Here is a 57,671-nt window from a genome sequence, read left to right as displayed (position 1 = left end):
GCCGGATGCCCACTGATGCTACAGATGCACCAGCGCGTGAATACTAGGCGGCCGGAAGAACGCCTGTCAAGCGTCCGTCACGCCGTCCGAAGTTCGGGTAGGATTCAATGGGGAAATTCTGTATACTACACAGATTATTTCGACATCAAACCCATTTACAGCACGACGAATGCCTTTCTGAATGCCTTTCTCTTTCTGGATACCTTTCTATGGTCACCCAAGTACTCAATCTGATCTTTGGCAGCAAGAACGAGCGCGAAATCAAGACCCTCCGTCCGATCGTGGAGCAAATCAACGGCTTGGAGGTCGGACTCACGCCACTCTCGGATCAAGCACTTGCCGACAAGACGCAGGATTTCAAGAAGCGCCTTGAAGCAGGTCAGACGCTGGACGACATCTTGCCCGAAGCGTTTGCTGTATGCCGAGAAATGTCTCGCCGCAAGCTCAACATGCGGCATTTCGACGTGCAACTGATCGGCGGGATGATTCTCAACCGTGGCCGCATCGCCGAAATGAAAACCGGCGAAGGCAAGACCTTGGTGGCAACACTTCCGATCTATTTGAATGCCTTAGAAGGTAGGGGCGCCCATCTCGTCACCGTCAACGATTATCTCGCCAAACGTGACGCCCAGTGGATGGGGCAGCTCTACCATGCCCTAGGCCTATCCACTGGAATTATTCAGCATGATGCTTCCTTCTTGTTCGATCCGACCTACGAAGCCGCGGACAAACGGCTACAACACCTTCGTCCCTGTACAAGACCCGAGGCGTATCGCGCCGACATTACCTACGGTACCAACAACGAATATGGGTTCGACTACCTCCGTGACAACCTCGTGGTCACCGATTTGAATCAATGCGTGCAGCGGGAGTTGAACTTCGCCATCGTCGACGAAGTCGACAGCATTTTGATCGATGAAGCGCGGACGCCGTTGATCATCTCGGGCCCGACCGACCAGACCACCGACCTTTATTACCGAATCAACGCGATCATTCCGCAACTCAAAGCCGAGACGGACTACACCATCGAAGAAAAGACCAAGACCGCTGCGCTCACCGAAGACGGCAATGCGCGCGTCGAAAAACTGCTCGGTGTCGATAATCTGTACGATCCGGCCCACATGGACATGGTCCATCACGTGGTGAAAGCCTTGCAAGCCTACACGCTCTATAAACGAGACGTGGACTACGTCGTGAAGGACGGCGAAGTCATCATCGTGGATGAATTTACCGGCCGCTTAATGCCGGGTCGGCGGTGGAGTGACGGGCTGCATCAAGCCGTCGAGGCCAAAGAGGGCGTGAAGATCGCCAACGAGAATCAGACGCTCGCGTCGGTGACCTTTCAAAATTACTTCCGCATGTACAAGAAACTGAGCGGCATGACCGGTACCGCGGACACAGAAGCCGCCGAATTCGCCAAGATCTATAACCTCGACGTCAACGTCGTGCCGACCAACCGCCAAATGATTCGGCAAGATTATGCCGACGTCGTCTATCGAACCGAGAAGGAAAAGTTCGCAGCGATCGTCGAGGAGATCAAAGAATGCCATGAGCGCGGACAGCCGGTATTGGTCGGGACCATTTCGATCGAAAAGTCGGAAAAGCTCGCCGGGCTGTTGAATCGAAACGGCGTGAAGCATAACGTCCTCAACGCCAAGCAACACGAACGCGAAGCAGAAATCGTCGCGCAAGCCGGGCGCAAAGGCGCGGTCACGATTGCCACGAACATGGCGGGACGAGGTACCGACATCTTGTTGGGCGGCAACCCCGATTTCATGTACAAACAGGTTTTGTATCGGGAAGAGAACCTCCCGGAGAGCCGCAAGCTTGAAATCTATGAAGGCATTCGATCCGATTGCGACAAGGACAAACAGGAAGTCCTCGCATCCGGCGGGCTTCATATCCTCGGCACGGAGCGGCACGAGAGCCGCCGCATCGACAACCAGCTTCGAGGACGGGCCGGCCGCCAAGGCGATCCAGGGACGTCGAGATTTTACCTGTCGCTGGAAGACGACCTCATGCGGATCTTCGCTTCGGAACGGGTGTCACAGCTGATGCTCAAGCTCGGCATGGAGGAGGGCGTCCCCATCGAGCACGGGATGGTGACTCGCGCGATCGCGAACGCGCAGAAGAAGGTCGAAGCGCATAACTTCGAAATCCGCAAACAACTGCTCGAATACGACGACGTCATGAACAAACAGCGCGAAGTGATCTATCGGCATCGCCGGGCCGTGCTGAACGGAGACAACCTTACCAACGACCTTCATGACATGATGGCCGGTTCCGTGGAATCTTCCCTCAATGTGTATTGTCCCCCCGATCAATATCCGGAAGAATGGGACGTCAAAGGCTTGACCGAGGTCATGCAGAGTCAGTTCGGGTTGGATATCACCCAGGGGAAGCATGATGGGGGAGACTCGCTGCGCGACGTCGGACGCAACGCATTACAGGAAGATCTTCGAGCCCACGTTACAGACGCCTACACGAGAAAAGAGCAAGAGCTGAGCTCGGACCTGATGCGTTTTCTCGAGAAGACATTCATGCTCCAGGTCATCGACCATCACTGGAAAGATCATCTGCTTGGGATGGACCATCTGCGAGACGGCATCGGCCTTCGCGGCTACGGACAGAAGGATCCGCTGATCGAGTATAAACGTGAAGGCTTCGACCTCTTCGCCGGCATGATGGAACGAATCAAATCCGATACGCTCGATCGACTGTTTCATGTGCAGGCGGTCCGCCACGAAGGAGAACAACCGGCGCACCCATTGCAGCCGATCATCTCGCGTCCGCAGCCCAAACTCACCTTGAACCGTGGCGACGAGCCGGCTGTTGCGCTGGCTCCCGTCCACCGGTCCGAAAACAAGGTCGGGCGCAATGATCCTTGCCCTTGCGGCAGCGGAAAAAAATACAAAAAGTGCCACGGGGCGTGAAGGGAACGTTGAAGATAGCCACTACTCTGCTATTCTTCAGCAGAAATAGAATTGCTGCATCCGCTGCAACTCCAGGATGAGATCCTCGAACCGTGCCGGCTCCTGTGGAACCTCTCTCAGTCGCCGCAGGTTACAGACGATCGTAGTAAAAGCTTGCTAACCCTCATCAGTGATTCATTTCACAGCAACGGATGATTCGCGGTTGCCAGGGACTGATTTGCGATTCGACGGATACTGATCTGCGGGTTAGCCCATGACCGGAACCCCATGTACCCGTTCCCCTACGGCAGGCCTGGCTGAATGGGACTGATCGTGAAGTTGCGTGACAGCGCCTTTCTGCTTACCGCAACAGCATCCCTTATTGTTACCTCATGCCTCTACCTCAGCGTACTTCATTCTCATACCAAGCTGGTAGAAGACCGTGGTGTTCATGATGATATTTGCTATCTGCGACAAGCCTACCTCTTCCGCACAAAAGGCGTCATAGGAGGTCTCAATACAGACAATCCATCGGTGCGGTACGCTATGTCTCTCATTCACAAAGCGGGTCTCACGGGACAGCTTGCTTCATCTGTCCCTTGTCACAACTTTCTTCAGGCCACCAATAAATTTTCCATTCAATATCCGCCAGGGACAGGCTTTCTTCTCAGTGCATTTCCAGAAGGCTCACAAGCAAGCGGCCTTTATATAGCTTCGTCCACCACCATTTTCCTGATGCTCATGTGGTTGATCGCGACTGCGCGCTCACAGCTAGCGGCATGTGCGTTAGGAGTGATTGGCTCCCTTACCCTCTATCTCATGGTCAACCCAGCCAAGGCGAGTTATTCAATCGCACCCACAATGCCGCTGTGCATTGCAGCAGCATACTTGACCATCAGGATGTTTTCTGGGGCATCATCCACCACAAAAATCCTTGCGGCGGCATTGGCAGGCTTATTACTCGGTTTCGCGACAGACATCCGACTTTCATCGGCACTACTCGCATTTGGATATGCAGCCGTCTTCGCACTTGAGTTCGTCCGAAATCGAACTTGGGTTACGTTCTTACAGCCGATCGCATTCGGTATTTCTATGATTGCAGGTGCCATTCCCACTTTAGCGGCTAATTTCATTAATGCGGGAAGCCCATTCTCTACGGCTTATGGCGGGATTGATACTGCCCCTCCTCTAACATCATTAGATCCTCTCACGACCCAGATAAAATGGTACCTGTTTTCAGGGACACATGGCGTGCTCACATGGCTGGCTTTAGTGCTTCTGATAACTCTCGCTACGGTCACTATACGGAGAAGCCATACATCCTTGCGGCTGCCTTTACTGGTCGCAATCATTACTCTTGCTTCCAATGATGCGTACTTCATCACGCATCCTGTACGCTCTCAGTACTACTCCGTGCCCCCGGCGATGTTGGGATTATGGGTCGGCATATTTGTTTTAGTCTTCTGGACCAACCGCAAAGAAACATCCCGATCCATATCCTCCATTGCAATATCCAGAATATCCGCCGCAGTCGTCACTCTAACCCTGACGGCTGCTCTCACCCTATTGGCTTATTGGGGCATGTTTTCTCGCCCTCAATTTACTCCAGGCCTAACAATCGAACCCAATGCCGTAATCTGGATCGGTGGGAGCAGTTGGATGGATGGATGGAAGAGTGACGGGCTTGCACTAGCATTTCAATATCGTTTCCAGCGTCATGCTATATCCGGTCTCAGCACCCTATCCATCCTGGATCAGGATAAAATCATTGCAACGGTTGCTACTGATTCGCGACCCCAGTTTATCGTGGCGGATGATCAAGAGATGCAGGAGATTGTGGCCCGCTTGACTAAGACAGGCAAGATCTCCTCTCTCGGGCGAGTCTTTGGGGCCAACATGTACCGAGTTGGCGATGACCTTATCCATTGATATCATGCTTGCGCCCTAACAAGCCAAGGATGGTCGCGATCAAATAAGGTGGGAGTCATAGAGACACAAATCGGCGCGTACAGATGGCGATCATAGCGGTTTATGGAGACAAAGTTTCCAGGAAATAATGAAGAGCCACAGAGGTCTGACATCATTCCATCCAATGATGTCAGACCTACTGTTGCGATCTTGCTTCCCTGTTTCAACGAAGAAGCAACCATAGGCGAAGTCATACTGGGATTTCACCGCTCTTTGCCAGGAGCAATCATCTACGTCTACGATAACAATTCATCTGACCGAACAGCAGCCATCGCACATGAATCGGGCGCAGTAGTGCGGCAAGAACGTTATCAGGGGAAAGGCAATGTGCTGCGACGGATGTTTGCCGATATCGAGGCAGACATCTATCTTCTTTCGGATGGCGATCTGACATACGACATGAGAGCGGCGGGTACCCTTGTCCAAACGCTGATCAGCAATAACGTGGATATGGTTGTGGGCATCCGCGTGGAGTCTGGTGAAGGCGCCTATCGTCCCGGCCACCGTTTTGGAAATCGCCTCTTCAATAAAACCGTAGCATTGCTGTTCGGCGAGGGGTTCACCGATATCTTGTCTGGCTATCGGGCGATGTCCCGACGGTTTGTGAAGTCGTTTCCCGCCTCCTCTTCAGGCTTTGAGACAGAAACAGAGTTGTCGATTCACGCTCTGGATCTCAAACTTGCCACGATCGAGGTACCGCTATCATACGGCGAACGCCCAAAAGGCTCAGCAAGCAAACTTAGGACATATCGTGACGGCATGCGAATCTTCATGACGATATCGATGATGTATCGTGCACTTCACCCGTTACAATTCTATGGTGGTATCGCGATCATTTTATTTGCTGTCGCGCTTGTCCTTGGGGTACCGCTACTCATAACTTTCCTGGAAACAGGCCTAGTCCCAAGGTTCCCGACCGCGATATTGGCCGCAGGGATTGTTCAGATCGGTTTTTTAAGCCTGGTATGCGGCCTCATCATTGAAGCAATTAGTTCTGCCCAACGAGAACTCAAGCGGATGCGTTACCTTGAATTGCCTGCCCCGGACAATCGCTGATTTAAGGAATCTCGGATTTATTCCTCCTGATCTCACCTTGACTTAACGTACTTCAGAAGGCTACTCTAGCCCCCCTTCAGCACCCAGTGATGGGCAGGCGCTGCCCATAAGCTAGGGGTGTTGCTTTTTCCGACTTGGAAGGTGAATTGGAGCTTTCCGTGAGCATAGGGCATCCGGAACTCGTTGCTGCCATTGTCTCTGAGATCGCCGCTTCCGGTCCGATGCCGTTTGCCCGGTTCATGGAGTCGGCTCTCTATCACCCGCAATTCGGTTATTACATGCGTAGCCCTGAGTCACCGCAAGAACGGATCGGGCGGCGGGGTGATTTTTACACGAGTTCAGATGTCCATCCTATCCTTGGACAGGCTCTGGCCAAACAAGCCGAACAGATGTACCGATTACTTGGCCAACCCCATCCCTTTACCATCGTTGAAATGGGGCCCGGAAAAGGCTTGCTGGCGAAACACATCCTCGCAACATGCGCGCATCACTACCCTTCGTTTTTTCAGCACCTTCGGTATGTCCTGATAGACCGAAGCCCAGCCATGCGTGAGTTGCAACGCAGGAGCCTGGCTCCTTGGCTGGATCGACCGGACTTGCTGACATGGGTGGACGACCTAGCGACTATGGCCCCTCAAGGCCTGACTGGTCTGTTCTTCAGCAATGAACTCGTGGACTCGTTCCCGGTCCACCGCGTTCAGGCCACGGCAAAGGGAATCCAGGAACTCTGGGTGGACTATCGAGACGAGAGATTCATCGAATGCCTGATGCCGCTGTCGTCGAACAGACTGGCTCATCGCCTTCGCTCGGTGAGCGCCGATTGGCCGGAAGGCTATCGAGCCGAGATCAACCTCCACGCATCGGATTGGATGCAGCAGGTCGCTCAACATCTGGATCGTGGCTTCGCGCTCACCATCGATTACGGCCACACGGCAGAGGATCTCTATCGGTCCGACCGAAAACAAGGCACGTTCCTTTGCTATTTCCAACAATCCATCAACGAAGATCCGTTTCTACGCGTGGGCGAGCAGGACATGACAGCCCACGTGGATTTTTCAAGCCTGGCGGCGACCGGTGACGAGCAAGAACTCCACACGACCGGATTCACGAACCAGATGAGTTTCCTCATGGGACTCGGCGTCGAACAGATGATAGCGGAATTGGAACAGGACAGCCCTGCGTTCAAAGCGGCGATTCATCTCCTGAGACCAAACGGGATGGGCACGACGTTCAAGGTTCTCATCCAACACAAAGGCATCCGACAGCCTGAACTCGACGGCTTGCAGTACAAACCGTTCTTTGGCTCGGCGCTCACAACGCAATCAGCCGCCTGAGGAATTTGCGATGGCGGCGGCGCCGATGTTCGGCAACCTGTTTTGAGGTTTGCATGGGTGATTCACCCGTACCGCAAAACTATATCCCGATCCTCATTTTTATCGGTGTGGGCATCGTACTCGGGACGCTGATTCTCTTGCTCGGGAAGTTTGTTCGTCCGAACCAACCATACCGCGCAAAGTTAGCCCCGTATGAAAGCGGAAGCCCGCTCTTTCAGGACGCCCGTGTGCAGTTTCCGATGCGGTACTACATCATCGCGATGTTGTTCGTCATCTTCGACGTCGAGGTGGTCTTTCTCTACCCGTGGGCAGTTGCATTCAACAGTCTTGGGCTGGTTGGATTAGTGGAGATGGTTCTGTTCATCGCCATCCTCGTGGTCGGCTTCTGGTACGCATGGAAGAAAGGAGCGCTCGAATGGGACTGAGCGGGTCCTGTCGTCGGCCGACCCATTCGTCCTCGCTCCACCCATCCCCCGGTGGGTCCCTTTCGCTGCGGGCGAATGGGGCCTGGTGCCGACGCCACCCGCTCACCATTCTCGCTGTGAGAAAGGCAAGAAGAGAATGAGTTTGTTGGAGCGACAGTTTGACGCGAATATCGTGACGACGAATCTGGACGCGGTCGTCAACTGGGCGAGGAAGTCGGCCTTATGGCCCATGACTTTCGGGCTGGCCTGCTGTGCCATCGAGATGATCGCCAGCGTCTCCTCACGATATGACCTGGACCGCTTCGGCGCCGGTGTCTTTCGCGCATCCCCCAGACAGTCTGATCTCATGATTGTCGCGGGAACGGTTTCGCGCAAGATGGCGCCGGTCATTCGACGAATTTACGACCAAATGCCTGAGCCTCGATATGTCATGTGCATGGGCTCGTGCGCAACCTCGGGGAATCATTACAACAGCTATGCGGTCGTCCAGGGTGTGGACCAGATTGTGCCGGTCGATGTCTATGTGCCTGGATGCCCGCCGAGACCGGAGGCCTTGCTGGATGGACTGTTGAAGTTACAGGAAAAGATCCAGCGCGAGCGAGTGTTTGTGAAATGACGAGCAAGACACGCGAGAGTGGCGTGACTTGCGCGATGACAATTCGCGCCTTTCCCGCAAGTCGCGCGCTTCTCGCAGTGTGAACACTATGCAATCCCTCACTGAAACGTTGCTCAGAAAGTTCCCGGCGGCTGTGCTTTCTATTGATATCGACACGGCGCGATCGGAAGTGACCATTCATGTCGCTGCCCCGAGGATCTTGGAGGTCGCTCGTTTTTTGCACGACGACCCGGAGGCTTGTTTCGACCATATCACCGATATCTGCTCCGCCGACTATCCGGCCGATCCGCAACGGTTTGAGGTCATCTATCTCTTGTTGTCGCTCCCGCACGGCAGACGGATTCGCCTGAAGACGCGGGTCGCTGAAGACAACCCGTCGCTGGATTCAGTCACAAGCATCTGGCGCGGCGCGACATTCTTAGAACGCGAAGTCTACGACATGATGGGAATCCGGTTTTCAGGGCATCCGGACCTGCGCCGCATCCTCCTTCCGGAAGACTATGCGGAAGGATACCCGCTCAGGAAGGATTTCCCGGCGGAGGGCCGAGGGTGGCGGAGTCAGTTCGACTTTATCCCGCGCCTCGATGAACCGCCGGTCGACCACTTCGAAGGCGAGGTTCCCGAGGCTGAGAAGAAGTTGTTCCTTTCCGAGCCGACCGGGTCCTCCTCGAACCGACGGGAAGAACTGTTGCTGAATATGGGCCCACAACATCCGAGCACGCACGGCGTGGTCCGGGTTGTTCTCGAGCTGGATGGAGAGAGGATCGTCAAGGCGACGCCCGATCTGGGATACCTCCATCGAGGCGTCGAGAAACTGGCTGAGGGTCTCGCCTACATGCAGATCATTCCCCATACCGACCGGCTCGACTATGTCTGCGCGATGGCCAACAATTATGCCTATGTGCGGGCCGTCGAGAAACTTCTCGGTATTACCGTGCCTGAACGAGCCGAGTATATTCGCACCATCGTCGCTGAGATGCAGCGCATTCTGGGACATCTGTTCTGGTTGGGCGCTCAGGCGCTGGATATCGGGGCCATGACGATCTTCTTCTGGACCTTTCGCGAGCGGGAAACCTTGCTCGATATGTTCGAACGGCTCTGTGGGGCCAGGCTGACCTTGAATTATTATCGGATCGGCGGCGTGGACAGCGACTTCACTCCCGAATTGATCGCCCACCTCAAGACATTCTTGGAAACGTTTCCGGAGAAGGTCAACGAGTATGATTCGCTGCTCGCAGGCAACCGGATTTGGTTGGGTCGGACGAAACATGTCGCCGTCATCTCGGGGGAAGATGCGATCAATTTCGGCATGACCGGCCCCGCGTTGCGAGGATCCGGGGTGGCCTATGACGTCCGCAAGCTCGAACCCTATGGAGTTTACAATAGGGTGGACTGGGAAGTGCCGGTCGGGAAAAACGGCGACACCTACGATCGCTATTGGATTCGAGTTGAAGAGATGCGTCAGAGCGCCCGGATCATTTCACAATGTCTTGATCAGATGCCGCCCGGGCCGATCATCGCCGATTTGCCGCAATACATTCCGCCGCCCAAGCAGCAAGTCATGCGCGACATGGAGAGCTTGATCCATCATTTCATCATCTTCACCCAAGGGTTCAAGCCGCCGAAGGGGGAAACCTATTGCGCGACCGAAGCGCCCAAGGGGGAATTGGGGTTTTTTATCATTAGTGATGGATCTCCACGCCCTTATCGATTGAAAATTCGCTCACCCTCATTCATCCACATGGGCGCATTCGACCATATGGCGCGTGGGTACCTGATTTCCGACATCATCACGATTTTTGGCACATACGACGTCGTCATGGGGGAGTGTGATAGATGAGGCGTACGGCCACGATGTTCCAGTGCTCGCTGCCCGCGCACGCTCGGGTAACGCGGAGTCTCGGCGACGCCATGCGGGCGTGTGTAATCCGCGTGCTCGGTCAATGCGCGCAGTTTGGAACATCCTGGCCGCCGCCTCGGTGAAGGGATGCGCGGAGGAACCGTGTTAAAGGACAAATACGGGAAAGAAATCGAAGAGATTTTGAGTCGCTATCCGGTCAAGCGTTCTGCCTTGATTCCACTGCTCTATGTCGCCCAGCGCGATCAAGGCTATGTATCCGAGTCGGTGATGCAGGAAATTGCGCATCTTCTCAGGCTGACGCCTCCGCAAGTTTATGAGACGATCACGTTTTACACGATGTTTAACCTGAAGCCGATGGGCAAATTCCATATTCAGGTGTGCAAGTCCCTCATGTGCGCTCTCGTCGGCTCAGATACCGTCATCGAATGGATCAAAGCGAAGCTGGGGATTACTCCGGGTGAGTCGACCGTAGACGGACTGTTCAGCCTCAGCTTAGTGGAGTGTTTGGCCGCATGCGGGACCGGCCCCATGATGCAGATCAACGATGACTACTATGAGCAGCTGACCGAAGACAAGCTGGACCGAATTTTGGCCGATCTACGATCGACAGGAACCAGTCGGCTGAAAAGCGGACCTTTTATGTGGCCGGAACCAATTGCTGTCAAAGATGAGAGTTGAAACGCTGAAATTATGCCCAAGCACGAACTCGTTCTCCTGAAGAATATGATGCAACCCGGATATACCGGGTCGCTGACGGATTATGAGAAGACCGGTGGCTATCAAGCCTTGCGCAACACGCTCGGGAAAATCGGCCCGCCGGATGTGACGGCGAAGGTCCGCCAGTCCGGATTACGCGGCCGAGGCGGCGCAGGGTTTCCGACCGGTGTGAAATGGGGATTTCTGCCGAAGGATTATCAAGGACCCCGTTATCTGTGCTGCAATGCCGATGAGAGCGAGCCCGGCACGTTCAAAGATCGACAGTTGATGGAGCGAGACCCTCATCAAGTGTTGGAAGGCATCGTGTTGGCCTGCTACGCCATCGGTGCGGAAACCGCCTACATCTACATCCGCGGGGAAATGGTGCTGGGTGCGAGGATTTTGGAACAGGCCATCGGCGAAGCAAGAGCCGCCGGGTATATCGGGAGGAACATTCTCGACACCGGCATCAACGCAGACGTGTGGGTGCATCGGGGAGCGGGGGCCTATATCTGCGGCGAGGAAACAGCCCTCTTGGAATCGCTCGAAGGCAAACGGGGGCTCCCTCGCATCAAGCCTCCGTTTCCAGCCACGCATGGCCTCTACAACAAGCCGACCGTGGTCAATAACGTCGAGACGCTGGCGAACCTCCCCCATATCATCAACCGAGGCCCCGAATGGTTTGCCGCAATCGGCTCGCCGCCGAAGAGCACCGGCACCAGAGTCTTCTGCGTCAGCGGGCATGTGAAACGACCAGGTAATTATGAAGTTCCGATGGGGGTGACGGTCCGCGAGTTGGTCTACGAACATGCCGGCGGCATGCGTTCGGATAAGCCGATCAAAGCATTCATTCCCGGTGGAGCGTCTGCGCCGTTTCTGACTCCGGCCCATCTGGACGTCAAGTTGGATTTTGAACACGTTGCGGCGGCGGGATCGATGCTGGGGTCCGGCGGCGTGACGGTCATGGAGGAAGGCACCAGCATGGTCTGGGCCGCCCTTCGGCTGATGGAATTTTTCTACCATGAGTCCTGTGGGAAATGTACCCCCTGTCGAGAGGGCAGTTCTTGGCTCGTACAGACTCTGCGCAGAATCTTAGCGAAGCGTGGCCGGATGGAGGATCTTGAAACCTTGTCGGATCTATGCAAAAACATCGCAGGCCGAACGGTCTGTGCCTTCGGTGACGCGGAAGTCGCTCCGATTCAAAGTACGCTGAATCATTGGCGGCAGGAGTATGTCGACCTCATCAACGAAGCGGAGACGGCGAATTTGATCCGACCCGAGCCGGTGGGACTAAGACGTTAATCGTGAATCGTTATTCGTCAGATCATTGCGTTTGACGCTTAACGAATAACGGAGAGCATGACCGAGACTACACCCCAGATGGTTCACGTCACGATCGACGGAATGACGGTCCACGTCCCGAAGGGGACGTTGGTGATCGAAGCAGCCCGTCGCGTCGGCGTCATGATTCCACATTTCTGCTACCATCCGAAGCTCAAACCGGACGCCAATTGCCGTATGTGCCTGGTTGAAATCGAAAAGATGCCCAAGCTTCAAACGGCCTGCAGCACACCGGCCGACGAAGGGATGAACATACGCACCGCTACCACCGTGGTCGACGACGCCCATAAATCGGTGCTCGAGTTTATCCTTGCCAATCATCCGCTGGACTGTCCGGTCTGCGATCAAGGGGGCAAGTGCGACCTTCAAGACTTTTCGCACCAGTACACGGCGTCCAGCCGGTTCGTTGAAACCAAGCGCATCTTCCAAAAGGAATATTTCAGTCCGCTGATCGAAACGCAGATGAATCGTTGCGTGCAGTGTCTGCGCTGTGTCCGATACTGCGACGAAGTGATGGACGTCAAGGCGCTGGCGCCGGTCGGTCGCGGCACGATGACGGAAATCAAGTACTTCGGCGCCCATCCTCTGAATTGCGAGTTCTGCGGCGGCTGTGTGCAAATCTGTCCGGTTGGAGCGATTACCAGCCGACTGTCCATGTATGAGTATCGGCCATGGATGCTGAAACGAGCCGACACTATCTGTGGTTACTGCGGAGATGGGTGCCAGATCACCGTGCAGACGAAGGGGCAGGAACTCATTGAAGTGAACTCCGCGCATGGAGCGGGCCGCAACAACGGCGACCTGTGCGCTCGGGGATTTTTTGGGTTCCATGCAGCCGGCCATCCGGATCGTCTGACGCATCCGCTCATTCGTCGCGATGGCGTGCTTGTGCGGGCGACGTGGGAAGAAGCGCTGGAGTACGTCGCCGCCCGCGTCGGCGAGATTAAAGCCGCTCACGGAGGACAGAGTTTCGGAGGATTGATCTCGGGCCGCTGCACCAACGAGGAACTGTACCTCTTTCAGAAATTTATGCGCCTGGCCGTCGGCACCAACAACATCGACAGCAGCGCGCGCTACGGTCATATCAACGGCCTGCATGCCATGCAACTCGTGCAGGGGACGCATCGGTGGACCGTGACCTTCGACGACATCCTGGATGCGGATGTCCTGATCCTCGTCGGCACGAATATCACCGAGACGAATCCCATCACGGGCCTCAAGGTCAAGGAGGCGGTGAAGAAGCGGCGGGCGACACTGGTGACGATCGAATCGCTGGAGCCGATCGTCGACACGATCAGCAACATCGCTAACCTCTCTCAGCATCACTTCTGTCTCCCACCCAGCGAGATGCAGAACGCCATCCTGGGTCTGGTGAAGGGCGTTGTAGAACAGAATTTGATACAGCCGGAGCTCGCGCAACGGCATCCGGCATATGTCTACGCCATTACGAGCGCGCTGCAACAGACCTCTTGGCAGGACCTACAGGCGGCGACCGGAATCGAGCCGGATTCTTTTATGAGGGCGGCCAAGGTGGCGGCAGGAGCAGGCCGGGTCGTCATCTTGGCCGGACAGCTCTTGCTGCGGAGCGAACATGGTTACGGCGGATGTGTGACCCTCCTCGATCTGCTGCTGCTGACAGGAAAGTTGGATCAGCCCGGCTGTGGTTTTGCGCCGCTTGCCGAAGAAAACAACGACCAGGGCGCCGTCGAAATGGGAACCGTCACTGAATTTCTTCCCGGTGCCGGCCTCCTCGCCGACAGCACGGATCGCGAGAGGTTCGCGAAGCAATGGAAAGCCGAACTTCCGACCGACAGAGGAGCGTCCCTCATCGAGATGTTGAAGCGAGCCAACGAGGGGTCCCTCAAGGCGATGTTCATCGTCGGAGAGAATCCTGTCGGGAGTCTCCCCGCGACGATACATGCCGAGCAATCATTGCGCAACCTCGATCTCTTGGTGTGCCAGGAGCTGTTTTTAACGGAGACGGCCGCCTTGGCCCACGTCGTGTTGCCGGCCGCCTCTTCGATGGAAAAACAGGGGACGTTTACCAATACCGAAGGACATGTTCAAGCCGTTCGTCCGTCGATCGAACCTGTCGGAGAAAGCCGCCCAGACTGGGAAGTCTTTTCCGCGCTTTCCATCCTCTTGAACTCACCCATGGAGTATGCCGAAAGCAAAGAGATCCTCAAGGAAATCCGAGGCCTTATTCCCGGCTACGGCTCACTGGGGCCCACACCGTCGCCTCAAAAGGTCGATCGTACCGCCATAGACCGTTATCTGGCCGAGGGGTATCAGCGTGATCTTGTGACGCGATACCGGCTCGTGATGCCAAAATCCAGGCCGGATGGAACCCTGCGGTTGGACCTAGGTCAAAGCCTGTTCCATTCCGGAAAGTTATCCACTCGCTCCAAAGGGCTGTTACAGGTGGAAGGGAGTGGCCGGCTCCGTATCAGTCCTGCTGACGCCGCACGCTTTGCATTGTCGGATGGAGATCGGGTCCGCCTCTCCAGCACGTCCGGGGAAATGACGACCGAGGTCAAGATTATGGAGCGGATCCCCCAAGGAACGGCATGGTTCCCCTATCACTTCGGCCAAGCTGCCGTCCAACTATTTGAATGCGCCATCAATCCGACCACCCAAGTGCCGTCGTTCCGGACAGCGACGGTGTCTATCATGAAGGTGGCGTGATGAAGCTCATCGAGGAGTCCAATTGTGACTGAATTCGGATTGCGTCTCGCCATCTCCCTTACCCAGATCGCCGCGGTCATGGGCATCGTGGTCATCACGGTCCTCATCCTCACTCTTGCGGAACGCAAAGTCTTGGGCTGGATGCAGGACCGCATGGGCCCGATGGAGGTGGGACCCTACGGTATCCTCCAGCCGTTTGCGGACGCCATCAAACTGTTTTTCAAGGAAGACATCATCCCCGCCGGTGCCAACAAGTTCCTCTTCACCATGGCACCGATTCTGTGTCTCATTCCGACATTCATCGGATTTGCGGTTATTCCCTGGGGCCCGAACTGGACGTTCGAGATCGGCGGGGTCTCCGTGAAGCCGTTCATCATCAGCGATATCAACATCGGCATTCTGTACATCTTGGCCTTCGCCTCGCTCGCCGCCTATGGCATCATCCTGGGAGGGTGGGCTTCCAACAGCAAGTACTCGTTGCTCGGCGGGTTACGATCGGCGGCGCAGATCATCAGCTACGAGCTCAATGTCGGATTGTCCATTGTCGGCGTGTTGCTTTTGGCCGGCTCGCTCAGCCTCGTGAAAATCACCGATGCCCAGGCCGGAGGCTTTTGGAATTGGTTTCTCTTCGCGTTACCGGCCCCGCAGATTTTTGCGTTCGTCGTCTACGTGATCTCAACCGTAGCGGAAACCAACCGAGTCCCGTTCGATCTACCGGAAGCGGAGAGCGAACTCGTCGCCGGCTTCTTCACTGAATACAGCGGCCTCAGATTCGCGTTCTTTTTCCTGGCTGAGTACGCCAACATGATGTTAGTGTCCTGTGTCGCCGCCGCCCTGTTTCTCGGCGGATGGAACGCACCGTACCCTGGAACGATTTTGGGGCTCATCGGTTTGCCGTCCTTTGCTTGGGTGGAGAACACGATGTGGTTTGCGGTCAAGACCTACTCCTTCTTGTTCCTCTTCTTCTGGCTCCGGGCCACGTTGCCAAGACTACGATACGATCAGCTCATGAGGTTCGGCTGGAAGGTGATGCTGCCCATCGCATTGGGTAACATTGTCGTGACATCTATTGCGGTATTCGTCTACCAACAGATGAAGTAGCGGCAGGACCACCATGGCATCAACAACAACCACCAGGCGCCTGAGGCTGTCCGAATGGTTCAAGACCATCACGTTCTACGAGATCCTGGTCGGCATGAAGGCGACCATGTCGCATCTGCTCAATTATCGTCCGGTGACCTTGCAATACCCTCACGAGAAACGTACCCTGCCCGACAACTATCGCGGCATGCTCGCGCTGCTGCGATACGACGATGGGACCGAGAAGTGCGTCGGATGCGATCTCTGTGAAGCAGCCTGCCCGTCGCGCGTCATTCGGGTCGTCAGTGCCGAGGTGCCGGGTGAACCGACGAAGCGTTACTCCAAAGAATATTACATGGACATGACCCGTTGCTTGTTCTGTGGAATGTGTGTGGAGGCCTGCCCTGTCGATGCGCTGGGCATGACAAGAGAATTTGAGTGGGCGGTATACGACAAGCGCCAACTCCACCTGAACAAACAGCAATTGCTCGCCATCGGCGACCGTTCGTTCCCGATTCGCGAGAAGCGCCTGGAGCTGCAGCATCCCAACGTCGCGTTCTTCAACGTGGCGTTCAAGCACGTGCCGTCAAAACCGGACTGACTCTCAAAGAGTACTCATCGTACGAGCGATGGCTGCAACATCGTAGCGTTAGTCGGGCCCAGGTCGAACCTCTAAGCCAGGAACCGTCTCATGTCGCTGGTGTTTTTTGGTTACTTTGCCGGGATGATCGCCATAACGTCCATGCTGGTGGTCGCGCTGAAAAACCCCGTCTACAGCGCGCTTTCGCTCTTGGTGATGTTCTTCCATGTCGCGGGACTCTTCGTCATACTCCATGCCGAATTTCTCGCGGCCGTGCAGGTCATCGTCTATGCCGGGGCCATTCTCGTGCTGTATCTCTTCGTCGTCATGTTGCTCAATGTCAAAGAAGACGACCGGTATCACAGCCAATGGTTGGTCGCCGCCGTGGTCTGTGTGCCGTTGCTGATCGAGTCGATCGTGATGCTCTCCGGCGGAGCGGGATCGAGCGATCAGGCCAGTCCATCGCTCCGGTCCGGACCGCATGATGCAATCGCCGCCGACAACACGTTGGCCATCGGCCAGACGCTTTTTTCAACCTACTTATTCCCCTTCGAGGTCGCCTCTTTGGTGCTCTTAGTGGCGATGATCGGCGCCATCGTCCTCGCGAAACGAGACTTTTCTGAAGGCCGTGAACTATGAGCGATGAAATGTCCGCCGATCGTTCACGGAGTCATCTGCCGGCTGCCGCCTGTGCCTCTCAACCGTGCACTGTTCACCTGTTACGTTTCACGAGGCAAGGATGATTCCCATTTCCTACTACCTCATGCTGAGTGGCATCGTCTTTCTGACCGGCCTTGTGGGTGTGCTCATACGACGCAACATCATCGCCATCCTGCTGTCCGTGGAGCTGATGCTGAATGCAACCAACATTAACTTCGTCGCGTTTTCCGACCACTTTCAGGATCTTGGCGGTCAGGTGTTCGTGTTCTTTGCTTTGACGGTGGCGGCTGCGGAGGTCGCAGTCGGACTTGCGATCATCATCGCCTTGCACCGATCTAAAGCCACGATCAACGTCGAAGAGTTCAATCTGTTGAAATGGTAACCGATTCCCGGATGGCTCATCGTGGATGGCGAACGGTACGGACAGAGGTCCGACGCTCGTGCTATCAACCGTCGGCTATCAGCTCCTGAAGTTATGCTGTACGCTCTCATCCCACTTCTTCCTCTGGCCGCCTTTCTGGTCTTAGGCTTGGCCGGCTGGCACATTAAAGACCGGGCCCACCTGGTCGCGGTTCCGGCGGTCATGTTGTCGCTCGTCTTGTCGCTGGCGGCCTTTCTAGAAGTGGCGTCCGGCTCCGTCATTTCAGTTCCGCTGTATACCTGGCTCACATCCGGAAATCTCGACATTCACATCGGTCTCCATATCGACAGGCTGACCGCCGTCATGCTCCTGCTGGTCACCGGTGTCAGCTCGCTCGTACACGTCTATACGATCGGTTACATGCAGGGTGAGCCTGGCTACGCTCGGTTCTTCAGCTACATCGCCCTGTTCACCTTCTCCATGTTGATGTTGGTGTTGGCCGACAACTTATTGCAGCTCTTCGTGTTCTGGGAAGCCGTGGGGCTCTGTTCCTACCTGCTGATCGGCCATTGGTACGAGCGCGCGTCCGCCTGCGCGGCGGCGACCAAAGCCTTTGTCGTCAATCGCGTGGGCGATTTTGGGTTCATGTTGGGTCTGCTGCTCGTCTGGTACCAGTTCGGCTCGCTGAATTACCTCGACATCTTTCCCGCCATCCACGAAGCGACTGATTTGACGATGAACCTCCTCGGCCCTTTCGGAGGAACCTTGGAGGTTTCGATATTCACGCTGATCGGGTTGCTCCTATTTGCCGGCGCAGTGGGTAAATCGGCACAAGTTCCGCTTCATGTCTGGCTGCCTGACGCGATGGAAGGACCGACACCGATTTCGGCACTCATTCACGCCGCCACGATGGTCACGGCCGGGGTCTTCATGGTGGCACGTCTCGCCCCGATCTATAACCTTTCTCCAACCGCGATGAGCGTGGTTGCTGTGACAGGGGCGGCGACGATGGTTCTCGGCGCCACTATTGCGTTGACTCAAACCGACATCAAACGTGTCGTCGCGTATTCGACGGTGAGTCAGCTCGGTTACATGATGATGGCTTGCGGGCTCGGAGCCTACGCCTCCGGCATGTATCACTTATTGACACATGGCGCGTTTAAAGCCTTGCTTTTTCTGGGCTGTGGCTCCGTCATTATCGCTCTGCATCATGAACAGGACATGCGACACATGGGCGGCCTCAAAGACAAGTTACCGATTACCTACTGGACCTTTGTAATCGGTTCGCTGGCGCTCGCCGGCTTCCCCCTGACGGCGGGATTCTTCAGCAAGGATGACATTCTCGTGTCCGCCTGGTCGTCTGGTGCTCTGGGCCAGGTACTGGCGCTCTTCGGTCTACTGACGGCCCTCCTGACAGCCTTCTACAGCTTCCGGCTGGTCTTCGTGACTTTTTGGGGACCTTCGCGTGTCGATCCGCACCATGCGGAGCACCTCCACGAACCTTCGCAAACGATCACCACACCGCTCATCATTCTGGCATTCCTCAGTATTCTGACCGGTTATCTCGGCATCCCATCGTTCCTGGAGCCTGTCTTTTCAACCGGGAGTGACGCGGCTGCTCACCACGGCTCTGCAGGGATCGCCATTATGATCGCGGCAACTGCGATGGGCTTACTCGGTATTGCAGCAGCCTACTATGTTTATGTGGCCAACCCCGGCCTCCCGGAACGCCTGGCTCAATTGTGGGGCAGCCTGTATCGAGGCTCTCTGAACAAGTGGTATGTAGACGAAGCCTACGATCATCTGTTTGTCAGACCAACATATACAGCCGCCTCGGAGCTATGGAAGCGCGTTGACGTCAATCTCATCGACGGAGCAGTCAACGGCATCGCGCGCGGGGTTGCCTGGGGTGGATGGTTATTGAGACTGATCCAGAGCGGGCAGACCCAGCATTACGCACTGGCGATGGCGGTTGGGATCGTTGTGATTGTGACGGCCTTTCTGATTTCGTAGGAGGAAAGTCAATGGTCACTGGTCATGAGTCGATGGAGGACAGAAGCCTGGGAAACATGCATTTCACTCCACGGATCACTGACCACGGATCACTGACCACGGATCACTGACCACGGATCAATGACACAGTCCTTTCCTTGGCTTACGGCACTCATCTGTATCCCGCTGATCGGCGCGGCTGCGGTCTTTTTCGTGAAGGATTCCTCGGCTCGGCTCATCGCCCTCGCCGCCACCGTCGTTGACTTACTGATTTCACTCCCGCTCTGGTGGTTGTTCGATGCCTCCTCCAGCCACATGCAGTTTATGGAATCGGCCCTGTGGATCTCGTCGCCGCCGATTCATTATCGGCTAGGTCTCGACGGCATCAGTCTGCCGTTGGTCCTCATGACGACGGTCCTGATGCCGCTCTGCGTCCTGATTTCCTGGCACTCCATCGAATCGCGAGTCCGGAGCTTCATGGCCATGCTGCTGATCATGGAAGGGGCCATGATCGGAGTGTTCGCGGCGCTCGATTTCGTACTGTTCTACGTGTTTTGGGAGGCGATGCTGATCCCGATGTATCTCTTGATCGGAGTCTGGGGTGGATCGAATCGGCTCTATGCAGCGATTAAATTCTTTCTGTATACCCTGGCCGGCAGCGTCCTGCTGTTGGTCGCGATTTTGGTGCTGTATTTCCAGGGCGGCCATACATTCGACATCCTTCAGTTAAGCCAAAGCACCTATTCCAAGTCGCTGCAATTCTGGCTCTTCCTCGCGTTCTTCGCCGCCTTCGCCGTCAAGGTCCCCATGTTCCCTCTCCATACCTGGTTGCCGGACGCGCACGTAGAAGCACCGACGGCAGGCAGCGTGATTCTCGCCAGCGTCCTGCTCAAGATGGGCGCCTATGGATTCGTGCGCTTCAGTTTGCCGATGTTGCCGGACGCATCCCAATCGTTTACCCCCTTGATGGTCGCCCTCTCGATTATCGCCATCATCTATGGCGCCTACATGGCATTGGCCCAAGCCGACCTGAAAAAGCTCATCGCCTATTCGAGCGTGAGCCACATGGGGTTCGTCACGCTCGGCCTATTCATGTTCAATATTCAAGGAATTGAAGGCGCCGTGATGCAGATGGTCAATCACGGCATCACGACCGGAGGGCTGTTTCTCTGCGTGGGGGTGATTTACGAACGCACCCATAGTCGCCAGATCGCGGACAATATCGGGCTGACAAAGCCGATGCCGCGGTATGCGACGTTCCTGGTCATTTTTGCCTTGTCGTCGTTGGGATTGCCCGGCACGAACAGTTTTGTCGGGGAGTTTATGGTTCTGATAGGCACCTTCCTCTGGAGCAAGATCGCCACAGCCCTCGCCTCATTGGGAATTATCCTCGCCGCCGTCTACTTGCTCTGGATGGTTCAACGTGTCGCCTTCGGCGTGCCGTCTCCACACATGCTCCCGAAACTACGCGATGTGAACCTACGTGAGATGGTCACCCTGGTGCCGCTCATTGTATTGATCTTTGGGATCGGACTGTTCCCTAACCCCATCCTGACCCGCATGCACCCAAGCGTCGAGAAAATCATCGCTCGCGTGTTGCCGAAGGCTCCTGAGCAGGCCTCAACAGTAAGTCAGATCGACCCCTCCCCTCCATCTGTCGAGGACGTAGCCCTTACAGCGGACGCCACGAGTGCCACGGTGGAGGAAAGACAGCCATGACCTTCCCGGTTGGAGACCTGTTCCTCATTCTTCCGGAGCTGTTGGTCATCACCGCTGCCTGCCTTGTGCTGGTGCTGGATCCGGTGCTGCGTCCATCAGACAAAGACGGCCTGGTGTGGCTGAGTCTGGGAACCCTCGCTATTTGCATGGGCTTGACGGCCTCACAGATGAGAGCTCCCGTCGAAGCGTTTAGCGGGCTGGTGATCATCGACACGTACGGGGCCTTTTGGAAGCTGCTGCTTTACTTTGTCACCGGCCTCACGATTCTCCTTTCGCATTCGTACCTCAAGGAAGAGCGGCTGTACTTCGGCGAATACTACGGCTTTGTCCTGCTTGCTCTCGCAGGGATGATGGTGATGGTATCGGCAGCCGACCTCCTGACGATCTATCTCGGTAGTGAACTGATGTCCCTTGCGCTCTACGTGATGGCGGGGCTGAAGCGATCGGAACCTCGTTCGCTCGAAGCCTCCGCCAAATACTTCGTACTAGGCGCCTTTTCATCCGGTATCCTCTTGTACGGCATCTCACTCCTCTATGGAGCTACCGGAAGCACCAGGCTTCCGGCCATTGCCACTGCGATCGCTGGGCAGAGCCTGGACGATCCCTTACTGTTATTCGCAACGATCCTGCTCGCGGTTGGATTCGGCTTCAAACTCGCCGTCGTGCCGTTTCATATGTGGACGCCGGACGTCTATGAAGGCGCCCCAACTTCGGTCACCGCCTTCATGGCCGTGGCATCCAAAGCCGCCAGCTTCGGCGCCTTCCTCCGGGTATTTATTGAGGGGCTCGGCGGCTTGAAAGCCAACTGGTCCGCCATGTTCCTCCTGATCTGCCTTGCCACCCTAGTGTTGGGGAATGTCGTGGCGTTGGTGCAGACGAATATCAAGCGGATGCTCGCGTACTCGAGTATTGCCCATGCCGGCTATGCCTTGATCGGCGTGGTCGCTGCCGGGCGGTTAGAAAACTCCTCGGGTCTCGCAAGCGTGTTGCTCTATCTCGCGCTCTACACATTCATGACTTTCGGCGCGTTCGCCGTCGCCGCCATGCTTCGCAAGAACGGGGTGGAGGGAGATGAGATCGAGGACTTCACCGGTCTGTCCAAACGTCATCCGGTGGCGGCGTTGCTCATGTTGATCTTCATGGTCTCCCTGGCGGGCATTCCTCCCACCGCGGGGTTCATCGGAAAATTTTACGTCTTTATGTCTGCCGTCGAAGCTGGCATGACGTGGCTGGCGGTCATCGCGCTGATTTTTGCCGCTGTGTCGGCCTATTACTATCTCCGGGTTGTGATGGTCATGTACATGCGCGAGCCGAGCGACGTCACGGAGAGCGCTCCTCACTTGGTTATGTCGCCGACCTTCTCCATCGTGCTGGCCTGCGCGGTGGCCGGCGTGGTGATCTTCGGGATCTACCCCAATCCGGTCGTGCAGCTAGCCATGCAGGCGGTATCGACATTAAGATGAAGCCGCTACAATAGCCTTCCAGCTTCGTTCTCGCTTCGCTCATATTGCGCGAATGACTCGCATGTGAGACCTCATGAATGTCCTCCGTTTCCTCCTTGACGTACTGAAGTCCTTTTTACAGCAGGGCTGCGCCAGCCTTGCCGCATCGTTGGCTTTCTTTTCGCTGCTCTCACTCTTTCCACTCGCCTTTCTCGTCCTGTATGGGGTGAGTTTCTTCGTCAGTCAGGATGTCATCGGTGAACAGTTCATGCTGAGCTTCCTCAAGGAATTTTTGCCGTCGTTGGGCGAACGCCTGGCCGAAGAACTTCATCGGATCAGTGCATTGGAACGCGTGCGGTGGCTCGTGTTTCTCTCCTTCTTCTGGTTTGGAGGCCTCGTCTTTTACGAGCTCGACTATGCGCTCAACGTGGTGTTTGAGAGCACCCAAAAGCGTCACCCATTGATTTCGACCGCAATTTCCATCGCGCTCTTGTGGTCCACCGGACTGCTGCTGCTTATGGCGTACGTAGGCACGCAAACCATCGCCTTTTTCACCACCTACGCTCCCAGGCTCTGGGGACTCGATCTCGTGGCCCTGGCCGCGCATGATTTTCATCTAACCTACACTCTGCCCTTTGCTCTGGCATTCCTGACCGTCAGCCTATTGTACCGCCTGGTTCCTCGCCACCGTCCTCGCTGGCGAGCCGCAATGGTTGGAGCACTGATCTTTAGCCTGCTGTGGGTCGCAGCCAAGTTGTTGTTCGTCAGCTATAGCGACTATGCTACGGTCTACGCCAGGCTTTATGGATCGTTGCTCGAAGTCGTACTCTTGCTGTTGTGGGTCTATTATTCCGCCGGCCTCTTCCTCTTCGGCGGCATCATCGCCCAGAAGTTGCAACAGTTCGCCCCCTCGTCGCCTAAGGTACCGGCAGCCGATGTCTAATGGAGATGTTGGAGCGAGTGACGGACGGCAAGTGCCGCTACTCAGCGGCTGGAGGAGCCCCGTAGCTGAAGAAAATGCACGATGGCCGAATGGGTGACGAGTCCGACAATTTCCCCGTCCTGCATGACGACTAATCGATCCCATCTCTCATGAGCCATACGTTCCATCGCTTGAATCACCGGAACATCCGGTGCGATTACTAGCGACTCCGAAACAGGACGCATCACCTGCTCAACCCGCCGCCACAACCAGAGCGTGGGCGAGATGGACTGAACTTCCGACACTGTCAACATACCCACCAGCCGTCCGTCGTCAATCACCGGAAAGCCGCCGTAGCCATAGGCTTGGAAGTACTGGTTCACCGCCTCATCCAGAGTACAATGCGACGGGATTGAAACAACCGTCGTCACCATTAGATCTCGGATAGGAACCGTGGCCAGCGACTGACGGATGGAGGCTTGGCGACGGCTCGCCAAAGCCGCGGCGAAGAGAAACATGCCGATGATGAGAATCCACCCGCCGTTCGATGCCATCGAAGCGGGCAATCCGCCGCTCACGGCTCCGTACATCACAACAAGGCCGACCAGTCCAAGCACCAATCCAAACGCAAGACCGACCACTGCGGCTTGTTTGGTGGCCCGATAAAAATCCTTTCCCCAGGCCCACAATCCTGCACGTAAGACCCGCCCGCCATCCAGCGGAAAACCCGGAATCATATTGAAGAGGCCGAGTTGCATATTCACGAAACCCAACAGGGCTCCGAGCATGATCCAACCCTGGAGGCCATGTTGCCGTTGAATTGCCTGGGCCAGCTCCACAAAGACAAAACAGAGACCGCCGATCACGAAGCTGACCGCCGGACCGGCCAATGCAATGAGGAATTCGGCAAGCGGTGTCGGAGCTTCTTTCCTCATGTGAGCCACACCGCCGAATATGAACAGCGTGATCTTTTCAATCGGGATGCGATAGTACAAGGCGACGTAGGAGTGGCCGAGCTCATGCAAGAGCACGGAGAGGAATAACAGCACCGCTGCAAGGCCGCCCATCGCCCAGTAACGCTCGGGAGCGAGCCCAGGCAAACTTTCCGGCAGATAGCTGGTCGAGAGGGACCATGTGACCAGGAGAAAGACCAAAAACCATGAGGCATGGATACGGATCGGAATTCCCAACGCTCGGCCGATTTCCCAGGAAGGCATACGCATAGCTCACACCGTACCAGCCGAATACGGAACGGGTCAATTCTTCTCCCCCGGTTCAGGTATACTGACCGTTATGCGGCGACAGGGTCTGCTATGCCTTTTGCTTGGCCTCCTGTTAGGGACGACTCCCGAGCCATTCGTTCCAACAGACGGTCTGGCACAAGTTATCAAGTCCGGCTCACCGACATGTCCGGGCGTGGCCTTGACGTTCGATCTCTGTCCCGTGCGGAAGGGGTCCGGTTATGATCAGCCGTTGATGGACTATCTGATCAAGCACCGTATCCCGGCCACGTTCTTCATGTCCGGCAAGTGGATGGTAAAACATGAGCCAGAAGTGAACCATCTATTAAGCCTGGGATTTTTTGAAGTGGGAACGCACGGTGATGTGCATGCCCACCTTCCCATGCACGATGCCGACGAACAGCGGAGGGAGATTCTCGGCCCCATCAAACTGTTGCAGGAACACTATGCCCATGAGGCGATGTTGTTTCGGCCGCCGTACGGGGAATACAACGATGTGACCGTCGCCGTGGTGAACATGCTCGGCCTGCAATTCATCCGATGGAATATCGAATCGGGCGATCCGGACCCCACACTCTCCGCCGAGCAGATTCTCGCCGGAGTCGCCGCTCGTGCCAAGCCGGGGAGCATCATCGTCTTCCATGCGAACGGCAAAGGTAAGCAAACCAGGCAGGTGGTTGAACAACTGGCAACGAATGTCCTTCCTCGGCGAGGCCTCCAACCCATGACGGTCAGCGAGTTGTTGACCTGCAAGCCACGAACCCATGACTGATCCGGTTATCAGGAACATGGATCCGGACGATCGTGAGTCCGTCGTCCAACTGCTCGGTGAGTCTGACCCCTGGAAAAGACTTGGTTACACGCAGGATGATTGGAACCGCATCTTTTGCCCAATCCCGCAAGCGCGAGACTGCTACATCGCCCTCCTCAATGGGCAAGTAGCCGGTGTCGCTATCCTAAAGCAGAAGTTTCTTCTGGGCGACTATCTGGAGCTCTTGGGGGTGGCGGTATGGGCTCGCCAAAAGGGAATCGGCGGTCAACTGTTGCGGCACATCGAGGAGTTGGTCTTCAAGAGGACCAAGAATCTTTTCGTTTGTGTATCGGACTTCAACGAATCGGCACGAGCCTTTTACAAGATGCATGGCTATCAGGAAATCGGCCCCATGCCCAATTTCCTGATCCCCGGCAGCGCGGAGCTGTTGTTGCGCAAGTCGGCTGGGCCAACGAGAAGAACTGATGGCGGATAGCCTATGGCAAATAGTGCGATGAGAAAAGATTTCGCGTTTCGATCCAGCCCTTGCTATCAAGCATACACCATCTGCTATAAGGCCACAGTATGAATGTTATCAAGCTTCTCCATACCCGTATGCGGGTCAGCGATCTGGATGAGACCATCCGTTTTTACACGACTGTATTGGGCCTTGAGGTGATCGAGCGAAAGACTTCTCCTCGTGGATCCCAGCTGGCCTTTCTGAAAGTGCCCAACAGTGACGAACTGATCGAATTGACCAGTTTCCCTCCAAGTGGGCCGGTGAAAGTTCAGGAGGATCTCGTCCATCTGGCCTTCCAAGTCGAAAGCCTTGACGAAACGATCGCCTCGCTCACTGCACTGGGGGTCAAGATCACCGATGGTCCCGCCACAACCTCCTCCGGCAGCCGGTTCATTTTCATCGACGCACCCGACGGCTATGAAATCGAGCTGATCGAACGGCCGGTCGGCGTGAAAATCGTCTAAGAGGTTGCGGAAAACCCTCTCTTCATCCTTCGATGGCCTAAGGACGAACGGAGTGATGATCGAAAATACTGAGGTTATCCGTCCGTGCTGAGGCCCTCGACCAACTCAGAACAGGCCTGTCGAACTACAGACATCGACTTTGTGCGCAACCTGCTAAGTTCGTCGATGATCTCCGGTTCCGGCATTGTGCAACCTGTACTCACGGATAGGAGTCCGGCAAAGATGATGCCAGGATTTCGAGGCGGCTGTCCGTCAACTGCTCGTCCAAGATCGCAATTCAGAAATAAATGATTGGCGGGTGAATCGACTTTTGGTACATTGCGGGGCCCATTGTCGATGCTCGTTCCATTAATCGCACGAGGTAATCTTAAGAATGAGGACAAAACCTGAGTGGAGGCCGGTCTGCTTCAGGCTCAGTAAATATACGGTTGTTTTTGCCGTTTCGTTGATCCTACTCTCCGGTTGCGCCGTTCAAAAAGGCTCGACCAGCCCGCTCACCCCTACCATTGAGCAGAACGCCCCACCGGTTCTGATTGCTGACGTCTCTCACAAGCCCATCCCCTCAGCGACAGTAACTCCCGAGGTTGCTGCTGAAGAACCGTTCGATCCGTTTGCCAAGCCGGGCGAAGAGGCGATCGAGGAGTATGACCCGTGGGAACCGTTCAACTCGAAGATGTTCCACTTTAACCAAGAGTTTGATCGTTTGGCGCTAAAGCCGGTAGCCAAAGGCTATAACTCCATTGTCCCCAATTTCGCTCAGATAGGGATCAGCAATTTCTTCTACAACACTCGTGTGACACCGCGCTTAATGAACAATATTTTCCAGGGAAAGTTCAAAGGAGCCGGTATAGAAGTCGGGCGATTCCTCATCAACACAACGGTCGGGATCGGCGGATTTATCGATGTGGCCAATCGGTTCAATCTTACGACTCCGGAAGAAGATACCGGCCAGACGCTCGGCTTCTACGGGGTGAGGCCGGGACCCTATATCGTACTCCCCTTTCTGCCGCCGTTTACGGCTCGTGACCTTGTCGGGTATGCTGGAGATATTGCTCTCAATCCTATCTACTGGCTGGTCTTTCCGATTATCGGGATTGATGCTATTCCCTCCCTCCTCGAGTCGAATAGCCTCGAGAGTTCTTTGATACTCGTTGCCGCCCGTGGAACGGAAATTGTGAACAGCCGCTCGTTGAATCTAGAGAAGTATGAGGGTGTCGAAGAATCCACCCTGGATCTCTACGCTGCAGTCCGTAATGCCTACCTACAAACGCGAGCCAAGATGATTCAAGAATAGTGCATCGGACTCGCCGCCACTTCTAGATTTGATGTCGGACAACAACTCGACCCCTGTCACCCTTGGGAAGCTACGATACTGATAATCCGGTCCGGCCAACATATTTCATATTAAGGAGGTAGAACGGATCTAGGAAACGACCCAGAAATACGAGGGGAGATTACGAGTGTTGCACGGTGGGTCTCGGTACGGCTTCATGATGTTGCATCAGGGATCTCCGACCATCCCTCTGCTGGTATGCAGGTGGTCCGTCTACGACGACACGCTCACAAGACCTTCGGCGATTGCGTATTTGATTAATTCGGCGGTCGAGTGGAGATCGAGTTCGCTCATGATGCGAAACTTGTGAAATTCCACCGTCTTCACGGAAATATTCAAGAGTGAGGCTATGGCCTTGGTACTTTTCCCCTCGGCAACAAGCTGCAACACCTCCCGTTGCCTCTGCGTGAGGGAGGACACCAACGCCTTGCTGGGTTGGTTCTCTGTGGATTGGAGCGTCGCCGCCAAGACTTCTTTCGTGATAAGCGGGGTCATATAGTGTTGTCCCTGCATCACCGCCTGAATGGCTTGCTTGAGCTCCGCTGCCGCAGACCGTTTTATCAAATACCCGGAGGCCCCGGCCTTGAAGGCTTCGGTCGCATAGGTGGGACTCGCATGCATGGTGAGGAAGATCAGCTTGCTCTCCGGCACCAGCTTACTTATCTGGCGTGCAGCATCCAATCCATTGAGCAGCGGCATCGAGATGTCAAGCAACACAATATCGGGGCGTAACTGCTGGGCAGCCTCGACCAGTGACTGTCCGTCTTCCACCATGCCGACCACTTCGCCCTCGGCCTCCACCAGGTTCCGCAGCCCAGCCAAGACAATGGCGTGATCATCTGCCATCAGAATGCGCGGTCGGTTCATGCAACCTCCGCCTCGTACGGCAGCCAAGCACAGACCTTTGTGCCTTGGGATGGTCGAGATTGGATCCGAAGGAATCCATGCAGTTGTCGAAGCCGTTCCTCCATGCTGCTCAAACCCAGTCCCCGGTGATGGGTACGCAGGTCTTGTGCCTCAAATCCCTTCCCATTGTCACTGATGGACAGGCCGACCCCCTTTGACGACCCGCGGAGCTGGACCGTCACGGTCGTCGCCTCGGCATGTTTCACCACATTCTGAACGCTTTCCTGCATGACGCGGAAGAGACAGGTCGCCTGATCGAGCCGTACCGCATTCGGAACATCAAGAATCTTTAGAATAATGGGTAAGCCTGTGCGCCGGGAAACCTGATGGACATGGTCTTCGACCGCGGGGCGCAATCCGGCATGCTCCAATAACGAGGGGTGAAGTCGGTATGCGAGCGTGTGCACATCGTCAGAAAGCTGTTCCAACCCTTCACGAAGTGGTCTCAGGCGTCGAGCGAGTTCAATGGGGACAGGGGAAGGGTGCTGTTCCAACGACGCCACTTCCAGGACCAAGGCGGCCAATCGCTGGCTTACATCGTCGTGCAGTTCACGAGCGATTCTCCGTCGCTCATGCTCTTGCGCCGCCAGGAGCTTGGACGTCAGCTCCTCCAATTGCACTTGCTTCTGATGCAATTCCAGCTGGTTGCGATGAAGCGCCTCTTCCGCCTGCTTACGTTCGGTGATGTCAACAGCGACACCTCCCAACAACACCGGCGCTCCCTGGTGATCGGCGATGGGGAACTTGCTCACAATCGCGTGCCGAACCTCTCCATTCTGTATGAACGGCGCCACTGTGTGGAGCGGCACCCGACTCTCCTGCACCTGCTTATCGCTTAACTCGTACTGCTCGGCGACTTCTGCCGGCCACAACTCGAAGGCGGTCTTCTCTCTCCAGTCCAATCCCTTCAGCATCGATTCTTGGAAGAGTCGATTGACGTAGAGATACCGTCCTTGGGCATCTTTGATCCATGCAAAGCCATGCAAATTATCCATAAAGGAGACGAATCGGCGCTCGCTGACTTTCAGTGCCTCCTCGGCCTGTTTGCGTTTCGTGATGTCGATCATCGCGCCCAATGTTCGGTTAGGGCGACGCTCAGGTCCATCATGATCGAACAACGTCCAGGATCGGAAGCTGACCCAACGGACGCTCCCATCAGGATACAAAAGGCGATGCTCCATTGAGAACTGATCATCGCCGGAAGAATCCTGGGTCTGCTTGATCGCCATGACAACCGCTTCGCGGTCTTCCGGATGAATCAACTGGATATATCCTTCCAGCGAGGCTGGTTCATTCGGCCCCACGCCGTAGATGTCCCTCATGACCGGCGACCAGTAGACTTTGCCGGTTCGGTGATCATGATCGAATATGCCGAAGTTGGCCAAGCGGATGATCTGATCGGACCGTTCCTCTCTTTCATACAGTGCGCTCCTTGCCTCCACGCGGGCCGTCACATCCTCCGTGGCAATCACAATTCCGCCTACTTGGCCGCCGCAAAACCAGGGGCGAACGTCCCAGGTGATCCACTGTGTTGAGCCATCACCTCGAACAAACCGGTCTTCATGTCCTCTCAGAATCTCTCCTGCCAGTCCGCGACGATGGACCGCCTTCCATCGTGATGGAATCTCGGGAAACACGTCATAGTGCGATCGGCCCAGGATATCCCCTGTGAGCCGATAATCCTCCATCCAACGGCGGCTGGCCGCCAAGTAACACATGTGCCGGTCAAACATCGCAATTGCAGCCGGTACGTGCTCGATGAACAATCGGAATCGCTCCTCGCTCCTCCGCATCGCCGCATTGGTCCGATCGAGGTCCGCGGTTCTCTCTCGGACGCGCTGTTCCAACTCTTCATGTGTCCGGCGCAACGCCTCCTCAGCCCTCTTGCGCTCAGTAATGTCATTGCCGATGGTCAGGAGGCAGGGTTTCCCCCTGAGCCTGATCAAGTCCGTGGAGATGAGGAACTGCCGCAATCCACCGTTCTTCATCCGCATCGACACTTCATGATTTCTGACCGACCCTTCAGATTTCAATCGATCGATGAGCCGAGCCCGCTCCTGAGGATCAGGCCAGATCCCCAACATCAACGTCGTCTTTCCGATCACCTCGTCCCGGCGAAATCCGAATATTGTGAGGCAGGCGTTATTGATTTCTAGACAGGTCCCGGTCTCCAGTTCAGTGATACCGATCGGATGAGGACTTAGGCGAAACGCCTCGGCGAAGAAATCGTCCTGCTGCAGTTCGGCCGCAGAGTGCCCCTCAGACTCTGAAAAGCGAGCCTGTGAATCCAGCCGCGCCCTAGTCCGGCGCCTTTTCTTGCCGGCTTTAGGTATCATTACCAGAGGGAACCCATTCTAGGCTTCTTACACAATCACCGCAAGACCGAACTTCGGATAATGTCTATTTAGGTTCACAAACTAGTGTGTGCAATTCGGGATTGAGCGATTCCTCGGCTGGATGGAGCTTTCACCGTACTCCAACTCAACCAGACAAACTCCGAGAAAGCCTGGGGTATCACTCGGAAGTCAGAGACGACTACAGCGAGCACCATTTGTCGGTCCGATCTATTCGTCGACCGAACATGCACATTATTGCTACAGACCTGCTTCATAAGATGTAGCAAAGTTCCCCAATCCCGTTCGTCTTCCTTCCCAAGCTTGTCCATGACGGCTGAAATCTCTTGAGATATCGCGTAAGTCAGGCGGACTGCCGACCGATCGCGTTCTGGCGCCGACCTTGCTGAACAGTCGATCATGACAATGTGTCGTTTGGATCAGATCGTTGGGAGCGTACGAACGGGAAAGGAGATGCTCTATGTCTGTTGCAAAAATCATCGAGATCAGCGCCGAATCATCCACGAGTTTCGAAGATGCCATCGTCCAAGGAGTAGCGAAAGCATCCAAGTCCATCCACGGCATCAAATCGGCTTGGGTGAAGGAGCAGCATGTCGTGGTTGAAAACGGCAAGGTGACTTTGTATCGTGTAGATCTCAAGGTAACGTTCCTATTGGACTGACGCGTTACGAAGAACCTTCACTTCATGCTTCAGTGGTCCGAAAGGAGTCGGCGGGCTGCAAGGTGCTTAGTGTGCCTGGCGGTCTCTGTATACGCTTTTCTTTGGTGCTTCGCTGTCACCGCCTCCTCGCGAGACATGGAAACTCCGACGGAAGCGGTGCGCGAGACGGTCACTCACGTACTCCGTATCCTCGAAGACCCTTCCCTGAAAAACCCGGCCAAACAAGCACAGCGTCGCCGTATGCTCGAAGAGATCGCCGCTGACCGGTTCGACTATGCAGAAATGTCCAAACGAGTGTTGGGCAGTTACTGGAAGCAGCTGACCGAAACTCAGCGGAATGAGTTCGTCGAGGCATACAAGAGTTTTCTCTCCGACAAGTACGCCGGAAGGATCGAAGACTATAGCGGGCAAAAACAAGACGTGCGTTACTTAACCGAACGGATCGAAGGGTCGTATGCGGAGGTGAGGACCGAGTTGCGGTCTGACAAAACGACGCTTCCGATGGATTACCGTCTCTTGGTGAAAGCTGGTCGATGGTCTGCCTACGACATCATCATAGACGGCGTAAGTTTGGTGAGTAACTATCGGAGCCAGTTTCAGAAGATCATTCGCGAGAGCTCTTACGAGGAATTGGTCAAAAAGCTGCGGGAGCATACCGTCACCGAGGAGACGAAAGCGAAGCACGCCTCCTAATCCGAGGGACTGTCTCTTCGAGCCGCTGGGCCGCACAGGGGACGGTGGACGAATTATCGATACCTCACAAGGGGCTGAAATGCGTCTGGCTCCTTACCTCTTCCAACGACTGTTCGACCTTGGCACAGCCCATGCTTTCGGCATTCCAGGCGATCACGTGCTCCCCCTCTACGAAGCGCTGGCAGACAGTCCTATCCGTTCAATTCTGACCACACATGAACCCTCGGCCGGTTTTGCCGCCGACGCCTACGCTCGCCTCAAAGGGATCGGGGTGGCGATGGGCACATACGGGGCCGGCTTGCTCAACATGGTCAATCCGATTGCGCAGGCCTACGCGGAAAAATCGCCGGTGCTGGTGATCAGCGGGGCGCCTGACCTGGCAGGCCGAGACCAAGAACTCTTGATCCATCACAAGGTGAAGGGGTTCGACACACAGCGCCGCATCTATGAGGAGATGACCGCTGCCGGGGCCACGCTCGAAGATCGGAAGACCGCATCGCGCGAAATCACCCGGGTGATCGAGGCGGTGCGCCGCGAACTGCGGCCGGGCTATCTGGAAATCCCACGCGACCTGACCTGGGCTGAAATCGATGAGGCCGAGCCATGGACGCCCGTTGCTCCCCAGCGGGATCGGGCCACATTGGCCGAGGCCATGCAGGAAATGGACGATCGCCTCAACCGGAGCCGGGCTCCCGTGATTCTGGCAGGGATCGACATCATGAGACTCGATCTTCGGGATCAGGTCATCCGGCTCGCTGAGCGTTACAACCTACCGGTCGCCAACTCGTTCATGGGGAAGGCAGTCTTTCCTGAGCACCATCCGAACTTTATCGGAACCTACATGGGTGCAGCCGGGCACCCCTATGCACGGCAGATGGTCGAAGAATCGGACTGCCTGCTCATGTTGGGGGTCTGGCTGACTGATACGGAGACCGGACGCTTCACGAGTCTGATCGCCCGCGAGACCTTGATCCAGGTGTTGTCCGACGAGATCGTCATCAGCCGACATCGGTATCGGCACGTCGGGCTCGCCGAGGTCCTGACGTCCCTGCTGGAGTCCTCCAAGATCAAACCGCGGGAATTTCGCAACGACTACGTGCCGGAACCGCCCGGAGCGGAGAGCCGGTCCATGGTCGCTACCGTCTTTTCGGAATTGAGTCGCTTGGAGGATCGACGCTACACCTTCACGATCGATACGGGTGATTGTTTGTTCGGCGCGGTTGGATTGAACGCCGAGACGATCCTGAATCCAGGCTATTACGCCAGCATGGGGTTCGGCGTGCCTGCCGCTCTAGGCGCGGGGTTGGCCGCGCCCGATCGTCGGCCAATCGCACTGGTCGGCGACGGCGGATTCCAGATGACGGGTATGGAGATCGGAACTTTGGTGCGCTACGGGGTGAACGCTGTGGTCGTGGTGCTCAACAACGGAGGGTACCGCAGCCTGGAGGCGTTGGGTGGAACAAGCGCGGTGTGGGATATCCATCACTGGGACTATGTGGCGGTGGCCAGAGCCTTGGGAGCCGAGGGCACACGCGCATTCACGCCGGAAGAGTTCCGGATCGCGCTGCAGCAGGCATGTGATCGGGCCGGAGTGTCACTCATCGAGGTGGTACTGGAACCGAAAGACTTTTCACTCACTCTCCAAAGGCTGAGCAAGACGTAAAGTACCCGGAGACTGTCGCACGTCCGATCGTCGACTGTCCCACCGAGATGAAGGGACTGGCACCGGCAAAGCCGGAGCCGGTCCCTCACGGACAAACCCATGGATGAAGACCGTCAGATCCTTGACGTAGATATCCTGTTCGTAGGGGGAGGGCCGGCCAATCTCTCGGCGGCGCTTCGCCTGACTCAGTTGATCGCAAGCCATAACGGGCAGATCTCCGCCGGCAAGACATCGAGTCCTCGCCTTGAACTGCGAATTGCGCTGATCGAGAAGGGGCACGATGTCGGGGCGCATGCGATTTCCGGCGCCATCTTCGACCCGATCGCGCTGGAAGAATTGTTGCCAGATTATCGCGATCGTGGCTTTCCCTTCTCGCTCCGTGTGACTCAGCACAGCCTCCGGTATCTGACGACCGGGAGGAATGTTCGGCTGCCCAATGTGCTGATTCCACCTTCCTATCGACAGGATCGCTGTTACCTCGGCTCTCTCCAGAAGCTGAACCTCTGGCTCGCTGAGCAGGTAGAAGCAGCCGGCGTCTACCTGTTTCACGAGACCTGTGGGGTCAGGATCCTCTACGACGGCACGCGAGTCTGCGGTGTTCAAACAGGGGACAAGGGGCTCGATGCCGATGGCGGTAGGAAAGCCAATTACCAACCAGGGACGAACATCCACGCCAGGATCACGGTCTTCGGTGAAGGCCCTTATGGGACCCTGGCTGAGGATTTAATCAATCGGTTCAAGCTACGTGAGGGGCGGGATCCTCAATCCTATGCCCTGGGTGTCAAAGAGGTGATTCAGGTGAAGTCTGGAGGATCGCCGGGTCTCGCGATTCATACGATCGGCTACCCGCTTGGCTCTCATGTCTTCGGCGGAGGATTCTGCTACGGCTTCGATAATAATCTCTTCGCGGTGGGAATGGTCTGCGGGCTGGATTGGGATGATCCGCAAATGGACGCCCAAGCCCAGCTTCAGCGGCTCAAGAAGCACCCCTTCATCCAGCGCTTCCTCCAGGGCGGCGAGGTGATCGCGTACGGAGCCAAGACTCTTCCCGAGGGCGGCTACTTTGCCGTTCCTCGACCGTACGTCGACGGCGCATTGCTCGTGGGCGACTCGGCTGGTTTGCTGAATGTTCCCTATCTGAAGGGCATCCACTATGCGATGAAAAGCGGGATCTTGGCGGCTGAGACGATGTTCGATGCCCTGCTGCAAAACGACACCTCTGCCTCAACACTCTCGTCCTATGAAGCCCGACTGGCCTCGTCCTATATCATGCAGGATCTGTATCATGTGCGGAACTTCAGGCGGGCCTTTGCCTACGGCTGCCCGCCGGGCCTTCTCCTCGGAGGACTGACGATGTGGACTGGACTCGGTCCGACCAAACCTGGAGCGGTCCGTGAGGATTTCAGACATTTGCGGCCGCTTGATCAAGCGGTTCGAGGCCGTTGGGCCGATGAGCCGGCACAGTACGACGCCGGAGTGCTGGTTGATAAACTGACCGATGTCTATCATTCCGGCACGCAACATCGAGAGGATCAGCCTTCGCACATCCAAATCCTCGATCCAGCGCGATGTGTGACGGACTGCATCCCTCGATTCGGAGATGCGCCCTGCACGTATTTTTGCCCGGCAAGGGTCTATGAGTTGGTGGGCGAAGGAGCCGGCCGCCGCATTCAGGTCAACTTCGCAAACTGCGTGCACTGCAAGACCTGCGTGATCAAGGATCCCCTCGACGTCATCTCCGGTGATCACGTACAGAACATCGTTTGGCGGGCTCCTGCTGAGGGAGGACCGCGTTATCAGGGGCTGTGACGCCGAACGAAATGAAGCTCATCGTCTGTATCAAACAAGTACCTGCCACTGAATCCAAGCTCGTTCTGACGCGAGATGGGACGGACATCGAACGGGCGGGCCTCAACTTCGTCGTGAATCCCTACGATGAGTTTGCTGTTGAAGAAGCACTGAAGATCAGGGAACGACTCGGCTCCGGTGACGTGACCGTGCTGTCTCTTCGCCCGCATGCGGCTCAGAAGCCGGAGGAATCCCTGCGGACCTGTCTCGCGATGGGTGCCGATAAAGCGATCTTGTTGAGCGATCCGGCCTTCGAAGGGGGTGACGGCTATACCACTGCATTGGTGTTGGCAGCAGCACTCAGACAGCTGTCCTTCGATCTCCTCCTGTTCGGCAAGCAGGCGGTGGATGACGACGGTGGGGCCGTGGGAATTCAGGTCGCAGAGCTGCTGGGTCTTCCACACGTCGCCGTGGTAAACAAGCTACAAGTGGATCGGCAGAACAGGACCGTCGTCGCCCATCGGCAGATCGAGGGAGGCATTGAAGTGGTGGAGGCTCCGTTGCCGGCGTTGATTACCTGCCAGAAAGGCCTCAACGAGCCTCGCTATCCGTCGCTCCCCGGCATCATGAAGGCCAAGCAGAAGCCACTGGAGGTTTGGAACCGGGAGACGATCGACGTCGCCCGGGAAGCCGTCGGCGCAGCGGGAGCGGAACTGCAGCTTGTTCGGCTGGAATCGCCCCCACCGCGACCGGTCGGCCGAATCATCCCAGGCGACGCCGCTGCTGCGGTCCAAGAGCTCGTCAGACTGCTCCATGAAGAGGCGAAGGTGATCTGACCTGACCCGTGAGGCGTGAGAGAATGGCCAATCCGATCCTGGTCTTCTGTGAGCAACGTGATGGTCGGCTGAAAAGGGTTGGGCTGGAAGCCTTAGGTCAGGCTTGTCGCCTGAGCAAGATGTCGAGCAGTGATGTCGTCGCGCTGGTTGTCGGCTCCTCAATCGACTCCCTCACGCAAGAGCTTGCCGATCACGGCGCCTCGCGGATCTTGCTCGCAGAGGACTCAGCGCTGACGTACTATTCGTCCGAACTCTTTACGACGATCGTGACGGATACCGCCAGGGCGCTTGAGCCGGTCGCTATTATGGTGGGTGCCACCTCGATGGGAAAGGACCTCGCTCCTAAATTGGCGGCAAGGCTCAAGAGCGCACTGATGCAGGACTGCGTGGCGCTGGAGATGGAAACCGACGGCTCATTGGTTGCCACCCGTCCCATCTATGGCGGAAAACTGCGAGCGGTCGTGAAGGCAAAGAAACCGATCATGCAGGTCGTGACTCTCCGCCCAAACGTCTTCTCGTCGTTGAATCCTAAACCCACAGCCGCTGTTTCCGTTGAAAGGCTCACGGTCTCGTGCGAGAGTACGCGGCCGATGGCCAGGGTTCGCGAAATACAGCAGACAGTCGGAGGGAAGAAAGAATTGACCGAGGCCACGATCATTGTTTCGGGAGGCCGAGGCCTCAAAGGACCGGAGAACTTCAAGCTGATCGAAGAACTCGCCGCCGCACTGGGGGCAGCCGTGGGCGCATCGCGCGCGGTGGTGGATGCAGGCTGGAGGCCGCACAGCGACCAGATTGGTCTCACAGGCAAGACCGTCTCACCGCAACTCTATGTCGCCTGCGGCATTTCAGGGGCCATTCAACATCTGGCCGGAATGTCCTCCGCCCGCACGATCGTGGCGATCAACAATAACCCCAATGCGCCCATTTTCAAACTCGCAACCTACGGCATCGTCGGCGATCTCTTTGAAGTGCTCCCGCTGCTGACGGAAGAAGTGAGGAAACTGAAAGCAGGGTAATCAACGAGAACCTCAATTACGTAAATGCTCTCATTCCCAGCAGATGCGAGCCGATCAAGAGCTTCTGGATCTGCGACGTGCCTTCATAGATCGTGGCCACCTTGGCGTCGCGATAGTACCGTGCGACAGGGGCTTCTTCGGAGTATCCATAGGCACCGAAAATTTGCACGGCATCGGTTGCAGCCCGTACCGCCGCCTCGGAAGCAAAATACTTTGCGATGGATGTCTCGACCGTATTGGGCATTCCTTGGTTCTTCAGATGGCCGGCCCGAAACACGAGCAGGCGTGCTGCATCCAGGTCCACCGCCATGCGGGCGATCATGTCCTGCACCAGTTGGAAGCTCCCAATGGGCCGTCCGAACTGGTGGCGCGTCTTGGCGTACTCAATACAGGCGTCGAGACAGCCCTGGATAATCCCCACACAACCGGCTGCGACGCTGAATCGACCATTGTCCAAGGCTGACATGGCAACTGAGAATCCTTGGCTGACCGATCCCAGTAAAGCCCTCTCCGGCACTGAACAGTTGTCGAAGATCAACTCACCGGTATCTGATGAGCGGAGCCCGAGCTTATCGGTGATCGGTCTGGTTGCGAATCCCGGCGTGGCTTGCTCTACGAGAAAGGCGGCGATGCCGTGATGGCCTTTGGCCTTGTCGGTCTGCGCGAAGATCAGCGCGAGATCGGCCACGGTTCCGTTGGAGATCCATGTCTTGGTTCCGTTGAGCATCCAACCGGCTCCCTGCTTCACGGCGCTGGTATCCATCGAGGCCGGATCGCTTCCAGCATTCGGCTCCGTGAGGCCGAAACAGCCCAACATACTGCCGGCACACAGTTTTGGAAGGTACCGGCGTCTCTGATCTTCATTCCCCCATCGCGCCAGACTCAGCGCAACGAGCGAGACCTGCACCGACAACGTGGTCCGCAACGATGAGTCCGCTCGACCTATTTCTTCAGTGATGATGGCGTGACTGATGTAATCCAAACCTGAGCCGCCGTATTCTTTCGGGATCGGTCCTCCGAGGAAACCCATCGAGGCCATGCGGCTGACCAACTCGCGTGGAAACCGTCCGGCTCGATCGCGCTCCGACGCCGCCGGGGCGAGCTCTTGCTCCGCAAATCGTCGAACAGTCTCTCTGATCAACCGCTGCTCATCGGTGAGTTCAAAATCCATATCGGCCCCCCTTAATCTCCGGCCTTGAATCGTTTCATTCGGAACAGGTCCTCCCGCTCATGCTCTTCGAGGGTCTGCCGAATGTTCCTGATCTCACGAGTCAACCCAGGGATCATCACTTCATTCAACGCGTTGATCCGGCGCGTCACTTTCTTCGTCTCAGAACCGAGCTTCTTCAGCCGCAATTCCACCGAGACATTGCGGAGAATCAGTTCCAGGACCTCTTCAAACCGTCGGGCGGTTTCGTCGATGTGCGCGGATACCCCTGAAACCGCATAGCCTCTGGCATCGAATGCTCGAATCACCGGGCCGTAGTGGACTTCCGGAAAGCGGACACCCCACACGTTGCGTTCGGTCAGTTCGATGGACAGCGTCCGTCTTGCGGCGTACCCGGTCGATCGGAGCGAGGTCATTCCTTCCATGCTGAGGGCCACCGTGAGGCTGGCGAGCGCTTGACCCATGACGCTCTCCACCTGTCCTCGACTTTCCACCAGGCGGTCCATCACGGCGAAGAATTCGCGCATCAGCGCCTCACGCTTGCTGCGGAGCAGCGCCAACCCACGCTGAGCGACCTCGATCCGGCGCTTCAGCAGCAACAGATTCATGCGTGTCCGTCCGATGGTTTCCATTGGTCGTTAATCGGGCTTCCCGTTTAACGGTTCACGTTTCACGCCTTGACGTAATACTTCTCAATCCACTCCGGCTTTACCCTTGTCAGCCGCTCCTTGGGTTGATACCGCAAAAATGTCCATCCAATGTCCAACGTCTCTTCCATCTCACGGTTCTGTGATCCTTGGCTCACGAAGTCCTGCTCAAAGTCCTGAGCGAACTTCAAGAACCGCCTATCGGATTCACTCAAGCCATCCTCGCCGACGATGGCGGCGAGCCGCCGGATGTCTCGTCCATGGGCATAGAAGGCATAGAGTTGGTCAGCCACCGACCGATGGTCCTCGCGGGTCTTGCCGGGCCCGATCCCGAGGTTCATCAGCCGTGACAGACAGGGCAACACATCGATAGGAGGAAAGATGCCTTTGCGATGCAGCTCCCGGGACAACACAATCTGCCCCTCCGTAATGTATCCGGTCAGATCGGGAATCGGGTGTGTCATGTCATCATCCGGCATGGTGACGATGGGAAGCTGCGTGATCGAACCGGCCTTGCCCTTGATCCGCCCTGCCCGCTCATAGATGGAAGCCAAGTCGGAATACATATACCCTGGATAGCCCCGTCGCCCGGGGATCTCCTCACGAGCCGTGGCGATTTGGCGCAGCGCTTCACAATAGGCCGCCATGTCGGTCAGAACGACCAGCACATGTCGTCCGAGCGTGAACGCGAGATACTCGGCCGCCGTCAGAGCGTATCTCGGTGTCAGGAGCCGTTCGATTGTCGGATCATCGGCAAGGTTCAGGAACATCACGGCATGCTCCATGACCCCGCCGCGATCGAACTCACCGAGGAAGAACGAAGCTTCACGGAACGTAATCCCCATGGCAGCGAACACAATGGTGAAGGGACCGGCTCCGGTATCAAGGGGACTGACACCCTTCCTCGTGGTGTCTGTCCCCGTCCGTAGAGGGACAGGCACCGACCTGCGGTCGGAGCCAGTCCCTTCCCGCACCTTTGCGTGGCGAACGATCTGGGCGACTACTTCCTTGGCCGGCAAGCCGGCGCCGGAGAAAATCGGCAGCTTTTGCCCCCGTACCAATGTGTTGAGCGCATCGATCGTCGAGATTCCAGTCTGAATGAAATGGGACGGTTTGTCCCGAGAGACGGGATTCATGGGCTGCCCGATGATGGCCATGCGAGCGTCGGGGATAATCGGCGGTAGGCCGTCAAGCGGCGCACCGACACCGCTCAACCGCCGACCCAGAAGATCCGGCGAGAGATCCATCGTGGCGGCCGATTCCGTGAGCCGGACTCGGGTCCCGGTTACTCCCAAGCCCGTTGTTTCCTCCAAGACCTGAATCACGGCATGCTGTTCGGACAACTCGATCACCTGCCCCCGCCGAACTTCCCCGTTGGAGAGCATGATCTCGACCAGCTCTCCAAGAGAAGCCTTCTTCAGTCTCTCGACGAAAAGGAGCGGTCCGGCAATGCCGCTCACGGTCTGATAGTCGCGGGTGATCAGGTCATCCATTACTTCAACTCCTGCTGCATCTTCTCAATCATTTCCTGGGCCTGCTGGATGCAACTGTCCGGAGGCGTTTCCTTCATACGTTCAAGCTCGCTTCTCAACGGCGAGGCGAGGAGTTGCTCGATCGGATGCCCGTTTTTCAGCATGCCTTGACAGTAATCAAGAAACGACAGCTGGGCTTTGAGCATCCAATATTGCTTCGCGAGCGGACAGGCAGCGTCGACGTCCGAATAGACGTTCTGCCGGAGGTACTCTTCTCGAATGAGACGGCTGATTTCCAACAGGATGCGCTCCCGGTCTTGAACAGCATCGATCCCCACGAGCTGGACGATCTCCTGCAGTTCCTCTTCTTTCTGGAGAAGTCCGGCCAGCTCGATTCTGAGTTCCGGCCAGTCCGAGGCCACCTGCGCCTGAAACCATGGATCGAGTGAATGGGTATAGAGGGAAAAACTCCGTTTCCAATTGATCGCGGGAAAATGGCGCCGATGAGCCAGATCCGAGTCCAAGGCCCAAAGCCCCCCTGCTATCCGCATCGAGCCTTGTGTTACCGGCTCTGAAAAATCTCCTCCGGGTGGAGAGATGGCGGAGACAATCGTCACTGACCCCTGCCGGTCGGTCTCTCCCAAGCAGCGGACTCGACCGCTCCGTTCATAGAACCCGGCCAGTTTGGTGGCTAGATAAGTGGGGTAGCCTTCCTCGCCCGGCATCTCCTCCAACCGGGCTGAGATCTCTCGGGTCGCCTCCGCCCAACGCGATGTGCTGTCGGCCATGAAGGCGACGGCGTAGCCCATGTCACGATAATATTCCGCCATCGTGATCCCCGTGTAAATCGAGGTCTCCCGTGCCGCCACCGGCATGTTCGAGGTATTGATGACAAGGATGGTGCGCTCCATGAGCGGCAAGCCTGTGGTGGGGTCTTTCAGCTGTGGAAACTCGGTCAAGACCTCGGTCATTTCATTGCCTCGCTCCCCGCACCCTACATAAATGATGATGTCGGCCTGCGCATACTTGGCGAGCGTCTGCTCCACCACAGTCTTGCCGGTTCCGAACCCGCCGGGCACAATCACGGTTCCGCCGGAGGCGATAGGGAAGAGCATATCGAACACCCGTTGGCCGGTGATGAAGGGCACGATCGGGGGCAGCCGTTCGGTAACGGGGCGGGGCGTTCGCACCGGCCAGCGTTGTAACAGGGTCAGGGGTCGGTCGCCGTCGAGCCAGCCGATCGGTTCCTCGATCGTATAGGTGCCTGCCTGAATTCGGCAAAGTGTCCCGGAGATTCCGGGCGGTATCAGAATACGATGTTCAACCTTCGAAGTCTCTTGTACGACACCCACGCATGTTCCACCGACGACCGCAGTCCCAGGACAGGCTGTCGGAGCGAACGTCCATGGCCGTACTCTGGACAGGGCCGGCAACAGAACACCGCGCCCGATCCAGTCCCCCTGCTGAGTCGCCAGTAGGTCCAAGGGACGCTGGACTCCATCAAAGATGGCACCGAGGAGTCCGGGGCCGAGCTCTACGTGGAGCGGTTCTGCGGCATCAGTCACCTCTTCTCCCAACATCAACCCGGTGGTGTCTTCGTATACTTGAATCGTTGCTTCGCCGCCGAGAAGACGAATCACCTCTCCCAGCAATCCGGTCCTCCCGACCGCGACACGATTGAACATGCGGGTCTGCTCCATGCCTCGCGCGACGACGGTGGGGCCGGAGATCTTGACGATGGTTCCGCTCATCGCTTCAGTTTCAACTGATAGCCGATCGCCCGCCGGAGGAGCCGGGCGAGATAGTGCTCTCGCGACTCCCCCCCGCCTCTCGCCTGAGAGATGGGCATTGCATAGAAGACCGGGCTCACACTTTCCTCCAGCTCGACCTGGCTTTTTTCGGAAAGCCCCGTCCGGTACTCGTCGTTATAGATCACGATGCCCGGTTCCTTCGCTCGAAGGAGCGTAAGCAGCCGCTCGGCCCCCTCTTCCTTGACGCTCACCTCGGTCGCTTCGACGCCAGCCAATCGAAAACCCAGCGCGCTGTCGGGATCGGTGATGACGATCAGGCTGGCCATAGGATCAGCCATTCCTCAATTTGATCGTTCTGCATTCCCAAAGCCTTGCCCCTGAGAATCATTCTGATGTTGCGAACTTGGTTGGTCGTCTGCTCGATATACAAGATCGCCGGACCGATCCCCAACGGGTCCGGTCGAGAGAGGCCGACTGCTTTGCGGAGGCCTACCAGGTCCAATTTCCTCTCGACGAGTGGAAGAGAAATGGGCTCTCCATCCGAAAACGTCGAAAACGCGTCTGCAAGCCAGCTGTAAGGGGTGCCGGCGAGCCAGGCGAGTCCATCCCGCGTATCTCGGGCATTCACGATTGCCTCATAATGGGTTCGCGTGAACCGACCCCCTGCCTTCAGGAAATGACGACCTGCCTCAAAGGGCGAAAGAGCGGTACGTTCGGCAAGGCAGCGAAGCCCAGTCAGAAGATTGGCCTTATCCCCCAGGAACAAGAGATAGTCTCTGACGGCTCGGTCGTCGTCATCACCATCCGCCGCTAGTCGGGATGTGTGCGCAACAGTGAACCGGTTGAGTTCATGCTCGAGCGGTTCCAGGCTGTCGGTCGCTCCAAGCAGATTCAGCCCGGTTCTGACAGGATGGGCGAGTGGATGTCGCCACGTTTCCAGCAGATGAGCCATGGCTTGCATGGTAGGCGCTCGCGCAAGTTCCCCCAGAGCAATGTCATCCAGTTCCCCGACCGGAAGCGTCGCCGCCAGGACTTCTTCGACCGGCGCGCCGGCCTGCTTCCCACGTAGCACTGTTTTCAGACTGTAGACATCCCATCGCAGGAACAGCTCGTTGATCAGCTCACCCGAGCGATCGGAGAAGAAGCGTCGAAGCGCCGTGAGGTTCTGCGTAAGGTTTCGCCGGAGCACTTCATCGATGCGAACGACCGTCTCAGCGGGACGAGTGGGATCGTATCCCGTAAGCGCTAGTGCCAACGGATGAGCATATCGCGAGCTCTTCAGAACCTCGACGAGCCCGTCGAAACTCGCACAGCCCAACAAGGATTCATACTCCCCTCGGTTGAGAAGGCGGCCCTCCATGGCACGGATCCTGGCGTTGCTGTAGGCGTAGTCGGCCATGTCTCATCACTCGCGTTTTGACATCGTGGTTGATGGCTGAGCACTGACTGTCTCTTCGGTGAACAATAGTCGGTTCAGCTCAATCGTCAGCTCCGACTTCGCTTTGGCGAGACGAGGAGCAAAGCAGTTGGTGAGGATCTCGCCATCAGCTTCGAGCCTCATCCCAAGACGGAGATCACCCTGCTGCTCTTCAAAAGAGATTCCCCGCTCTTTCAAGATGTCTTCGAGGTATGGTCGCTCACGACTATCAATGAACACTCGTGGTGTTTGAGAAGAGGTGGCGGAGAGTATTTCGTCAAGGAGTGCCTTGAGGACCGCCGTCCGAGCATGACCGGTGAGACTCATGGCTTTCTGACCTGCCTGATACCACACTGCATCCAGGATCTCTCGTTTGGTCTGGAGCAGGACATAGCGAGCAGAGAGACCCGCGCGGCTCAGAATTGTCGTCCGCTGGGTGGACAGGTTTCGGCGGAAGGCTGCTTCGGCCTCACGGTCCAAGACTTCGCACTGTTGTTGCGCATCATTGATCAACCGCTCGGCCTCAGCCTGGGCCGTACGTACGATCGCCTCACCCTTGGTTCTCCCTTCTTCCAACAGCGCGTCGATGAGCGTCTCGTACGGCATCGAAAGACCTACTTCAAGGCGAATAAAATCAGAACGGCGACGGTAAACCCGAAGATGACCAACGTTTCCGGGATGACGAGCAAAATCAACATGGTCCCGAAGGTCTCGGGCTTCTCCAGGATTGCGGCAATCGCCGCTGCGCCGATCTTAGCCTGCGCCAACCCTGTAGCCAGCGCAGCCAGCCCGATTGCCAGACCCGCTCCGATTGCGATGAGTCCGATCTCTGTCATGATCCTCCTCCATGGTTGTCCTCCACCTCACTCTCGAACAGGCAGGGCCTGGTGGAGATGTCGGAAAGGCTTGTACGGTCGGCCGCCAGGTGCAAAGAAGTTCTCAAAAAATTCTACATAATGGAGCCGGAGCGATTGGATGGTGGGCGAGAAGATGCCGAAGATGAAATTGATCCCATGGAGCATCCCCGCGATGACGATGCCCAAGAAGACGTTGTGCACCATGCCGCCCAGTTTGTTGGCGGCAAAGGCGAGCGCGGCCGACGCGACGCCGATCCCCATCAGACGCAGGTAGGAAAGCACATTGACGAGGTTGTGCAGCTCCATGGCTCCGCTGCCCTTTCCAACAACGAAGATGATGACCAGTGCGCACAGGAGGCCCGTCACCTCGGCTGAGATCCAGTCTCGTGGCAACCTTCCGGCGACGCTTGCGATGAGAGAGATGAATGACAGCACAAGTACCGTGCCGCCGCACTTCGTCAGACAGTCCCGCCGGTTCCCATACCGCCAGGCCGAGTACGCACCAAGCGCAAGCCCCAACAACACATGCAGCGTACCGATCCCGATGGATAGGGAGAGAAGAGACAGGAACGCCTGCATGCGGTTCAGCACCGGATGCAGACCGATGTACTCGCCTAGTTCCCCAAACAACTCTCCAAACAGGAGCCCAAACAAGATGGCCGAGCTCGAAGCCGACAGAAAAATGGTTGAAAGGTCGTGAACGAGGGGATGGGAACGGTACCTCCGTCGGACCATGACTGCAGTGACAAGAAGGAGCAGCCCGTAACCGACATCGCCGAGAATCACGCCGTAGAACAAGGGGAAAAACAGCGCCATGTATGGGGTCGGATCGATGCTCCCGTATCGCGGCAAGGCCACGACCCGGGTCAATGTTTCAAAGGGTCGGAGAAAGCCGGGATTCCGCAGTGCCACCGGAACAGCCGCCCATTCCTTGGGAACAACCGGAGATTCTTCCAGCACGACCTTGCCGCCGAATTCCTGCTCAATCAGGAGACTCAACTTGACGAGCGCACAACGCGGGACCCAACCGTAGATAAACGTCGCCAGGTCGGTCTGGTAGAAAAGCGTGCTTGCTTCGATTTGACCGAGGCAACGGTCGACAGTCTCCTGATACTGCACCAATTCCAGACGCCAGCGGAGCGCGGCCTCTTTCAGCTCCTGTCGATGGCGGTTCGCCTCGAGGGGGAGTTCCGTCTTCTTCTGGAGTAGCATGCGCAGGGCCTCTCCCAAAGGCTTGTCCGAGACGGAGACCGGTAGGCGCAACTCGGTGATGCCTTCTTCCCATAGCAGAGCGTGTATCTTCACGCTGTACTCTCTTGGGAAGACCAGCAGAACGACCAGCACAGGCTCCTCCAGGCTCGTATGGAACAGCTCATAACGATTGAGCGTGATCTTGGCCATCAGTTCTCGCAGAAGAGGCAGGAGATCACGTGATTCCTTGCCCTCTTCGAGTGTCACACCGAGATGGTCTAATTCCTCGCTTTTCTGGATGAACTGTAGGAAGGGTGCCAGTCCTGCCAAGGCCCTCTCGTATTTGGACAGGAGTGCCAGCTCTTCCTCACTTGTCTTCAGCTTGGTCGCGAGGTCATCAATATGGCGACCGATCTCTCGTACCAGGCCTGCGAGGTGGGTCAAGCCCACTTCCGTCAGTTCCGGTTGTCGAGTAGACCGGGCGGGCAGTCTCTCGTCCGACGGCATCCCAGGAAGGAGCAGAAGAAGCCGACGCAAGTCTTCATGCAGTCGTTCCAGCTCAATTCGTCGCTGCCGAACACGTTCACTCATCCCTTGAGGGCGCAGGGGGATCTCTCCCACCTCGATCGGGGTAGAATCGATGTGCAAGACGCCGACTTCCTGAAGCACAGCCGTGACCTGTTCCACACGAGTGCGTGGTGAAACCAGTCGGACCTTCACCATCGGTTCAATCATGGAACTGGCCCCAACCAGGCAGGATGCGCCCGAGGACGAGGTCAACCGCCTCATCGATCCTGCCCGTGCAGTGAGCTCTCATATCGCTTGCATTCGCCTGGGCGTTCGTGAGCAACTGCTCAGCCTCACGCTTCGCCTCGGCGAGGCCCGCAGCCAGCGCCTTGGACTGTCTCTGCTCGAGCTCTCTACGCTGCTCAGCCAGTACCGACGTCGCCTCGGCCCGCGCACGTTCTAATATTCCGGCCGCCTCTCGCTCGGCCTGTCGAAGCATCGCCTCAACGGACCGTTCAGCCTCGTGGATTTCTCTGAGGATCTCAGGAGCCTGCGGCGTATCCTGCTCAGACATCGCTGCCTCTGAGTGAACACTTGCGTTCGTTCCGGTCGCGAACTTTGAACTCAATGCCGCTTGAGTCGAGAGGAAAGCCCTTCTCTCGTCCGTGATCCGGCGTTTCATCACCAGCGACTCCGCGCGGACCACACTCTTGCGATTTCACTCACCCTATCCGCTGCCCCCCTTTCCTGGCCACCAATACTTGGCCGTCGCCTTCAGGTAGCCGAAAACCACATCCCGTCTGGACGCAATGCCGACCAGAATTTTCCCCCTCACAACAGGAGCCCGGATGAGGTGTCGCTCCTGAAGAAGGCGGGTCAAATCCGTGACCAGCATCTCTTCTGTGGCCGTGACAACATTTCTGGTCATGATCTCCTCCGCTGTGGTTTGACGAAGGTCTTTCCCCTCCTCCATGACTCGTAACAGGTCGAATTCGGACACGAGACCGACGAGCGTGAAATCCTTTTCCACGACGGGCACGGCTCCAAAGTTCTGGTCGGTCATGGTTTCCGCGATGGCGATCCCTTTGGTATCAGGGCCCACTGTATACACGTCATTTTCCATCACTTGTCGAACGGTCAATGTCTTTGGATCATGCGCGTTCACAAAATGTTCTGCGGCTCTCATAACGCCTCCCTCCCCGGTTCTATCTCAGTCGGTGTCATCCACCTGCCCTAGGTAACCCACGCTGATCTCCTCTTTCCTCTATCGCTGCATCGAACGGCCGGTCAGCTTTCGCAGCCTCGTGAACATATGAGGTCCTCATCCCAGGGAAATCGTCGGGAAAGCATTCATCAGGAAGCGATGTATCGTTCCAGCTGTTGAATCAGCTCTTCCTTCTCATCGATCATCAGCGTCACCAGGTCTCGGAGTGAAACGATGCCGACGAACTCGTCTCCCTCGAACACCAAAAGGTGCCGACATCTGTGTTCCTTCATCAGGTCCAAACAGCGACCGGCCGTATCCTTCGGACTGACCCTGATCGGGTCTCTGGTCATCACATCCTTTATTTTGAGCTTTTCCGAGTCTTTCCCCCTACCGACTACGTTCATCATCAGCTCACGTTCCGTGAACAGACCTCGAATCCCCGAAGTATTCGTGACAACCACGGAACCAATGAATTCCTCGGTCATGAGTTCGGCCGCGTCGAGAACGGATTTGTTCTCATCGATGGTGGCGACTCGCCGCACGATTTTCGACGCGATAGTTCTGGCCACGCCAGCCCCCCTCCCCGGCCTATGCAGGCGGGATCAATCCAAACCGTGAAGGAGAACCGCTGATACCTGAACTGCCGCCTTGTCTTGAACTCCGCTGCCGTTCAGGGCCGGCTGTTGCGAAGGCATAGTGCGGTGGCTTCTTCCTATGCCGTGGGGATCTCCAGCACATATAATTCCCCCTTCATGCGCTCGTGGATATCACAGTGAAAAGAGAAGCTCCCCGGCCTTTCAGTGGTGAACCGTATCACCAGAGTCTTCCCAGGATTCACGTAAAACCCTTCCACGCCTTTCCCATACGTCACGATCTGATCGTCTTCCCCGGAGACGAGGAGCCCGGTCAGCATCGATGACGCAAAGCCGTGGCGGACATTGTCACGATTCTCCACGACAATCTCGAGGGGCGTCCCTATCTGAATGGGGCCGCCTTTGGCTAGAAAGAAGGTACGATCCTCAATGACAATCTCAATCCGTTGCTCGCGGCTTCCTTGGGTCTTGGATTGGGCCTCTGTCGTGATTGGTGTTAGGGTCGTTCCGAAGAGCGCCATCATGCCGACAGATGCACAAAGGAAGGGAATATGGATTCTCATGATGCACCTCATCCCTGGAGAACGTCCGCCTCATCGTTCATGTTCTACCTGCCGAGCCTTATCGGCCGAGAAGCCGTCTGACCGCCCGGTCGGCATGACCATTTTCGATGCAATCGTGATAAGGAGCCATCTCTCTATACTCCCCTCACGCGACGATCGATGGGGACATAGACAAGGCCATGCGATCCGTCATAAATCTGGTCCGGTCGAAAGAGCTTATTGTCCTTGATCTGTTCCAGCCAATGAGCCAACCACCCTGACACCCGGGCCATCGCAAATATGGTGGTGAAGAAGTCAGGATCAATGCCCATGGTCTTGTAAAGCACTCCTGAGTAGAAATCGACATTGGGGTGGATGCCCTTTGCGTGGAGCAGTTCCTCTCCCACTCGTTCAACTTCTTCGGCGAGATCCAAGAGCGGAGACGATCCGCAGTCTTCGGCGAGGCTTCTGGCCACCTTCTGAAGGATGGTAGCCCTGGGATCCTTAACCTTATAGATACGATGGCCGAACCCCATCAGTTTCTGCTTAGCGGCCAGCTTTTTCTCAAGATAGGTTCGGACCTGCTCGCGCGAGCCGATTTCCTCCAGCATGTGCACGACCTCTTCCGTGGCCCCTCCATGGAGAGGACCCTTGAGAGTCCCGATGGCGGAGGCGACGACGCTGTAGGGGTCAGCTAAGGTTGAGGCCGTCACCATGCCGCTGAAGGTGGAGGCGTTCATAGTATGTTCTGCGTGGAGAATGAGGCAGGTGTCCAGCGCTTTCGCCAAGGAGGGATGCGGAACCTTTTCCGTCAACATGTAGAGAAAGTTGCTCGCGTGGTAGACATCGTCCCGGGGATGAACCTCATGATCTCCACGTCTGAGCCGGTGATAGGCGGCAATGATGGTCGGGACCTTGGCGATCAGGCGCACGACCGACCAATATTGAACCTCTGGGTCTAAGACCTGTCGGGCCGGGTAATACATGCCCAGTGCTGCCACAGCCGCCTGCAACGCGTCCATCGGATGCCCTTGATCCGGAAGACACTTGATGAGATCCGTCATCCTGTACTTGATGCGTCGGTGGTGACTAATGTCTTGTGAAAACCGGTGGAGTTCGTCCGGAGTGGGCAAATGACCGAACAAGAGGAGAAACGACGCTTCCAGGAACGTGCTGTGAGCGGTCAGGTCTGCGATGCGAATACCGCGGTACTCCAACAAGCCGGCCTGGCCGTCCACATAACTGATCGACGATTTGGCTGCAGGAACGCCGGCTAGTCCCGGTGAAAATTCGTACAAGCTGGTCGGTTTCGTCATGATGTCACATCCCCGATTGCCGCACTGTTAGAGTTTTCCGGTCATAGGTACGCTCGAAATAAACACAGCTACCCTCATAGTAGCTTCTCCCGCGTCACCACCTAATGTTGTGTAAAACAGCAAGGCCGATGCCATTGACCAGTTCGATTGTTATGCGGAAATCTTTCCAATTCAGCTTGAGTTGTCGGTCAAGATCACGAGGCATGCCTCTCAACAGGCAGAAGGGCGTAGCAGAAGTCGGCAGCAGGCTCGACTGTATTGTCCCGAATCGCTACAAAAGCCTTGCCACAGCCTCATGCGGCCTCAGGAATCGCCCACCGTCACCCGTTCTGGCCATCACCCTTCCTGCCCGAGCGAAGCCTGCAGAGGAACCGGAACTCTGTGGCACTCAATCTGCATCAATTTAGATTTAGACCCATGAGCAGAGGAGGACCTTGACCATGGAGGACGGGCGCGGATGGCTCGGGGCATTCCTGCAGGAAGTCCTTGCAATGCCCCGCAAACACGTACTCGTCTTCCTGGTCGCGACCGTTTTGTTGGTTATCGTGCAGGTAGAAGTGATCGAGGGGTGGCACCTCATTCATCTCGTCGAGCTGCTTGGCCTCATGTTGTTCCTGTACATGGGATGGGTGACGTGGCGTGTGGCGCGCCTCCTGAAAAAACAAGGGAAGTTATAGGTTGTCCTGGCGAGAAACTCTCCTGCTTCATTGACGAGCCCAAAAGAGGAGGGCTTATGACGCAGTTATCGCTGGAGCCGAACGAACAGGATATCTTGATCTGGGCGCTTCAGGGTGCCGTATCTGATCTCGGTGCAGAGATTGTCGACACGGAGAACCAAGAATTCCGTGAAGACCTTAAGCAACGGAAAACTGTCTTGCAGAGCATCCTTCGCCGCTTGCGCTAAGGCCAGATGCTGGTTCGCCCGTGACGCTTCGACCTCGCGATCGATGCCCGACACAGAGGCATGCAGGGGGCAGAACGCCAGGATAACTACTCCGTGGCCCTACCCCTAAGTTCTGTTCGGCTCACGCGCAGGGTCGCCCGAACAATGTGTAGACGGATTCGCGTGAGAACCGGATCTGCCGATCTAACCCGCATCCACCCGTCCAGCTATTCTCATCGGAAGCAGTGCTTCTGTGTTGCCTACTGCATCAAATGCGGTTCATTGATCGTATTCACATTCAGCGCAATGGCGCCTCCGATCGAGGGTGATCGGTTCCAGGGTTAACAATGATTGGAACATTGAGCTTGTCAGGCACGATGAGAGTTTTGGCATTGGGACTCTCATACAATTTGAATCGCAAGTAGTCCGGCGTCAACGTTTTGGTGATGATCTCCTGCGCCTGCGACTGTCCTATCGCCCGGATCCTCATGCTTTCGGCTTCGCCGTCCGCGCGAATCCTCAACGAATCACCCTCGCCCTTCGCGTGAATCCGGGCAATCTCGGCGTTGCGCTGTGCAATCACTACCTCGAAATCCTTTTGCTCCTTTTCCTGCTCCTTCGCCTGCTTCTGTTCGATGGCCCTTAACACCATCTGTGAAAACTCCATTTCCGAGAGTGCCACGTTGTAGACGTCCAAATGACGCCCTTTCAACGCTTCGACCACCACTGCTTCGATCTTATTTCCGATTTCGCTGCTGCGCTCAGGAAGCGTGACCATGGTGTAGTTCGCGACGACCGCGCGCACAGCCGACAAGAGTTGCGCGTGAACCAATTCCCTGTACCATTCATGCCCCACTTCCTGGGCCAGAAAATATATTTCTTCCGGGATGGGGCGCATGGTAATCGCGGCAAACACAGTCACCGGGAGATCGTCAGCGGTCAGAACATCCACTTTTTCTTTGAAGGTCTTCCATTTCGTGTCGTACACAAAGACATCGTTCCAGGGAGCTCGCCAGTAGAATCCTTCCCTGAGCGGTTCCTTCGTCAGTCCCGCCGTGAGGGGGTACCAACGCAACCCGCGATTGCCTGGATTCACCGTGGTACTGCAGCTCTGGAGAAGCACCACTATCGGCATCAGCAAAAGAAGTACACGACCTTTCACAGAATGTTTCATAGACCCCTCCTCTTCCTTGCGTCATCCATTCCGGTGAGCCTGCATGATTATGGGACCGTCGCCGGGCGTTGCCTAGTGCGACCCACGGATGCATGCGCCTCGGCGAGACGTTCGAATTCCTTTGCGGTTTGTTCGTAGTAGCTTGCCAATGACCGCGCACCGGAGACCAAGTCCGCCTCAGGTCCAAAGAGGGCTTCATAACGCGTCGCGGCAGTCGCTTGCGCATTGGCCTTCTCGTGCATGTCAGCGGCTCGATTCCGATAGAGATTCGTCATGGCTGTTTGGTCATATGAGGGATCAGAGGAGATCGAATCGAGAGGTTCATGCGAAGCGCACCCACCGGACGCCATGAGACATACCAGCAGGATCCGGTTCACTTTCTCGATTGGTTTGCGGGTCATTGACTCTCTCCTGTCATTGGCCACCCGAGCAATTTCGGCGATGAGAGCATGGGTGAAACGCATGCCGGAGATTGTACTACACGCAATACCTCAACGGTTGGACATCCGAGCACACTGTTAGCTTCCCGAAGATGCTCGGCTCCCTTCGTTATTCACGGCAATCCGTTAGGATGCGCCGCAGGTAAATCAGGTTTGTCCGTCTGAAGGGGGTGAGGGGGTAAAGGACTGCCGGCTGTGGGAGCAGGGCAACGGCAATTCGAATTAGCGATCAGAATGCAATTTCAACGAGGCGACCAGCCCGGTTCGGACGCCCCTGCGCTGGATTTGGCATGCAGAACAGTACCGCCGACCAGTTCTTTTCCGTCGTAATGATAGATGAAGCGCCCTACCATGTCGCTGTCGGTCGCCCGTTGTGGTTTTCTCAAGCTGATATACAGCACATCCGCTTCGTCGTCGTAATCGAGCCACAGGTGGTTGGAACGCAGGTTCAAGGATTGCGGGACCAGCCGGCTGCCATTGCAAGTTTAGCGGAGGCTGACATTACCTCCGCTTACGCCTTGGGTCACGTCCAATTCAGTCTATCTGCATACGACGATCGGCTTGACGATCCATTGGGTGCTCCCCGAACGCGGAGCTACTCGATCCTCCGGCTTTGAGGCTGACCGAGTCGAGTGTGGGGTGAAAGATTGCGAATGATGCTCCGCTAGGCATAGGGCAGCCGGCGGATCATGCGACGGTTCCGTTCGACGTGCCGATTCAGCGTCCGTTAATGTGCCTGGCCAAGCGGCGTCTTCATCGGTTGCTCCACCGCAATCTTTGCGACGCGCCGCAGTTGCCAGGCGAGGCTCGTTCGGTTGAAGGCCCAAAATGGCGAGAGGGGCAAACCAGCCTTTCGCAGGGCATGAGCTGCGTACTGATGGCATGTATGAAACAGGTGGTACGAACGATTCGCGGGATAAAATACGGATTGTCCGAACGAGGCCACTGGTTCCTCGCTCAACAGAGTCTCGTGCAGATGCCGGCGTAACCGCTGATAGCCCTCTTCGGTTAGACGAAAGGTGAAGAGCTCGGAAGGTGGCTGGGGCGTGCGTTCCGCCCATATCCGATCATAGTGTCCGACCTCCACGACGCCCTCAGTCGGCCAGAACAGTGCTCGCACAACGCCGCCCATGCCCGTCTTTCCCTCCAGGTACCAGGTGCGCTCCGCATAGCCCCACTCTTCATAATATGCGTGTTGAGATCCGAGTGCTGATTCGCGAGTTTCGTTTTTACGAGGAAAGGCGATCACCGCATGCCATGTGTCAAGCGATACTGCGATGGTCTTAGTTCCAGCGTCCGGAGGAGGAGGCCACAAGACCCCGACAGGTGAAGCGCAGGCCGCGAGCAGCATTATCGCTGTGAAGGCAAGCACGACTGCCATGACAGATGTCACGACCCGCTCATGACACCAACTCAGAGAGGCTTGTTCCAGAAATGTTCTGACGCAGCATCGTTGGCATCAACCGAGTTGTGCCGCAGCCTGCTAAAAGTCGTGAACGAGGATCTGCTCCACCCGCCGACAGATTTCACGGCCGTAGTCCGTCCACAGCCCTTGTCCCCAGTAGCGATAACAGCTGGTCTGGGAGGCCATCAAATGGAACAGTGCGTTGCGATAGCGAGGGTCGCGCGAGGGGACGCCCTTCTTGATGACTTTGTCATAGAAAAGCGCGCTGACTTTTTCCATCGGCCCGATCAGGCTTTCATAGCCCTGAACCCACGATATGTTGTTGGTCCAGCTCCCTCCTTCCATATGGAAGCGATGGTCTTCTTGTTCCAGGTTCTTGATGATGTCAGTCAACCGCTGAGGTCCGCCGCCCGGCTCGAAACGATCCCAAATGCGCTTCTGGAACAGCGGCTGCAGCAGGGGCAACGCTTCCTCCGTGACTCCGGAGGCGAAGAGGTGCTCCAAGTACTCGGTCCCGTTCATCAGAGGCGTATCCATGCCTGAGCTTGCTCGTACGACCTCCTGGTACTTGGGTGGAAACTCGTTCATCATGACACCGCCGTTCTCGCCGTCGGCGATTTGAGTCACCAGGGGCGGAACCGACGCCCCTCCGATCGTCCACCGGGACAAGCCCTTGGCTTCGTAATAGGGCTGCATCTGCCCGACCAGTTTGGTATCGCTGCCTTGGGTCTTGATGAGAACGACGATGCTCTCGCTCTCTCCGTGAGAATTCCGGCAGACGAGTCGATGAGGAATGTGCTTGCGCTCGGGTCCAGCGCCGGTCGCAGGCTGCTCCACCGTGTGCTCCTGAACAAGCAACCAGGTGAAGCCGCAGTCCTTCAGGGTCTTGATGAACTCGTAGGCGACGTCTGGGTGGTTGGGTAAGGCCATCTCAGACGGGGAAAACCCACGGACACGGGACAGGGCCTCAAGACCGAAAATGGCGGCAAAGTGATGTTGCCAGGCCCTGACGTGCAAACGGTAATCTTGGACCGGCGTCGAAGGTGCGACCGCGTGGCCCCAAGGACACCCGAGCCATTCGACCGCGCGGCGATAATGGGGATCGCAGGTGATCCGCTTCAGGCTGTCGAACACCTCATGGAGTCCCATCTGACGCATGCCGTGGAGCAGCGTGCCAGAATACTCGAGCATGACACGCGGTTCTTTACCTTCATTGATGAGTTGTGGAATGAATTCTCCCATGCGCTTGTAGCACCAAACGAATACGGGCGCGTTATGGTTATCGCCGATGCCCTGGTGATCCATCATGTACTTGAGATTGCTGATGATCTCGGCGCTGTGGATCTCGTTACCACCGACGGGAATCAGTGGTTGATGCATATGCAGCGCCACAGCGGCGGCGCTCTTGATGCGCTTGAAGTCGAGCCGACCCTCCGGAAGGTATCTCGACTTCACGGTAGCTTCCACTAAAGCACGTTCGATCAACTGTTCCCATCCGGAGATATTGGGCAAACCATCGACATATTCCTGAAGTTCAGCCATCCGCGGTACCCTCTCGCCGGCCCGATCTCACCACTTGTGCCGGATATGATTGTAAATGTTGATGTAATCCATGCCCGGTCGGCTCCATGAAAAGTCGTAGCGCATGCCATTGACCATCAGTCGGCGAAATTCTTCCGGATAGCGGTACCACAGCCCTATGGCTCGACGTAAGGCCGACTCGATCCCGCTATGGTCGGCCTGATGGAAAACGTAGCCGTTGCGCTCCTCGGCCGGCTTGTCGCTATAGTCGCGATCGACCACGCTGTTGAGCAACCCTCCAATCGCCCGCACGATCGGGACGGTCCCGTACTTCTGCGCAATCATCGGCGTGAGCCCGCAGGGCTCGAAGAGACTGGGCACAATGACCATGTCCGCGCCGGCATAGATCAGATGGGCCAGGTCTTCGCTGAATCCTATTTCCAGGTGACAGTCCGGGTGATCGTTCAAGTGGTGCTTCAACTGCCAGAAATGTTCGTGTACACCGTGTTCCGAGCTCGGGCCTAGGAGGACAAACTGTGCGCCGTTCGCCAATGAATAGAACAACGTATGTCGGATCAGATCGATCCCCTTCTGTGCATCCAGACGCCCCACGTAAGCGATGATCGGCTTATAGTCTTTCCGCAACCAGAATCGGTCACGTAGCGCGTCTTTGTTCGCATATTTTCTCTCCAGGCTGTTCTCGCCGTATCGATGGGGAATCAGCCTTTCGATCTCGGGATTCCAGATCTCGTAATCCACCCCGTTGAGCACGCCGCCGAACTTGCCTTGGTGCACAGACAGCGAGTGCCCAAGTCCGAATCCCTGGTCTGTATGACGAGCCTCCCAGGCATGCTGCGGCGAGACCGTCGTGATGAAGTTCGAGTACAGGATTGCGCCCTTCGTCAAATTCACTGCCGCGTGGTTGAAGTCGTCTCGCATCCGGCATGGATGGAAATAGTACTCAGGGCGGCAGAGGCCCGTCGCCCAAAGGATGTTCTCCCCGGCAATCCCCTGGTGCCGGAAATTATGCACGGTGTAACACACCCGCTGATCATGCAAGCCGGCGCGCTGGTAGATTTCATACAGCAACACCGGAACAAGCGCCGTGTGCCAGTCGTGACAATGAATCACGTCAGGCCGTTTGTTCGTCCGCAACAGGAATTCGAGGGCAGCCTTGCTAAAGAAGGCCCACCGCATGTACTCATCCGGAAAGCCATAATAGGCCGCGCGATTGAAAAAATGGTCCTGCGAGTGAGGCTCGATAAAGAAGCACTTGCGGCCATGCACATAGCCGAACCACACAGAGCAATGCACCGCACCGCTGTACCATGGCACCCATAAGTCCGCCAACGTCACGCGCAGCCCCCAGATATGGTCGTATCGCATGCAATCGTACTTCGGCAGAATAATTTCCACCGCGTGGCCGCGAAGTTCCACTTCCCGGCTCAGACCGAACACAACATCGCCCAACCCGCCGGCTTGGGCCACCGGAGCACATTCTGTCGCCACCATGACGATATACATATGCCGACCTCGAACAACCTACTAACAGTGATTAAGGGATTCCATCGCCCACACAACATGGGTGTTCGCGATGGACCGTTCTATATGCTTGAGTCCGATGTTCGAGGCAGGTACGACGCATGCCTGATCTGCCGAAATCGACTTCGAAAATGCTCCGATCCTCAATTCATCCAACGGAAA

General features: G+C 56.6%; 53 protein-coding genes. 30 read left to right on the top strand and 23 right to left on the bottom strand.

Going from position 1 to position 57,671, the window contains the following annotated elements; genetic code table 11:
* Positions 1–209 precede the first annotated feature (209 nt).
* The 18 genes from secA to P0119_01825 all read left to right on the top strand — a co-directional run bounded on the left by secA (position 210) and on the right by P0119_01825 (position 23,671).
* Entirely contained in the window at positions 210–2,933 is a 2,724-nt protein-coding gene (gene secA, locus P0119_01910; protein ID MDF0664809.1) for a preprotein translocase subunit SecA, read from the top strand.
* A gap of 300 nt (positions 2,934–3,233) precedes the next feature.
* Entirely contained in the window at positions 3,234–4,841 is a 1,608-nt protein-coding gene (locus P0119_01905; protein MDF0664808.1) for a hypothetical protein, read from the top strand.
* 102 nt (positions 4,842–4,943) lie between these two features.
* Positions 4,944–5,936 carry a glycosyltransferase family 2 protein gene (locus P0119_01900; protein ID MDF0664807.1) on the top strand — a complete coding sequence of 331 codons (993 nt, stop codon included), beginning with the start codon at positions 4,944–4,946 and terminating at the stop codon, positions 5,934–5,936.
* 158 nt (positions 5,937–6,094) lie between these two features.
* On the top strand, positions 6,095–7,270 hold the full coding sequence (locus P0119_01895) for an SAM-dependent methyltransferase (protein ID MDF0664806.1): 1,176 nt from the start codon (positions 6,095–6,097) through the stop codon (positions 7,268–7,270).
* Positions 7,271–7,323: 53 nt separating this feature from the next.
* Complete coding sequence (locus tag P0119_01890; GenBank protein ID MDF0664805.1) at positions 7,324–7,695, top strand: NADH-quinone oxidoreductase subunit A; 372 nt, start codon at positions 7,324–7,326, stop codon at positions 7,693–7,695.
* A 136-nt stretch (positions 7,696–7,831) separates the two neighbouring features.
* Positions 7,832–8,311: an NADH-quinone oxidoreductase subunit B gene (locus P0119_01885; GenBank protein MDF0664804.1), complete on the top strand. Its 480-nt coding sequence runs from the start codon at positions 7,832–7,834 to the stop codon at positions 8,309–8,311.
* 88 nt (positions 8,312–8,399) lie between these two features.
* The gene (gene nuoD, locus P0119_01880; GenBank protein ID MDF0664803.1) at positions 8,400–10,151 is read left to right on the top strand and encodes an NADH dehydrogenase (quinone) subunit D; all 1,752 of its coding nucleotides are present in this window, start codon (positions 8,400–8,402) and stop codon (positions 10,149–10,151) included.
* A 162-nt stretch (positions 10,152–10,313) separates the two neighbouring features.
* Positions 10,314–10,850 (top strand): NAD(P)H-dependent oxidoreductase subunit E, encoded by a 537-nt coding sequence (locus P0119_01875; protein MDF0664802.1) that lies wholly within the window; start codon positions 10,314–10,316, stop codon positions 10,848–10,850.
* 45 nt (positions 10,851–10,895) lie between these two features.
* Positions 10,896–12,170 (top strand): NADH-quinone oxidoreductase subunit NuoF, encoded by a 1,275-nt coding sequence (gene nuoF, locus P0119_01870; protein MDF0664801.1) that lies wholly within the window; start codon positions 10,896–10,898, stop codon positions 12,168–12,170.
* 57 nt (positions 12,171–12,227) lie between these two features.
* Positions 12,228–14,894: an NADH-quinone oxidoreductase subunit NuoG gene (gene nuoG, locus P0119_01865; protein ID MDF0664800.1), complete on the top strand. Its 2,667-nt coding sequence runs from the start codon at positions 12,228–12,230 to the stop codon at positions 14,892–14,894.
* 24 nt (positions 14,895–14,918) lie between these two features.
* Positions 14,919–15,995, top strand: a complete 1,077-nt coding sequence (gene nuoH / locus P0119_01860; protein MDF0664799.1) for an NADH-quinone oxidoreductase subunit NuoH — start codon at positions 14,919–14,921, stop codon at positions 15,993–15,995.
* Positions 15,996–16,008: 13 nt separating this feature from the next.
* The gene (nuoI, locus tag P0119_01855) at positions 16,009–16,575 is read left to right on the top strand and encodes an NADH-quinone oxidoreductase subunit NuoI (GenBank protein MDF0664798.1); all 567 of its coding nucleotides are present in this window, start codon (positions 16,009–16,011) and stop codon (positions 16,573–16,575) included.
* Positions 16,576–16,665: 90 nt separating this feature from the next.
* A complete protein-coding gene (locus P0119_01850; protein ID MDF0664797.1) occupies positions 16,666–17,193 on the top strand; it encodes an NADH-quinone oxidoreductase subunit J in 528 nt (175 codons plus the stop codon).
* A gap of 100 nt (positions 17,194–17,293) precedes the next feature.
* Positions 17,294–17,596, top strand: a complete 303-nt coding sequence (gene nuoK, locus P0119_01845; protein MDF0664796.1) for an NADH-quinone oxidoreductase subunit NuoK — start codon at positions 17,294–17,296, stop codon at positions 17,594–17,596.
* Between the two features lie 93 nt (positions 17,597–17,689).
* On the top strand, positions 17,690–19,588 hold the full coding sequence (nuoL, locus tag P0119_01840) for an NADH-quinone oxidoreductase subunit L (GenBank protein MDF0664795.1): 1,899 nt from the start codon (positions 17,690–17,692) through the stop codon (positions 19,586–19,588).
* Positions 19,589–19,708: 120 nt separating this feature from the next.
* Positions 19,709–21,286: an NADH-quinone oxidoreductase subunit M gene (locus P0119_01835; protein ID MDF0664794.1), complete on the top strand. Its 1,578-nt coding sequence runs from the start codon at positions 19,709–19,711 to the stop codon at positions 21,284–21,286.
* Entirely contained in the window at positions 21,283–22,749 is a 1,467-nt protein-coding gene (locus tag P0119_01830; protein MDF0664793.1) for an NADH-quinone oxidoreductase subunit N, read from the top strand. The genes P0119_01835 and P0119_01830 overlap by 4 nt, the downstream gene beginning before the upstream one ends.
* A 73-nt stretch (positions 22,750–22,822) precedes the next feature.
* Positions 22,823–23,671: a YihY/virulence factor BrkB family protein gene (locus tag P0119_01825; GenBank protein ID MDF0664792.1), complete on the top strand. Its 849-nt coding sequence runs from the start codon at positions 22,823–22,825 to the stop codon at positions 23,669–23,671.
* Between the two features lie 41 nt (positions 23,672–23,712).
* On the opposite strand, the gene P0119_01820 is transcribed toward P0119_01825, so the two are convergent.
* On the bottom strand, positions 23,713–24,867 hold the full coding sequence (locus P0119_01820; protein MDF0664791.1) for a site-2 protease family protein: 1,155 nt from the start codon (positions 24,865–24,867) through the stop codon (positions 23,713–23,715).
* Positions 24,868–24,943: 76 nt separating this feature from the next.
* Here P0119_01820 and P0119_01815 point away from each other — a divergent pair, with 76 nt between their 5' ends.
* The 4 genes from P0119_01815 to P0119_01800 all read left to right on the top strand — a co-directional run bounded on the left by P0119_01815 (position 24,944) and on the right by P0119_01800 (position 27,920).
* A complete protein-coding gene (locus P0119_01815) occupies positions 24,944–25,663 on the top strand; it encodes a polysaccharide deacetylase family protein (protein MDF0664790.1) in 720 nt (239 codons plus the stop codon).
* Positions 25,656–26,138: a GNAT family N-acetyltransferase gene (locus P0119_01810; protein MDF0664789.1), complete on the top strand. Its 483-nt coding sequence runs from the start codon at positions 25,656–25,658 to the stop codon at positions 26,136–26,138. Before P0119_01815 ends, P0119_01810 begins: the two co-directional genes overlap by 8 nt.
* Before the next feature lie 89 nt (positions 26,139–26,227).
* Positions 26,228–26,626, top strand: coding sequence for a VOC family protein (locus P0119_01805; protein ID MDF0664788.1), 399 nt, complete (start codon positions 26,228–26,230; stop codon positions 26,624–26,626).
* Positions 26,627–26,999: 373 nt separating this feature from the next.
* Positions 27,000–27,920, top strand: coding sequence for a VacJ family lipoprotein (locus P0119_01800; GenBank protein ID MDF0664787.1), 921 nt, complete (start codon positions 27,000–27,002; stop codon positions 27,918–27,920).
* A 252-nt stretch (positions 27,921–28,172) separates the two neighbouring features.
* Here the strand turns inward: P0119_01800 and P0119_01795 are convergent, their stop codons facing one another.
* Together P0119_01795 and P0119_01790 are read right to left on the bottom strand one after the other, a co-directional pair.
* Complete coding sequence (locus P0119_01795; GenBank protein ID MDF0664786.1) at positions 28,173–28,826, bottom strand: response regulator transcription factor; 654 nt, start codon at positions 28,824–28,826, stop codon at positions 28,173–28,175.
* On the bottom strand, positions 28,823–31,201 hold the full coding sequence (locus tag P0119_01790; protein ID MDF0664785.1) for a PAS domain S-box protein: 2,379 nt from the start codon (positions 31,199–31,201) through the stop codon (positions 28,823–28,825). Before P0119_01790 ends, P0119_01795 begins: the two co-directional genes overlap by 4 nt.
* 478 nt (positions 31,202–31,679) lie before the next feature.
* On the opposite strand from P0119_01790, the gene P0119_01785 reads away from it, so the two are divergent.
* The 6 genes from P0119_01785 (at position 31,680) to P0119_01760 (ending at position 37,876) form a co-directional block, all read left to right on the top strand.
* On the top strand, positions 31,680–31,880 hold the full coding sequence (locus P0119_01785) for a dodecin family protein (protein MDF0664784.1): 201 nt from the start codon (positions 31,680–31,682) through the stop codon (positions 31,878–31,880).
* A gap of 135 nt (positions 31,881–32,015) precedes the next feature.
* Positions 32,016–32,573 (top strand): ABC transporter substrate-binding protein, encoded by a 558-nt coding sequence (locus tag P0119_01780; GenBank protein MDF0664783.1) that lies wholly within the window; start codon positions 32,016–32,018, stop codon positions 32,571–32,573.
* Between the two features lie 79 nt (positions 32,574–32,652).
* Complete coding sequence (locus P0119_01775; protein ID MDF0664782.1) at positions 32,653–34,236, top strand: thiamine pyrophosphate-binding protein; 1,584 nt, start codon at positions 32,653–32,655, stop codon at positions 34,234–34,236.
* Between the two features lie 99 nt (positions 34,237–34,335).
* A complete protein-coding gene (locus P0119_01770) occupies positions 34,336–36,045 on the top strand; it encodes an electron-transfer flavoprotein:ubiquinone oxidoreductase (protein MDF0664781.1) in 1,710 nt (569 codons plus the stop codon).
* Positions 36,042–36,860: an electron transfer flavoprotein subunit beta/FixA family protein gene (locus P0119_01765; protein ID MDF0664780.1), complete on the top strand. Its 819-nt coding sequence runs from the start codon at positions 36,042–36,044 to the stop codon at positions 36,858–36,860. The genes P0119_01770 and P0119_01765 overlap by 4 nt, the downstream gene beginning before the upstream one ends.
* A 23-nt stretch (positions 36,861–36,883) precedes the next feature.
* On the top strand, positions 36,884–37,876 hold the full coding sequence (locus P0119_01760) for an electron transfer flavoprotein subunit alpha/FixB family protein (GenBank protein ID MDF0664779.1): 993 nt from the start codon (positions 36,884–36,886) through the stop codon (positions 37,874–37,876).
* Between the two features lie 16 nt (positions 37,877–37,892).
* On the opposite strand, the gene P0119_01755 is transcribed toward P0119_01760, so the two are convergent.
* The 14 genes from P0119_01755 to P0119_01690 form a co-directional block, all read right to left on the bottom strand.
* The gene (locus P0119_01755) at positions 37,893–39,047 is read right to left on the bottom strand and encodes an acyl-CoA dehydrogenase family protein (protein ID MDF0664778.1); all 1,155 of its coding nucleotides are present in this window, start codon (positions 39,045–39,047) and stop codon (positions 37,893–37,895) included.
* 11 nt (positions 39,048–39,058) lie between these two features.
* Positions 39,059–39,676 carry a V-type ATP synthase subunit D gene (locus P0119_01750; protein MDF0664777.1) on the bottom strand — a complete coding sequence of 206 codons (618 nt, stop codon included), beginning with the start codon at positions 39,674–39,676 and terminating at the stop codon, positions 39,059–39,061.
* A gap of 38 nt (positions 39,677–39,714) precedes the next feature.
* On the bottom strand, positions 39,715–41,184 hold the full coding sequence (locus tag P0119_01745) for a V-type ATP synthase subunit B (GenBank protein MDF0664776.1): 1,470 nt from the start codon (positions 41,182–41,184) through the stop codon (positions 39,715–39,717).
* The gene (locus P0119_01740) at positions 41,184–42,914 is read right to left on the bottom strand and encodes a V-type ATP synthase subunit A (protein ID MDF0664775.1); all 1,731 of its coding nucleotides are present in this window, start codon (positions 42,912–42,914) and stop codon (positions 41,184–41,186) included. Before P0119_01740 ends, P0119_01745 begins: the two co-directional genes overlap by 1 nt.
* Positions 42,911–43,240 carry a V-type ATP synthase subunit F gene (locus P0119_01735; GenBank protein MDF0664774.1) on the bottom strand — a complete coding sequence of 110 codons (330 nt, stop codon included), beginning with the start codon at positions 43,238–43,240 and terminating at the stop codon, positions 42,911–42,913. The genes P0119_01740 and P0119_01735 overlap by 4 nt, the downstream gene beginning before the upstream one ends.
* Complete coding sequence (locus P0119_01730) at positions 43,228–44,313, bottom strand: V-type ATPase subunit (GenBank protein MDF0664773.1); 1,086 nt, start codon at positions 44,311–44,313, stop codon at positions 43,228–43,230. The genes P0119_01735 and P0119_01730 overlap by 13 nt, the downstream gene beginning before the upstream one ends.
* Positions 44,314–44,319: 6 nt before the next feature.
* Positions 44,320–44,937, bottom strand: coding sequence for a V-type ATP synthase subunit E (locus P0119_01725; GenBank protein MDF0664772.1), 618 nt, complete (start codon positions 44,935–44,937; stop codon positions 44,320–44,322).
* A gap of 8 nt (positions 44,938–44,945) precedes the next feature.
* On the bottom strand, positions 44,946–45,167 hold the full coding sequence (locus tag P0119_01720; protein ID MDF0664771.1) for a hypothetical protein: 222 nt from the start codon (positions 45,165–45,167) through the stop codon (positions 44,946–44,948).
* 27 nt (positions 45,168–45,194) lie between these two features.
* A complete protein-coding gene (locus tag P0119_01715) occupies positions 45,195–47,102 on the bottom strand; it encodes a V-type ATPase 116kDa subunit family protein (protein MDF0664770.1) in 1,908 nt (635 codons plus the stop codon).
* Between the two features lie 4 nt (positions 47,103–47,106).
* Positions 47,107–47,460, bottom strand: a complete 354-nt coding sequence (locus tag P0119_01710; GenBank protein MDF0664769.1) for a V-type ATPase subunit subunit G family protein — start codon at positions 47,458–47,460, stop codon at positions 47,107–47,109.
* A 153-nt stretch (positions 47,461–47,613) separates the two neighbouring features.
* A complete protein-coding gene (locus P0119_01705; protein ID MDF0664768.1) occupies positions 47,614–48,072 on the bottom strand; it encodes a CBS domain-containing protein in 459 nt (152 codons plus the stop codon).
* 167 nt (positions 48,073–48,239) lie between these two features.
* On the bottom strand, positions 48,240–48,662 hold the full coding sequence (locus P0119_01700; protein MDF0664767.1) for a CBS domain-containing protein: 423 nt from the start codon (positions 48,660–48,662) through the stop codon (positions 48,240–48,242).
* A 143-nt stretch (positions 48,663–48,805) separates the two neighbouring features.
* On the bottom strand, positions 48,806–49,249 hold the full coding sequence (locus P0119_01695) for a cupredoxin domain-containing protein (GenBank protein MDF0664766.1): 444 nt from the start codon (positions 49,247–49,249) through the stop codon (positions 48,806–48,808).
* A 134-nt stretch (positions 49,250–49,383) separates the two neighbouring features.
* The gene (locus P0119_01690) at positions 49,384–50,544 is read right to left on the bottom strand and encodes a citrate synthase (GenBank protein ID MDF0664765.1); all 1,161 of its coding nucleotides are present in this window, start codon (positions 50,542–50,544) and stop codon (positions 49,384–49,386) included.
* 440 nt (positions 50,545–50,984) lie between these two features.
* On the opposite strand from P0119_01690, the gene P0119_01685 reads away from it, so the two are divergent.
* Together P0119_01685 and P0119_01680 are read left to right on the top strand one after the other, a co-directional pair.
* Positions 50,985–51,221 carry a hypothetical protein gene (locus P0119_01685; protein ID MDF0664764.1) on the top strand — a complete coding sequence of 79 codons (237 nt, stop codon included), beginning with the start codon at positions 50,985–50,987 and terminating at the stop codon, positions 51,219–51,221.
* A gap of 56 nt (positions 51,222–51,277) precedes the next feature.
* A complete protein-coding gene (locus P0119_01680) occupies positions 51,278–51,448 on the top strand; it encodes a hypothetical protein (GenBank protein MDF0664763.1) in 171 nt (56 codons plus the stop codon).
* A 277-nt stretch (positions 51,449–51,725) separates the two neighbouring features.
* Here the strand turns inward: P0119_01680 and P0119_01675 are convergent, their stop codons facing one another.
* From P0119_01675 to P0119_01650, 6 genes are all read right to left on the bottom strand, one after another.
* Positions 51,726–52,601 (bottom strand): prohibitin family protein, encoded by an 876-nt coding sequence (locus tag P0119_01675; GenBank protein ID MDF0664762.1) that lies wholly within the window; start codon positions 52,599–52,601, stop codon positions 51,726–51,728.
* 47 nt (positions 52,602–52,648) lie between these two features.
* On the bottom strand, positions 52,649–53,002 hold the full coding sequence (locus P0119_01670; protein MDF0664761.1) for a hypothetical protein: 354 nt from the start codon (positions 53,000–53,002) through the stop codon (positions 52,649–52,651).
* A 281-nt stretch (positions 53,003–53,283) separates the two neighbouring features.
* Positions 53,284–53,493: a DUF2283 domain-containing protein gene (locus P0119_01665; protein ID MDF0664760.1), complete on the bottom strand. Its 210-nt coding sequence runs from the start codon at positions 53,491–53,493 to the stop codon at positions 53,284–53,286.
* 275 nt (positions 53,494–53,768) lie between these two features.
* Positions 53,769–54,434 carry a DUF2459 domain-containing protein gene (locus tag P0119_01660; protein MDF0664759.1) on the bottom strand — a complete coding sequence of 222 codons (666 nt, stop codon included), beginning with the start codon at positions 54,432–54,434 and terminating at the stop codon, positions 53,769–53,771.
* Between the two features lie 90 nt (positions 54,435–54,524).
* A complete protein-coding gene (locus P0119_01655) occupies positions 54,525–55,988 on the bottom strand; it encodes a hypothetical protein (protein ID MDF0664758.1) in 1,464 nt (487 codons plus the stop codon).
* Between the two features lie 27 nt (positions 55,989–56,015).
* Positions 56,016–57,491, bottom strand: a complete 1,476-nt coding sequence (locus P0119_01650; protein ID MDF0664757.1) for a glycogen synthase — start codon at positions 57,489–57,491, stop codon at positions 56,016–56,018.
* Positions 57,492–57,671 lie beyond the last annotated feature (180 nt).

It is taken from the genome of Nitrospira sp., assembly GCA_029194665.1.
Classification (GTDB): domain Bacteria; phylum Nitrospirota; class Nitrospiria; order Nitrospirales; family Nitrospiraceae; genus Nitrospira_D.
The sequence above is the reverse complement of the archived record's forward strand: the minus strand, read 5'-3'. Positions and strand labels throughout refer to the sequence as shown.

Bases quoted from the DNA above. Each gene is read 5' to 3' on its own strand.
- secA (MDF0664809.1), top strand. From the start codon at position 210: ATGGTCACCCAAGTACTCAATCTGATCTTTGGCAGCAAGAACGAGCGC.
- P0119_01905 (MDF0664808.1), top strand. From the start codon at position 3,234: ATGGGACTGATCGTGAAGTTGCGTGACAGCGCCTTTCTGCTTACCGCA.
- P0119_01900 (MDF0664807.1), top strand. From the start codon at position 4,944: ATGGAGACAAAGTTTCCAGGAAATAATGAAGAGCCACAGAGGTCTGAC.
- P0119_01890 (MDF0664805.1), top strand. From the start codon at position 7,324: ATGGGTGATTCACCCGTACCGCAAAACTATATCCCGATCCTCATTTTT.
- P0119_01885 (MDF0664804.1), top strand. From the start codon at position 7,832: ATGAGTTTGTTGGAGCGACAGTTTGACGCGAATATCGTGACGACGAAT.
- nuoD (MDF0664803.1), top strand. From the start codon at position 8,400: ATGCAATCCCTCACTGAAACGTTGCTCAGAAAGTTCCCGGCGGCTGTG.
- nuoF (MDF0664801.1), top strand. From the start codon at position 10,896: ATGATGCAACCCGGATATACCGGGTCGCTGACGGATTATGAGAAGACC.
- nuoG (MDF0664800.1), top strand. From the start codon at position 12,228: ATGACCGAGACTACACCCCAGATGGTTCACGTCACGATCGACGGAATG.
- nuoI (MDF0664798.1), top strand. From the start codon at position 16,009: ATGGCATCAACAACAACCACCAGGCGCCTGAGGCTGTCCGAATGGTTC.
- P0119_01850 (MDF0664797.1), top strand. From the start codon at position 16,666: ATGTCGCTGGTGTTTTTTGGTTACTTTGCCGGGATGATCGCCATAACG.
- nuoK (MDF0664796.1), top strand. From the start codon at position 17,294: ATGATTCCCATTTCCTACTACCTCATGCTGAGTGGCATCGTCTTTCTG.
- nuoL (MDF0664795.1), top strand. From the start codon at position 17,690: ATGCTGTACGCTCTCATCCCACTTCTTCCTCTGGCCGCCTTTCTGGTC.
- P0119_01835 (MDF0664794.1), top strand. From the start codon at position 19,709: ATGACACAGTCCTTTCCTTGGCTTACGGCACTCATCTGTATCCCGCTG.
- P0119_01830 (MDF0664793.1), top strand. From the start codon at position 21,283: ATGACCTTCCCGGTTGGAGACCTGTTCCTCATTCTTCCGGAGCTGTTG.
- P0119_01825 (MDF0664792.1), top strand. From the start codon at position 22,823: ATGAATGTCCTCCGTTTCCTCCTTGACGTACTGAAGTCCTTTTTACAG.
- P0119_01820 (MDF0664791.1), bottom strand. From the start codon at position 24,867: ATGCCTTCCTGGGAAATCGGCCGAGCGTTGGGAATTCCGATCCGTATC.
- P0119_01815 (MDF0664790.1), top strand. From the start codon at position 24,944: ATGCGGCGACAGGGTCTGCTATGCCTTTTGCTTGGCCTCCTGTTAGGG.
- P0119_01810 (MDF0664789.1), top strand. From the start codon at position 25,656: ATGACTGATCCGGTTATCAGGAACATGGATCCGGACGATCGTGAGTCC.
- P0119_01805 (MDF0664788.1), top strand. From the start codon at position 26,228: ATGAATGTTATCAAGCTTCTCCATACCCGTATGCGGGTCAGCGATCTG.
- P0119_01800 (MDF0664787.1), top strand. From the start codon at position 27,000: ATGAGGACAAAACCTGAGTGGAGGCCGGTCTGCTTCAGGCTCAGTAAA.
- P0119_01795 (MDF0664786.1), bottom strand. From the start codon at position 28,826: ATGAACCGACCGCGCATTCTGATGGCAGATGATCACGCCATTGTCTTG.
- P0119_01790 (MDF0664785.1), bottom strand. From the start codon at position 31,201: ATGATACCTAAAGCCGGCAAGAAAAGGCGCCGGACTAGGGCGCGGCTG.
- P0119_01785 (MDF0664784.1), top strand. From the start codon at position 31,680: ATGTCTGTTGCAAAAATCATCGAGATCAGCGCCGAATCATCCACGAGT.
- P0119_01780 (MDF0664783.1), top strand. From the start codon at position 32,016: ATGGAAACTCCGACGGAAGCGGTGCGCGAGACGGTCACTCACGTACTC.
- P0119_01775 (MDF0664782.1), top strand. From the start codon at position 32,653: ATGCGTCTGGCTCCTTACCTCTTCCAACGACTGTTCGACCTTGGCACA.
- P0119_01770 (MDF0664781.1), top strand. From the start codon at position 34,336: ATGGATGAAGACCGTCAGATCCTTGACGTAGATATCCTGTTCGTAGGG.
- P0119_01760 (MDF0664779.1), top strand. From the start codon at position 36,884: ATGGCCAATCCGATCCTGGTCTTCTGTGAGCAACGTGATGGTCGGCTG.
- P0119_01755 (MDF0664778.1), bottom strand. From the start codon at position 39,047: ATGGATTTTGAACTCACCGATGAGCAGCGGTTGATCAGAGAGACTGTT.
- P0119_01750 (MDF0664777.1), bottom strand. From the start codon at position 39,676: ATGGAAACCATCGGACGGACACGCATGAATCTGTTGCTGCTGAAGCGC.
- P0119_01745 (MDF0664776.1), bottom strand. From the start codon at position 41,184: ATGGATGACCTGATCACCCGCGACTATCAGACCGTGAGCGGCATTGCC.
- P0119_01740 (MDF0664775.1), bottom strand. From the start codon at position 42,914: ATGAGCGGAACCATCGTCAAGATCTCCGGCCCCACCGTCGTCGCGCGA.
- P0119_01735 (MDF0664774.1), bottom strand. From the start codon at position 43,240: ATGGCCAGCCTGATCGTCATCACCGATCCCGACAGCGCGCTGGGTTTT.
- P0119_01730 (MDF0664773.1), bottom strand. From the start codon at position 44,313: ATGGCCGACTACGCCTACAGCAACGCCAGGATCCGTGCCATGGAGGGC.
- P0119_01725 (MDF0664772.1), bottom strand. From the start codon at position 44,937: ATGCCGTACGAGACGCTCATCGACGCGCTGTTGGAAGAAGGGAGAACC.
- P0119_01720 (MDF0664771.1), bottom strand. From the start codon at position 45,167: ATGACAGAGATCGGACTCATCGCAATCGGAGCGGGTCTGGCAATCGGG.
- P0119_01715 (MDF0664770.1), bottom strand. From the start codon at position 47,102: ATGGTGAAGGTCCGACTGGTTTCACCACGCACTCGTGTGGAACAGGTC.
- P0119_01710 (MDF0664769.1), bottom strand. From the start codon at position 47,460: ATGTCTGAGCAGGATACGCCGCAGGCTCCTGAGATCCTCAGAGAAATC.
- P0119_01705 (MDF0664768.1), bottom strand. From the start codon at position 48,072: ATGAGAGCCGCAGAACATTTTGTGAACGCGCATGATCCAAAGACATTG.
- P0119_01695 (MDF0664766.1), bottom strand. From the start codon at position 49,249: ATGAGAATCCATATTCCCTTCCTTTGTGCATCTGTCGGCATGATGGCG.
- P0119_01690 (MDF0664765.1), bottom strand. From the start codon at position 50,544: ATGACGAAACCGACCAGCTTGTACGAATTTTCACCGGGACTAGCCGGC.
- P0119_01685 (MDF0664764.1), top strand. From the start codon at position 50,985: ATGGAGGACGGGCGCGGATGGCTCGGGGCATTCCTGCAGGAAGTCCTT.
- P0119_01680 (MDF0664763.1), top strand. From the start codon at position 51,278: ATGACGCAGTTATCGCTGGAGCCGAACGAACAGGATATCTTGATCTGG.
- P0119_01675 (MDF0664762.1), bottom strand. From the start codon at position 52,601: ATGAAACATTCTGTGAAAGGTCGTGTACTTCTTTTGCTGATGCCGATA.
- P0119_01670 (MDF0664761.1), bottom strand. From the start codon at position 53,002: ATGACCCGCAAACCAATCGAGAAAGTGAACCGGATCCTGCTGGTATGT.
- P0119_01655 (MDF0664758.1), bottom strand. From the start codon at position 55,988: ATGGCTGAACTTCAGGAATATGTCGATGGTTTGCCCAATATCTCCGGA.
- P0119_01650 (MDF0664757.1), bottom strand. From the start codon at position 57,491: ATGTATATCGTCATGGTGGCGACAGAATGTGCTCCGGTGGCCCAAGCC.